Source organism: Noviluteimonas gilva (assembly GCF_009740395.1).
GTDB lineage: Bacteria > Pseudomonadota > Gammaproteobacteria > Xanthomonadales > Xanthomonadaceae > Noviluteimonas > Noviluteimonas gilva.
Genome location: NZ_WOXT01000005.1, coordinates 111,573 through 167,427, shown reverse-complemented (window position 1 = coordinate 167,427; position 55,855 = coordinate 111,573). Strand labels below are relative to the sequence as shown.

The following is a 55,855-nucleotide window of genomic DNA, read 5'->3' as shown; positions in this document are numbered from 1 at the left end:
TCTGAGCGGAGTTCGATGGCGGCGGAACTATCGCCCGAGTGGGTACGCCGCATCAGATCTTCAACGTGAAATGACGCAAACCATTCTTGAAACTGTTGGTGCTGGAATGAAACTGCCTGTGCGGATGCGTCCGGTCGTACGAGTAGGTGCTCGGCGACTAGGACATCGAGTACTGTTCCGGGATGTGCGGGGTGGCCAATCAGCCCTCGCGCGTGTTGTTCGCGCAGGACCGCGGATACAATCGCTCGCGCCGCGTGTTCTGGAAGTGCGGTGGATTCAAGTCGCATTCCCTCTGCTGCGAGAGACTGAAGAATCTCCCGGTGGTATCCATGGGTGGTGGATGCCAGCACCTCGCTCTTGCGCGTAGATCTGGCCTCTTGCTCGCGCACGAAAATCGCAAGCAACTCTTCCTTCGTAGCGGGCAGTGGTTGTCCGGCGGGGCCCGCGAGAACGGCCGATAGGAACAAAGGAATTCGAATAACCTCTCTGATTCCCGGGGTCGCTTCCGCTTCCATCAGTCGCGCAACACCGGCGTCGCCACTGTGTGCTCGTGCGATTTCCAGGCGGTAGTGGTGTGAGAGGAGTCCGAGATTTGCGTTTGCGCCAGAAAGTGGCGGCGCTTGCGTTTGTTGACGTGTGCTGACAACCACTCGGAGGAGGGGGAACTCGCGCCGCAGCTCGTGGATGTTGACGCGTGCACGTTGTCGACTCGTTGCATCGAGCTCGTTCCATCCGTCGAGAATCAGTACGAGGTCGCCCGTTTCAGCCAGGAGTTGGAGTTCCGCGGAATTTGTCTGATTTGTAAACGACGCATGCAGCAGGATGGAATGAAGCAGAGGTGTGCCCGGGTATGTCGCCCAATCGGCGAGACTTATGAACACGGCGACAGCTTCTCTCGCCTCAACGATGGCGGCGGCGAGCTGGAGTAATGACGTTGACTTACCTGTTCCTGGGCCAGCTACGACAGTGAGCTCGTCCCAAGCTTCCAGCTTTAGAGCCCATTCCTTTGGCGTGAAGTCGTGAGTGCCATTTTCGTTTCTCACGGTGAAGGGGATTTCAACAGGATGTGCTGGCCAGCCATCTCGTCTTCTTAAGGACGCTAGATCGTTTTCGGCGAGAGGCAACAGACGCAGCCGGACTTCCAGCGGGTCAGCGGTTCTTGGCAGTCCGAGGCGATCAAGGATGGATGGGTCAACGCTCCGATCCTTTAGCGCGATGAATGCCGCTGGGACGGATACAGACAGCGCAAGCTCAGCTCGCCGTTCTGCATCCTTCTTCCACTTGCGAAGAGTCGAAACGGAGTATGCGTGCTCGTCGGCGTCTACCTGCCGCGCATGCCTTAGGCAAAGCCAGATGCCATTTTCCTGCGATCGACGTTGATCGCTGGTGAGCGAAGCGTCGTACCGCGGCCCGTTCGGCGAGGCTGCCGTAATGTGCGCCGCTTGCCCAAGGTTTACATACGAGTCTTCGTCACCCGATGCCGGGCCATATGTGAGTTGACTGCATTCGGGGTGGGAACAACGAAATCCCACTCGCGCGGCGAGACGAAGCTTCGTGTTGCTTGTAAATTCATCTCTTAATGACACCGGCGCCCCCATCTCACTCAACCCATCGGATCTCGCGCACGACTTCTCCGCAGCCGCCCAGTCCGATAATGACGTGGGCGGCATGACGATAGTGAAGTTCGGCAACGAACTGGCGTAGCTTTGCGCTGTCGCGCGCTAAGGGCTCCCCCGGTTTCTTGATTTCAAGCGCCAGGATGTTGTTCGCATCCGAATTCCGTTCATGGATCAAGACATCGGGAAGAACTGGGTACAAGCCCAATTGCCCATTTGGGCGGCGGCGCGGTCGAAGGGTTAGGCGCTTCTCGTCTTCAAAGTGTCGGTTGTATTCGCAGTCGACCGTTAGTGGCGCAATTATTGAATCCGATTGCGCTAGGTAATGGGCCAAGCGGAACTGCATCGCCCGCTCACAGACGCCAAGATGCAAGAGCTCGCGGTCTTTCTCGAAGAGGAGGTCAATGGCCGAGCTGACTAACGTGTTGACTTCGTCTCGTGTCACTCTGACCCCTCCGCACACGCGGCGTGGGCTGTCGGCGTCAATTGACAATACCAGAGCCACGGAATGCGTCCTACGATAGCTTGCATCAGGACAGAGGTGTTACGTCAGGGCGAGTGCAATGGCCACCATCGTTGCGTTCTTACGCCACCAGAGGTCACGACGCTCACTTTTGTTCGCTGATGTCCTTCCTTAGGAACGGTCGAGCCGTGGGGCCGCGATTTCTGGTGCACTGCTGGTGGCGTCGGATCCAAAGCCCATCCGCTAACATCCCCGTGTCCATCAGGGGGACCAAAAAATGCACCGCTCCACCAAACTAGCCGCTCTGGCAGCGCTGCTATTCGCAACCGCCTGGGGCAAACCCAAAGGCACCTTCAAGTACGAAGTCGACGCCAGCACCCCGCCCAACGAAACCGCCATCATCCGCGCGGCGTTGCGCTCCGAGAAGCAATTCAAATCCTCGGCGATCAAACGCATCTTCGTACAAGACTCGTGGACGCAGTTCCTGGTCATCTCGCGGGGCTACGACATCCCGGGGGCGGCGAACGTCAAGAAGTACGCGGCCGTGCGCGTGAAGCCGGGCAAGTATCTGGCGCGCGTGGTCTGCAATGGCATGTTCATCGGGTCGTTCGACATGGAGGTCGATGTGCAGGCCGGCGGTGAGTACTTGCTGGAGTGTTCGGGGGACGGGCACTCGATGCGGGCGCATGTCTGGCGCAAGGATCAACCGACCGTGGCGGATGCGGCTGTCGCGACGCCCGCGGCGACGACGGCCGATACGCCGAATGGTGGTGCACAGGCGACTGCGTCGGCGTCTTCGTGGGTTGCGCCGTGGAGTTGGAAGTAGCGCCGGTCCGATGCTGCGCGCAGTAGTTTTACGGACCCAACCCAGCAGTTATCGGGATTCGCCCGCCCACCTGCCAATCGCATCTCAGCATCTTCGGTCAGCCTCGAGGATTGGCCGCCGTAAAAGTACCTAGACGAACGACCGAAAAAACACCGTGGAGCGGACTCACGCTACGGCGAATGATGCGGGGTGCGAAATCGCGCGCGTTTTCCCGGGAGACCGTCCGTGGCCAGCAAGAAGGCAAAGCAGCCGAACGTCCTCGTCATGTGGGGCGACGACATCGGCCAGGCGAACTTGAGTTGCTTCACCAAAGGCATGATGGGGTATCGCACACCCAACATCGACCGCATCGCGAAGGAAGGGATGCTCTTCACCGACGCGTACGCCGAACAGAGCTGTACCGCCGGGCGCGCATCGTTCCTGACGGGCCAGTGTGGCCTGCGTACGGGAATGACCAAGGTGGGTCTCCCCGGCGCGAAACTCGGGCTGCAACCGGAAGACATCACCGTCGCCGAGGCGCTCAAGGGGCTGGGCTATCGGACCGGTCAATTCGGAAAGAACCACTTGGGCGACCTCGACGAACACTTGCCGACCATGCACGGGTTCGACGAGTTCTTCGGCAACCTCTACCACCTCAACGCCGAAGAAGAGCCGGAGCATGAGGACTACCCGAACGAAAAGGATTTCCCGGACTTCAAGAAGAAGTACGGCCCCCGTGGCGTGCTGCATTGCTGGGCCGACGGCAAGGGCGGGCAGAAGATCGAGAACACCGGCCCGCTGACGAAGAAGCGGATGGAAACGTGCGATACGGAATTCATGGAAGCGGCCATGAAGTTCATCAAGGCCGCGCACGAGGCCGGCGAGCCGTTCTTCGTCTGGTTCAACACGACGCACATGCATGCATTCACGCATGTGCATCCGGATTGGAAAGGCAAGGCCGGTCGCTGGCAGTCGGAGTACCACGACACGATGCTTTACCACGACGACTGCATCGGCAAGATGCTCGACTTGTTGGACGAGCTCGGGATCGCGGACGACACGTTCGTGCAGTACAGCACCGACAACGGGCCACACATGAACACCTGGCCGGATGGCGGCTACACGCCGTTCCGCAATGAGAAAAACTCGAGCTGGGAGGGCGCGTACCGCATTCCGTGCCTGGTCCGCTATCCCGGCAAGATTCCGGCCGGAGCGGAGTCCAACGAAATCGTCAGCCACCTGGACTGGTTCCCGACGATCTGCGCGATTGCCGGCGAACCGGACATCAAGGCGAAGCTGGCGAAGGGCCACAAGGTGGGAAACAAGACCTTCAAGGTCCATCTCGACGGCTTCAACCTGCTGCCCTATCTGACAGGCAAGGAAAAGACGAGCCCGCGCAAGGGGTTCATTTATTTCACCGACGAAGGCGACGTTGCGGCAATCCGTTACGACAACTGGAAGATGTTGTTCCTGGAGCAGACGACGCCGGGCACCCTCAGGGTCTGGCAAACGCCATTCGTCCCGCTGCGCATCCCCTACACATTCAACTTGCGGACCGACCCCTACGAACGCGCGGAGATCACCTCGAACACGTACTGGGATTGGTACTTCCGTCGCGCCTACATGCTCGTGCCTGCGCAGGCGATGGTGGGAGAGTTCATCGCGACGTTCAAGGACTTCCCCCCACGGCAGAAGGCGGCCAGCTTCAACCTCGACCAGGTGCTTGCGAAGATGGAAGAGGCGGCGTCGGGTAGCGCGTGAGACCTACGCGCAACTGACCACTAAAGCCCCGCATCACAGCGGGGCTTTTTTATGCGACGACGCGATCGAACGTATCCCATCGCTAAGATGTGGCAGGCCATCAGGGGGCGCGACGCATGACCAACGAAGTTTCCGTCACGCGAGATCCCGACAAGCAACAGCCGATTCCAAGTGCGTGGAGATCGACGATCAGCGCGATCGTGGACGCCTTCAGCGACGAGGACTTCGACCTTGAACGCGGCGTGCCGGGTGTTCGTCCGGTCTCCGAGAAAACCTCGCGACAAATGCGCTACTACGTCGACGACTACGGTGCCGTCCTGGCCAAACTTCCGCCGGAGGCTTGGCAAACCTCGGTCTGCCAATGGATGGAAGGGTACTGGGACGTGCTCGTGGACCTGTACGTCGTCGACGAAGGCGCGAGTGATTTGGCGCTGGAGCTTCGTGTGTACGAGGCGGGTGGCGACTACGCGTTCGACATCCGGCTGATCTGCGTGCGGTAAACCAGTCCGGTACCATCCCCCATCCGCGTTACCCCCAATAAGAAGCAGCCGTTTCCCCACAGCCGGTGCGCTTCGATAAACGATTCACCCTCCCGCATCTCCGCGTGTCGACTGGCGATGCCACCGGCCGCAGACGGGGTTACCCTCGGTCACGGGGGGATCGACAACACGGATGCCCAAGGATGAAGAGTAAGGATTTCCTGGATCTGAATTTGCGCGACCTGCGCGAGTCCATGCCGCACCTGCTGGCCAACAGCACGGGTGCGCGGCATTTCCTTGCGATCTTCGGCGGCGTGGCCGGGGCGATCGTCAACGCGGCCAGGGAGTTCGGGCCGGACGCCGAGATCTACGCCACCTACAACGTCGGCAAGATGCTGGTCGACTTCGCCGCGGAACAGGAAGCGGCCTCGCGCGCGGCCGCCGAGCCGCCGACCATCATCCTCGATCCCTACGCGCACGGCGGGGAAGACTTCGAGCGGCCGCTCGACCAGTTGGTGCGCCGCAAGAAGGAGATGGAGCGGGTCGAGAAGTCGCCGACCTGACGGGGTGCGGTCGCCGGGGAGCTCGGTGACATTCGGATAGACGCAGTTCCTTTGCCGGCTGAGTGCGGCCCGTCGCCGTTGGGGCCGGGTGCGTCGCCGGTGCAGTCGCATGCCGTCGGCAACACAACGCGCTGCGCTCTCGACGGACACGGTTGCTGTTCCGGCTGACTGCGTTCCGTCGCTCGCGAACCGGGGTCCGCGTGCGGCGAACTCGGTTCGATCGCCAACGCAGGCAATGCGGTCGCCGACGGACTCGTCGCCGTCGGCAATGGCAACACGTGACGTCGCCGACGCAATCGCCTCCGCTTTCAATGGGAGCGAGTCAGTCGCCAAGGGCATCGGGCCCGTCGCCAACCCACTCGCGTCCGTCGCAGTCCAACCCGCGGACGCGCGAAATCCCCTCACAAGACACCGCACCGATCTGCCCCAAAGCACAATGCATTTCGCGCCGGTGCGGATGAAAACTCGAATCTCCTTCAACGGAGATTTCCAATGACACAGAATCGTGCTTCGCTCGTCATCAGCGAAGATGACGAGCGCACCGTCCTCGCCGCGATCGCGCAGATCGAGGCCGTCCTCAAGAAGCTGGTCGCCTTCGACGCCGGCGAACGCAGGACGATGAACATGTTGGGTCAACGCAACGAGCCCTTCGCGCGCGAGACGTTCCAGGTGCTCGACCGTCATCGCGCCATCGCGCCGCCGTCGCTGGACATCGACGAGATGCGCGCCGACCTGGAAGCCTACGACCGCATGAAGCGCATCAACGTCGCGCTGCAGCGCCTGACCACGATGTGCGCCGACACCGAAGCCGCGCTCGGGAGCGACGTGTTCGAGGCAGCGCTCGCGGGCTACACCATGCTGAAGGTGTTCGGCCCGTCGCACGGCCTGGAGGAGGCGGTGAAGACCTTGTCCGAGCGCTTCGCGAAGCAGGGCAGGCGAAAGTCGAAACCCACGGGCGAGGGGTAGGACAAATCTGACAGCACATCGCGGCGTTGCCTGATATCGCGATACGCATGCGCTTCGGCACGATTGGCTACGGAGTTTGAAAGCTCCGGCAACAGTCGGCGCCAGGGAACGCGCCAAACGTGTATCCCCTGCGTCGGGAGGGGACCCAATACAACACCCCGCAAGGGGAAATACGTCCACCGTCTGTTGCCGGCCTTTCAACCTCCCGACATCCCTTGCGCCGATCCGCGGCGCAGGGGGCTCTTCCGGATCGATGGAGGTTGCCATGCGAAAGTCCCCCGGCGCGCAACACGCCGCGCCCATCGTTTACACACTGCCCGAATACGCGCACGTCGAACTGATCCAGTTGCGCGATCACCTGCGCCTGATGGCACAACTCACCGAATGCGGCGGCAACGCCAGCCGGCTCGATGCCAGGCTGCGGCCGGATGCGTTGGCGTGGTGGTTCTCGCGGTTGTCGCGGGATGTGGGGTGGATTGTGGCGGCGACGACCAACATGGCGGAGGCGGCGGCGCCGGCAACTGCGCGTAAGCGCAAGACGCGCAAATCGGAGCAGGGCTCGCCTGCCTGAGTTCTACGCGCGATTGCCCGGCACTCGTTCTGTCGGATTACTGCGCATGAAGACGCGCCCCAGGTCGCACGGCGAATAGCGCGTTCCTACTGCGCGCAGTTTCGCAGGGCGCTCTCCAATTCTTCTCGTTGTTCATGCCGGTCCGTCCCGCATAGCGTGTGCGCGGTCAAAAAGCGCTCGCTCGCGAGCAACGAAGGATGACTTGGACAGCGTTGCGGTCGATCACGCTTCACCCGATGCCCTGGAGCGCCCGACGGGTCGTTTCGACCGCGTTCCCTCGCGCGTGTCGGGACGAACGCTGACGTTCTTCTCGCCCGATCCTTTTCCCACGTTGTTGGCGAGGTACGCCGCGTCATCGTGCGGCGTCTCTGCGGGAAACGCGGTTGGCGCTGCGGGCTTCCGAAGCGCACATGAAGCGCTGCTTCTGATCCGTGGCGCAATTGGCTTCAGGTCCATGCAGTCCCGGTGCGATGAAGCTCGTGCGTTCATCGATGTGCTGTCCGCCCGTTCGCCGCCGCGCGAGGGACGTGATCCGCTGTTGTCGCTCGGCCTGCCCGTCGCGCACGCACCAAGGAGATTGCGATGCGAACTCGCCTTCTCGGGGGCGCGGGTTGCCAGCGAAGGTCACGTGTTCGCGCACGATGGAGATGTCGAACCCCTGTTCGACTCGCTCTGTGACGGGCTCCTTGCGCCGCAGCCGCACATTCCCGTCACGGTGCTTGTCGCCTGTGCTGCATTCCATGCATTGCATGTCCATCCATTCGCCGACGGGAACGGGCGCTGGGCTCGACTGCTGGCTGCCTGGGTGGGTGCTTCGAGAGGCGCATCCGTCTCCGGCGTGGTGCACGCGTGCTTGCTGCAACTGGGAAAACCGGCGTTGGTTGAGCGCTACTGGCCACACGCCCGTTCCCATGGGATGGGCGGCTATCTCTTGCGTTGTCATTCGTTCGAGCGTCGCGTAGTCGAAGTCTTGAGATCGAGAGCGCTGCCGGAATCCATGGCGGCCATCCATGCGGGCATCAAGGGTGTGGTTGTTTCGCCGCGCCTTCGGGCGGACGTGATTGCGGCGCTGGTTGCGAATGGGCGAATCGAACGAACACACCTCAAACGCGTCGCGGGCATCTCGTCCCGCGCGCTCGATGGCGCGTTACTGCGCATCGCCGAACACAGCGCCTGCGAAATCGAAAGCGCGACGGGGGATCTGGATGCGAATCCCCTGATGACGCAAGTCGACGACGTTCTCCGCGCCGCCTTGCAGGCCACATTCCATGATTGAAGGAACTCAGATGGCACACACGCTTGGATGCGAACTGCCAGTCAGCGCTCGGCATTGTCTGCGACGGGCCATTGCGGTGTTGCTGTTCATTGGTGCGTCGTCGGCGAATGCGCAGAACCTGCCTGGGCCGCAGCCGCAATCCAGGATGCACGAGTTCCCTGGGGTCGTGATCGTCGGAACTCGTCCGGGTGGTGGCTCGGGTGGCGGCTCCGGCGGAGGCGGCAATGGTCACGGCACCACCGTGTATGACCCGCCGCCGTGGGACGGTGATATGTCAAACCTCGGCCCTGATGACCCCGAACCCGTGGCCGAACACCTGTGCGACAACCCGGTCGACATCGTGACCGGCAGGAAGTTCGAGTTCGTGGAGGACTTCGCACACGCCTCGCTGCTCGGGATGAGGTTCCAACGCACCTACAACCAGGGCTGGAGCGGCACCGGACTGCTCGGCAAGCAATGGGTCACCAACCATGATTTGAAGCTCTCCGACAAGCGATGGCCAGACTCGCCAGGCGAGGGCTGTTACCAGCGTCCGGGCATCAATCCGTGCACCGTCAATCCGGGAGAGCGGCCGATTTTTGCGCACCGCGAATCCGGTGACGTCGTGACGTTCGCATGGAGTGCAACGGAAAACGCGTGGGTCGGATCGGACGAGGAACCCGCGGCGCGTATCACGCGGAAAGCGGACCGGGGCTTCGAGCTCGCCTGGGGAGACGGCAGCCGTGAGGTCTATGACGCCGGAGGCAACCTCACACAGCGTCTCCAGCCCGACGGAGTCGGGTTGACCTACGAATACGAAGATCGCCAACTCCTGAAGCGCATCCGTCACACCACGGGCGCCGAAATCTCGTTCACATGGGTGCAAACGCCATGGGGCCGGAATCGCGTCATCGAAGCCATCGACCCGGCTGGGCGCATCTACAAGTTCGACTACGAGCTGCGCGCAGGGGCCGATCACGAGGGCGTGCGCTTGAACAGCGTCAGGTTCCCCGATGGCAAGGCAGCGCTTTATTACCATTACGACGACGAGTTCCGATACGTCGGCAGATCGGTGGACGGTGCGCGCGTTACGACGTACGCCTACGGCGCTGAGTCGCGGGTCACCGAGTCGCGCAAGGAGTACGGCATTGAGCGCACTCGCTACGCCTATGGTGATGGAACCATCACCCGGACCAATGCGCTTGGAAAGGTAACGACCTATCGCATCGACAAAGGTCGCATCGTCGGATCGACCGGGCAGGCGAGCCCGAACTGCCCTGCGTCTGCAACGACACGAACGTTCGATGCGGAAGGCCGCCTGGAATCGGAAACCGATGCCGCGGGCACGGTGACGACCTTCGCGTACGACAGTCGCGGGCGCCTCGCCCGTCGCGTTGAAGCTGCGGGGACCCCGGTCCAACGCGCGTGGACATTCGAACGAGATGCAGCCGGGCGGCGCTTCCGCGAATCGCTCGAAGGCGAGTCGGAGCAAACGTATTCGTACACCCCGCAGGGCTGGCTGCAGCGCGTGACCACACGCAACCTCAAAGCCGGCATCGTCGCGCCGGATCGTTCGGTCGACTACAGCTACACGCAGCACGCGAACGGGATGGTTGCATCTGTCGTCGAAGATGGCCCCGTGCCTGGCACCGGCGACGCGATGACGTATCGCTATTCGCCGAGCGGTGATCTGTTGTCGATCACCAACGATGCCGGGCACGCCACCACCTACAGCAACCACACCGCCCTCGGCCTGCCGGGCCGCATCACCAGCCCGGCTGGCGAACTGCGCGAATACTGGTACGACCCACGGGGGCGCGTGGTCGTCGACCGCACCTATCCGAACGGCGCGCTGGTTGAAACGCGCTACGTGTACGGCGAGAACGGCCTGCTCGATACGATCCACACCGCTGACGGCAACTCCGTCCTCTATCACTACGACGTCGCGCACCGCCTGATCCAGGAAGACCGCACCGAGCCAGAAGGCAGCTTCTCCGTGCGTCGCATTACCTACAACGCAATGTCACAGCCGATCCGTATCGAAGTCGGTCGGGAATGACGTGCGCTCATTGATTTGTTTCAGATTCGAGGACCCGAACCCAATGCGCATCTTGATTCTCGCCGCATCCACGGCGGCCCTGCTGGCGGCGACGCCAGCGCTTGCGAACAATCCATCCCTTCCGCCGCTCGAGGGCGCCGACGCTGGGCTAGCCACGCTGTCGACCTCCGAGCATCTGGCCGGACTCGTCAAGCGCATCTATCCCGTCGCCGACGGCACCGTCTATTTCCGGCTCGTCGGCGCGTGCAAGACCGTCACGTACTTCCATTTCTCGACCACCTCGCAGGCCGGCCGGAACTGGTATGCAATGTTGCTGAGTGCATCGGCGACCGCGCGCCCGGTGCGCATCTCGCTGGCGCAGCCTTGCAATGACGCCGAGCACCAGGCGGTCCAGTACGTGTTCCAGGATCCATGACGGTCGCCGCTGCGCTTGCCGCCACGCTGGCCGTCACCCAGGTGGCCACCTACCAATACGACGAACTCGGTCGGTTGATCTCCGAACGCAGCGGCGTGGAGGGCAAGCTCGTTGCCGGGAGGTCGTACGACGTCGAGGGGCGCCTTGTCGAAGTGGTCGACGGCAATGGACACAAGACGCGGCTGACCTACGACGCGTTGGGGCGCGTCGCCACGTCGACCGATGCCATGGGCGGCGTCACGCGCCTGACGTATGACGCCGGGGACCGGACTACGGCGGTCGTCGATCCGCGCGGCTTGTCTACGACGTATCGCTACAACGGCTTCGGCGATTTGCTGGAGCTGCGCAGCCCCGATACGGGGACGACGACGCATGCCTACAGCGCAGGCGGGCTTCTAACTCGGACAGTGCGCAACGATGCGAGCGCCATCGACTATGCGTACGACGCGTTGGGTCGCGTGGTTGCGGTTACTGGCGGATCGGACCAGAGGACGTTCGCCTACGACACGTGCGGCGCAGGCTTCCTGTGCGAAGCGACGAGGCTCAATGGCGGCGCTGTCCAGGCATCCACGCGGTTCACGTACCGCGCCGACGGCGTCGTGCGCACTCGCACAGACATAGCAAAGGGCGTCGCCGACACCACCACGCATCAATTCGATGCCCTGGGCCGGCTGGCCACACTCGTCTATCCGAGCGGCGCATCGCTCGCCTATGCGTACGAGATGGGCCGGTTGAGCAACCTCACCGTGACGCACCGCGCGACAACGCAAACCGTCATCGACGACATCCGCTACCGCCCGTTCGGCGGCCCCGAATCGTGGACTTACGGCAACGGGCTGGAACGTCGCTACAACGTGGACGACAACGGGCGGCTGTTCGGCGTGAGTGCCGTGCACGATGCCAATGGCAAAGTCGCACAAAGCCTGACGTACGGGTTCGACGCGGCCGACCGCATCAACGCGATCACCAATGCCGTCGGCGAGCCGGGGAAACAAACGTTCCTCTACGACGCGCAGGGCCGGCTCACGCAGGATGTGATCGTCGGGACGAGTGGGGCAAGAACCTCAACCCACGACGCCAACGGCAATCGCACCTCGTACAACTGGGGCGGCGCGGCCGAGCAACACACGATCGACCCTTACAGCAACCGCCTGCTCGCGATTGGTGGGACGGCGAACCCAGCGCGACATCACACGTATGGCTACGACAAGCGCGGGAACCGCATCAGCGACACGACCGCGGGTGTCACGACGCAACTGCAGTACGACGCATTTGACAGGCTGCGAAACGTAACGCGGCCAACAGCAGTGGAAGTGTGCGAATCATACGGGGCGTGCAAGGCGCTACCTGCGGGCTCGACGCAATACACAGTCAACGCACTCGATCAGCGTGTCGCGAAGTGGAGCGTCGAAGGTGCGAAGCGATTCGTCTACGGCAGGCCGACGCAGGTGTTAGCCGAGCATGGCCCCGGCGGATGGACGGACTACCTCTGGTTCGGCGGTGAATTGGTAGGCCTGCTGATGCCGAGCGCGGGCAGCATCGTTGCCTGGTACGACGACCTGCCGATCACCGTGGGACATCCCGGCGTGAAGTTCGTGCACAACGATCACCTCGGTCGCCCGGAGGTGGTGACGAGTGGAACGCAGGTGCAGGTGTGGCGCGCGGAAAACTACGCGTTCGATAGGCATGTCGGACTTGATCTTATCGGCGGTCTAAACATCGGATTTCCGGGGCAGTACTACGACGCGGAAAGCGATCTTTGGTCGAACGGGTTTCGCGATGTGGATCTGAAGCCTGGGCGCTATTTGCAATCGGATCCAATGGGGCTTGCGGCAGGGATCAACACCTATGCCTATGCCTTCGCAAACCCGGTGAGCTATGTCGACCCCGATGGCCAGCTGGCATTTTTGCTCCCATTGGTTCCACCAGCCCTAGCGGGGGCTGGCAAGGCTGCTGTATTCGTTGGAACGGCCGTTGCTGCAGCATGGGCGGGCAGTAGGGCATTCGATTATTGGGCTCTGAATCAAGCCGCGGAGCCCGTCCCGGCGCCACCACTTCCGGATGATCCGGCGCAATGTCCTGGCGACGGCTGGGAATGGAAAGGGGCGGGTGCTCCAGGGAGCAACAAAGGAAACTGGTGGAACCCAAAGACCGGCGGTAAGTTGCACCCTGACTTCGGGCACCCACCACCGAAAGGTCCTCATTGGGGCTATACAGACGGTGATGGCAACAAGTGGGATCACTTCCCAGATGGTGGCTGGGTCCCTGGAAACAAGAAATAGAGACGAGGCGAGACAATGCTTTCAGATCGCGCCAAGGTAGAAACGCGCCGTGAGTGGCAAGAGCTTGGCTTCTACTACGATAGAGACGACGAAATTAAATCCTGGCGAATCGTCGGCGCCAAAAGTGGTCTGAGCAAGTTTGCAGACCTAATTCGGCGGTATGCGGCAGATGAACGAAATCAGGGAGTTTCGGAGCACGAGCACTTTGGTCCGTATAGCTATCTGGAAATAGGCACGTGGGACGTCCCTGAGATCACAGAGCACTGGATCGCTGGGCCACTGGACAGGTTGCGCATGCTGGCCTCAACGATTGACGGTCTGCTTGCAACGCAAAGGATCGGGCAGCGAGCTTCCCTGCGAAGCTCGTTTTCTCCCGCTTCGCCGTATGACCTTGAGATTGACGTCCGATCTGAGGACTTTGATCCAGCAAGCGAAGACCCAAATTTCCTTGATTAGACTTGAGTGCGGCGCGGTGTAGCGACTTCCCTCTGAGCCGTAGGCTGCAAACGTCAAGACCGTCAGCCGTCTAACTCGACGACCATCCACTTCTACGGCGAAATAACGTGCATTCCTCGCACGTCGTTTCGCTACCCCTCAGAAAATCCTTCTCGTCGCCGATGCCGGTCCATCTCGTCAAGCTTCTCCGCTTTCGCTTTGGAGGAGAACTGCATGACTTGGTTGAAATTGGCGCTGGCGCTCATGCTTGCGTTCTGCGTTACACCGGCTTCGGCCATAGACCACGAAGAAATCCGCAAGCAAGCGCATTACAGGATGGATCTGACCGGCTGGATCGAGGTCGACCAGGCGGGCGCGGTCACTGCGCACGGCCTCGACCAGGACGTCGCAAAGTTGCCTCCCTCGGTTGTGACTCGAGTTGCCCAGGCGGCGTCCGGTTGGCGATTCGCCTCGCGCACGTCTGACGAGATGCCAGTCGCCGCGCGCGTGCCAATGAACTTGCACATCGAGGCGCGTCGCGCCCCGGATGGACATGTCTCGGACCTCCGGATCGCGGGCGCGCAGTTCGGTGAGGCTCCCAGGGAGGAGCGTGTCACCTATGCGAAGCGACCGGGCACGTTGCACATGAACTCAATTAAAGCCTTTCGCGGCGGAGCGGGCGGCACGGTGCACCTCGTTTTGCGCGTGGGTCGCGATGGGAAGCCGATGCAGGTCGTGGCCGAGCAGGTCAACCTTACGGTGTTCGACTCCGAGCCGGCGATGAAGCGATGGCGCGGCGAGTTGGGCGAGCGCGGGGTTCGGGTTGCGCAGCATTGGCGATTCACTCCGCCGACCGTTGGTCCTTCCGCTTCTAACGCCGATTGGACGGTGAAGATCCCTGCCCGATTCTTGTCGCCTCGCGAGCGCGCGCCAGCGCTTGGCGAGTGGGAGATCTATGTCCCCGGCCCCAAGCATGAGATTCCCTGGGACACCGGCAGTGAAGTTGTCACGGAGGGCGGCGTCGATCTCGTGCGCTCGAGCCTGCGGCTGTTGACGCCACTCGACATGCAAGCCCCCAGGACCGCAGTGCGCTAAACAGTACTTTCTTGATTAGTTCAGTGCGCGCGATGAAGCGACCGCTCTAGCGAGCCGTAGGCTGCCGGCGTTGAGGCCGTCAGCTCTTTAGTTCGCCGAGCATCCACTTCTATGGCGAAACAACGTGCATTCTTCGCACATCGTTTCGCTACCGCTTCAAAAATCCTTCTCGTCGCCGATGCCGGTTCACCCCGTCTAGCTTCTCCACCTTCGCTTTGGAGCAGCACTGCATGACTTGGTTGAAATCCGCGCTCGCGCTCATGCTTGCGCTCATCGGTTTCGCGGCTTCCGCCGCAAACCTCGACGAAATCCGCAAGCAAACGCGCTACAGCATGGACCTCACTGGCTGGCTCGACATTGATGGGGCAGGCATGGTCACCGCCCACGGCCTCGATCAGGACGTCGCGAAGCTGCCTCCCTCGGTCGTGAACCGGGTTGCCCAGGCCGCGTCCGGATGGCGATTCGCAACGCCCACGCCAGGCGTGGCGCCCGCAGCGATGCGCGTCCCGATGCGGTTGCGCATGGAGGCGCGCCGCAATGCCGAGGGATACATCGCGGACCTGCGAATCGCAGGCGCGGGGTTCGGAGAGGTTCCTCCTGTGGAGCGTGTCACCTTTGCGAAGGCCCCGAGCACGCGCGCAATCGATGGCTATCGAGGTGGCGTAAGTGGAAACGTGCACCTGGTTGTTCGCGTGGGTCGTGATGGCAAGCCCATGCAAGTCGTGGCCGAGCAGGTCAACCTGACGGTGGTCGACAGCGAGCGGGGAATGGCGCGATGGCGAGGCGTTTTGGCCAACTTCGGGATTCGACTCGCGCGACAGTGGCGATTCATTCCGCCTACCGCCGGTCGTTTCGCTTCGAGGTCCGATTGGACAGTCAGAATACCGGTGCGCTTCTTCTCGGATGGCCGAATGCCACCGGAACAGGGGCAGTGGGACTTCTATATACCGGGTCCCCGGCAGGAGATTCCGTGGGACACAGGCAGCGAGGACGGACTTGATGTCGACCGTTCGTCCGTGGCAAACGATATCGATCTGCCCGGCTCGGGCCTGCAACTTTTGACGTCACTCGACGTGGAGACCCCCAGTAGCGCAACAGCAGATCGCAACCCGTGAGACACCCCATTCCCATCTTGCCGTCATTCCAACGGGAGAGAGGGACATGCGCAATTTCCATGCATGGCAGCGCCGCACGATGCGTCGCGCCGACAGGCAGTTGTGGGGTGGCTTGCTGTTGATCGTCATCGCCGCAGTCGTCGCTGTTTGGTTGCCGAGCGCATTGGATCGCTCGGGGACCTTGGCTGCGGTGTTCGCAATGCTGCGTTACCTCGTTGCACTTCCGCTGCTGGCCGGCGCGACATTCGCAGCGATGGGCGCATGGACCCTCTGGTGCCTGCATCGCGACCCGCTCATGCTGTATTACCGCCACGACGGGCGCTGAGCGGCACGCTTGCTACGATTGACGCCATGCGCGACATCCGCCAGCTCGTCACCGAGTGCTTCACCGCCCAGGGCCTGATGCACACCCTGGGCACGCGGTTGGTGTCGGTCGACCCCGGCGAAGTCCACATCGCACTCACGCCATCGCCCGCGCTCACGCAGCAGAACGGCTTCGTCCACGCCGGCGCGCTCACCACCATCCTCGACAGCGCCTGCGGCTACGCGGCGATGACCGTCGCGCCCGACGGTTACAACGTGCTCACCGTGGAGTTCAAGGTGAACCTGTTGCGCCCGGCGCTGGCCGACGAATTCCTCGCCATCGGCAAGGTCGTCAAGGCCGGCCGCACGTTGACGGTGTGTACGGCGGAAGTGATCGGCACGCGCGATGGGGAAACAAAGACCATCGCGTTGATGCAGGCGACGATTGCGAATGTGGCTTTGCAGGCTTAAAGCAACCCCAGGTGCGTCGCCTTCAACGTCGCCGCCGCCCGCGTCGAACTTTCCAGCTTCCGAAACACGCTCTCGATATGCGTGCGCACGGTGCTCGGGCTGATCGAGAGCTGTTGCGCCACGCGCTTGTTGCTCGCACCCAGGCTCACGAGGCGCAGGACGTCCTTCTCGCGTTCGGTCAGCAGGCCGGCCGACGAATTTGCGACCGGTGCGCGACGCGGCGCGGCACGCGGTTTGCGCAACAGCGCGTCGACGATGTCCGCATCGTGGCGCCCGGCGCGCGCTTCGTCCTGTAGCATCGAAGCGCCTTCTTCCGCGCCGTAGGCAAAGCGCCATGGCCGATCGGACAACAGCGCCGAATGCGCGGCCGCCACCGCGAGGATGCGGCCTTCGATCGAGAGGTGATCCGCTTTCGATTCGCGGAAGTAACCCGAGCCATCAGGTCGCTCATACGTGTAGGACGCCACGTCCGCTTCGCGCGCGAGCGAGCCGATCTGTTTCGCCGCGCGGCCGGTCCAGTAGGGCGCCAGACGCACGCGTTCCCATGACGCAGCCGGCAATTTGCCCGGCGTATTCCAGATCATGTTGGGCACCGACGCGCGGCCCATGCCGTGGATGAGTGCAGCGCGATAGACGGTCTGCTGGCGATGGTCGTCGAGGCCGAGCACTTGCGCGGTGCTCTTCGCCGATTCGGCCACGCGCCGCGAATGTCCCGTCATCCACGGCAGTTTGAGATCGATGACGTCGGCCAGGATTTCCAGCGATGTCGTGCGGTCCACGAACGCGGCGTCGAGCGAACATGCACCCGACATCGCCGGATCGCTTTCGAGTGCGTCCAACCATTGCGATGCATTCGACAACAACGACGTGGCCAACGCGCGCGGATACAGCGTGCCCGCGCGTTGGTCGATCAGCGTGCTCGCCTGCTCGATGCCATACAGGCGATGGAAGATGTCGAGGTCGCCGGCCAGCGCGGCGAGATACACCGCCGTGGGCACTTCGTCGCCGCGCAAGCCATCCGGCGCACCGGTGCCGTCGTAGCTTTCGAAGAGGTGACGAAGTGCGTGTTGCGTCGACACCGCGAGACCAAGTTGCGCAGCGATGTCGCCCGAGACTTCGCAATGGATGCGCGACAACGACAGGAACGCGGACGCGCTACGCGCGGTGCTCGCGCGAAAACTGCTGCCCGGCGTTTGCATCGACAGCAACGCCTTGCGCCCGCCGACATCGTCGCCGAACAATTGCGCGAACTCCGGTGCGTTGGCGGTGCAACCAGACCAGCGCAGTAACGAGACTGTCGTCGCCTCTGTACAAAGTGCGCCGTCGCCGCCGGCTTCGCGCGCCAGTTGTCCGGCCATCCACGCGGCGCGCGGGGAATGGTCGATGGGCTGGCCCATGGCCAGGTCGCCCACGAACGCGAGCGCGCGGATCACATCCAGCAGGGCGACATCGGAAGCGTGCACGTCGGTGCGTCTCCTTCGAGGGCCGGACAGTCTGTTGCTGCGCGACTACGCGAGGGATCGGTCATTCGACCGATGGTGCGTCCAGGCCCGCGGTCGCAACCTTTGCTCCGTGGCCGGCACCCCGGTCATTCGACCCTCCCCTGAGCGGGGTATGTCCCGCACAACTACCCACATCCTACCCTCGGAGATTCTCCATGAAATTCAAGCCCCTCCTCGCCGCTACGGTTGCTGCCATGGCTCTGTCCTCTACTGCTGGTGCCGCCAATCCCACCCCCGCGAAGAACGTCGTGCTCGTCCATGGCGGCTTCGTCGACGGCTCGGGTTGGCAGCAGGTCTACAACGTCCTCAAGAAGGATGGCTACAACGTCACCATCGTGCAGAACCCGACGAACTCGCTCGCCGACGACGTCGCGGTGACCAAGCGCGCCATCGCCCAGCAAGACGGGCCGGTGGTGCTGGTCGGCCACTCGTACGGTGGCGTGGTGATTTCGGAAGCGGGCACCGACCCCAAGGTCGAACGCCTCGTGTACATCGCGGCCTTCGCGCCCGACAAGGGCGAGTCCGTGCAGACGTTGATCGCCAATCCGCCGCCGGGTGCGTCGGTGCCGCCGATTCTCCCGCCGCAGGATGGTTACCTGTTCCTCGATCGCGACAAGTTCGCCGCTTCCTTCGCGGGCGATGTGCCGAAGGACGAAGCCGACTTCATGGCCGCCTCCCAGGTGCCGTGGGGTGTCGAAGCGCTCGCGGGCGCGGTGACGGAGCCGGCGTGGAAGTCGAAGCCGAGCTGGTACCTCGTCGCCACCGACGACCACATGATCCCGCCGCCCGCGCAACAGATGATGGCCAAGCGCGCCGGTGCGAAGGTGACTGAGGTGCCGGGCAGTCATGCGATCTACGTGTCGCGTCCCGATGCTGTTGCCAAGATCATCGAGCAGGCGGCGAAAGGCGTTCACTGATTCCATGTGTATCGAAAGCGGAGCGCCAGATGCGCTCCGCTTGTTCTGCGTTCGCATCCCGCGCGACGCACGCACGTACGCTCTTGTCGCATGACCTTCCGCTACATCGCGCCCACGCGTCCTCTGCCTCCCGCCTGCCGATGGCTGTTGCAGGAAGGCTCCGCGCATCTGCTGTGGAACGCGGGTTGCATCGCGATGGTGATGCGCGACCGGAACGGGCGCTGGCACACGCAGATCCAGTGGCACATGGCGGTGTTGCAGGCGAGGTGCGGCTCGCAGGCGCAGGGGATGCGGTGGATCGAGCGGTGGATGGAGAAGCGGCGCGGGTTGCCTGGGAGTGGGGCGCGGAAGGAGGTGCGGCGGCCGGCGTGGATGGCGGCGTGCGACGGAAGGCCGAGTAGCCGCGACCCAGACTCAGCTGTCCGGCGCCAGCGAAATGTAGGCCTGTAGCTCATCCCCGTAGAGATTTTCCTCGGCGTCGGCCTTTTCCCATCCGCGCCCCGCCAACTCGCGCATCTTTTGCGCGTATTCGGGCGTCAGTTGGTACTGGCGGAAACGCGCGAGGCGATAGCGGTCGAATTGCCGTGCATCGAAGTCGTAGCGTTTCGTCTCTCGCCCGTGATCGATGAAGACGAGCGTGCAGCGTTCGGTGAGCGAGGTGTCGGCGTAGCCCACGAACTCCGCGCTCGGGCCGCGTTCGATGACCAGCGTGCCCGAGTACCAATCGGCGACGACGCGTGTGTGGCCGGGGAAGAGTGTCGGGAGGATGTCGCGGTCTTCGAACATGGGCATGCTCGTCCGCGTTTTCTTGCAGTTCTCGAACTCCAAGTCGGTGCATACCAACATCCACATGCGCTTGGACGGGCCGTTGAACATCACATCGATCCGCGCCAGTTCGAGGCGTCCGTCGACCAGCATCCAGTGACCGACGTACCCGCGAAAGCGGTTGGTCGAATAGATCTCGTCGGGAATCACGCCGGGATGCTGCTCGACCCAGGCGGCCAGGGGATACACGCGCAACTCCGCCGTGTCGCCGTCGATGGCGATGGTCTCGCGTTGTTGGAGGGTGGCTGCGGCAGGCCCCGCAAAGCACCCCGCCACGCACAGCATGGTGATCCTGAGCCACGGTCTCATGCGCACCCCCTGCGTATGGTGCGAGCATAGCGCCGGCCCGTGCCGCTTGGCGACGCATGGATTAGGCTTGCGGCATCGCTTGGAGGGAGTGTCATGCTTCGAACCATCTTGACGCTGCTGGCACTGGTGCTCGCCGTTGCCAGCGCCTCCGCCGCCGAGGTCCTCACCGCACCGCCGGCCAAACCCGATCCCGCAAAGCACTACGTCATCTACCTCCACGGCAAGATCGTGGAAGAGAAGGGCGCGCCGCGCCCGGTGGACGACCGCTTCGGCGTGTACCACTGGCCCGCATTGCTCGACACGCTGGGCTCGCGCGGCGCGGTCGTGATTTCGCAGCAGCGCCCGAAGGACACCGATTACATCGCTTTCGCCGGCAGCGTGGTCAGCCAGGTCGAAAAGCTCGTCGCTGCAGGCGTGCCGGAAGATCACATCGCCGTGGTCGGGTTCTCGAAGGGCGGGGCGATCGCGATGCGCGTGTCGAGTTTCCTGCGTCGTCCCGATGTGCGCTTCGTGCTGCTCGCCGCCTGTTGGCGCGATGACGAGCCGCAGGTGCGCTTCACCGGCCGCGTGCTGTCGATCCGCGAAAAGAGCGACTCACTCGCAGGCTATTCGTGCAAGCCGATCGCGGAGAAGGCGGAGAAGCCGACCTCGTTCGAAGAGATCGTGATCGATACGGGTAAGTCGCACGGGGCGTTCTATTTGCCGCGGAAGGAGTGGACGAAGCCGACGCTCGATTTCATCGACAACGCGCACCAAGGGGATACGGATGGCAAATAGACTGCCGCGTTTCATGGCAGGCAGGCTGCCGAATGTGGTGGGGCTGTTGAGCTTCGCCTTTACGGGGCTTCCGAGCATCTTCCTGGCGTTCCACATCGCATTGCGTACCTTCTGGCCGTGTCCAGAGGGCGGTTGTGCGATCGTCGGTTGGAGTGACCGCTTGCATCTGATCGGCAGCGTTGCGGGCGTCTGCACCATGATCGTGGCATTCATGCTGCTCCTGCAGTTTCCGTTCGTGGTGTTGCTCCGGCCGTTCCTCGATCGCGCGACAACCGAGCAGCTGATGTTCCAGCTGCGGATCCCCGGATTCGATTGGTACGAATCCCTGATGCGTCGATGGGTCGGCCTCTTGTGGCGAGAACGCGCATGACCCAAGCCCCCACCGCCGAAAGCCTCCACCACCACGTCCGCCCCATGCGCGGGCGCGATCCGAACGAGCCGCATCGCGTCGCGACGCCGCTCGAGCTCCTCTTCGACCTCACCTTCGTCATCGCCTTCGGCCTGGCCGCGTCGCAGTTCGCGCATGCACTCGCCGAGGGGCATTTCGCCAATGGGTTGCTGGGGTTTGCGTTCGCGGCGTTCGCGGTGTGCCTGGCGTGGAGCAACTTCACGTGGTTTTCGTCGGCTTACGACACGGACGATTGGATTTTCCGCGTCGCGACCATGACGCAGATGATCGGCGTGCTCGTGTTCGCGCTCGGGTTGCCGCGGATGTTCGCATCGCTGGAAGTCGAAGACGGGCGCGTCGACGTCGGGATCATGGTGCTCGGCTACGTGATCATGCGCCTTGCGATGGTCTTCCAATGGTTGCGCGCGGCCAAGCAGGATCCGCCGCGTCGGAAGACGTGCCTGATCTATGCGGTCGGGATTTCGGTGGCGCAATTGGGTTGGGCCGCGCTGATCATTGCCGACTTCCCGCCCGTGGGCACGTTCTTCGCGATCCTCGCACTCGCCGGCTTCGAACTCCTGCAGCCGTGGATCGCCGAACGCCTGCACGACGGCACGCCCTGGCATGCGCACCACATCGCCGAGCGCTACAGCCTGTTCGCGATCATCGCGATGGGCGAGGGCATCGTGGGCACGGTGGCGTCGTTGTCGGCCGTCGTCGATGTCGAGGGCTGGTCGCTCGAGGTTGCGCTGGTGTGCGTCGCGGGCGTGGGCCTGACGTTCGGCATGTGGTGGGTGTACTACATCCTGCCGTCGGCGTTCGTGCTGCACACGCACCGTCGGCGCGAGTTCACGTGGGCCTATACGCAGCTGCTGATCATCACGTGCATCGTCGCCACCGGCGCGGGACTGCACGTGGCGGCGTATTACCTGCAGCACAAGGCGCACATCGGTGCGGTGACCACGCTATTGACGACGGCCGTTCCCGTCGGCGTGTTCCTGCTCGCGATCTACGCGCTGTACTACTACCTGGTGCGGCGTTTCGATCCGTTCCACCTGGGCTTGTTGGTCGCCACCATTGCCGTCATGGTCGCCGCCATCGCCGCTGCGGTGGCCGGCGTCGACATGACGGTCTGCCTGTGCATCCTGATGTGCGCGCCGGTGGTCACCGTGATCGGTTACGAGTGGCGCGGCCACCGCCACGAGGCGGCGGCGCTGGGCGACTAGCTCGCCCCCAGGAACGTGAAGGGTTTCGCCGCCACGAATTGACTGGCGGCGTTGCCCGCGTACACCTTGCCGCCCGCCGTGGTGAGTTTCATCACCGGCGCGCCCGGTTTGAAATCCAGGTCGGCGAACGGGACCCAGAACGCGTTCGGGCTCGTCGCCGAGTCGAAGTACAGCACCAGGTCTTTCTGGTCGTACACCGAACGCCAGAGGCTGGAGGAGAGGTTGGGTTTCGTCGGATGCGTGACGCCCAACGGCGTCCCGACCGCGCGCACCACGCTCAGCACGGCCGCCATTGCCTGGTTTTCATAGGTGCCGCCGGGCACCGCGCTCAACGTGTTCTTGTCCGCCTTGCGCGGAATGGCGTTGACGAGGAAGGACGCGCGCACGAAACGATCCGCCGCGTTGATCGAGCCGGGCAGGAACGTCAGGGGATCCACGCCGCGCCAGTACTGCTGGATCGCCAGTTGCTGGTCGAACGACGGCGAGTTCGTCATCACCCGATAGTCCTTGCCATGGTGGATGACGAGCTTCCCGTCGAGCCATTCGAAGATCGCCGAATCGCCCGACGGATCGGACAAGGACATGTGGACCGACGCAGCCTTGCCGTTGGGAAGATTGGGCGCGATCAGGCGAAAGCGTTCCGCGCGCAGGTCGTCCACCACTTCGGCCACGGTCGCGAAGTTGTCGAGCACGTATTGCCCGGCGACCATCACCGACATCGTGGGCCGCTTGTCGGGTTTGCCGTAATCGGATTCGACGAGGTACAGGCCATTCATGACGAGGCCTTTCTCGTTCATCCCGTCCGCGGTGCCTGCGTCATACGCCGTGATGGCGAGGCTGCCGTATTTCGACGTCCACTTCACGGTGTTCGCACCGGACGCACCGTCGCGCGCCATGCCGCGCGGAAACACCCACACGTTCGAATGCATGTCCTCCGCCCAATCCATCGAGCGGCCGGTGACCACCAGGCCTTCGTCGCCGACGTAGAGGACGCGGGTGCAGGCGTCGGCGGGGGAGGCGAGTGCGATGGCGACAACCAGAACCGAATTGCGAAGCGTATTCAAGATCCGCATGGGATTTTCTCCAGAGAGTCATCGCACACTGCGGTGCAACAACCCGCGGAACATCCGAAAATCCCGAAGCGAACGATCCGCAAAACTACTGAGTGGATTGATCGTCCATTGATTCCCTGCCAGCATTTCCGCGCACGCCCCGTCAGCTCCTCTCCCCACGCGCAACAAGTGGGTGATGGGCGCGGGGCCTTCTCTTCATTGCGCGCCGCAACAACGCATTCGCCCCCGCAGCACGGTCATCGCGAATGGATGAGCCGTCCGTTCGTCGGCATGTCCGTCGGTTCACCAACCTTTGTCATTTGTTTCGAACGTCGCGCGTGTCAATGATCGGGGCTCGGACAGAGGACGACAGGCCGTCGTCCGCCGAACCGGAAGGAGTCGCGCAATGCGTTACGCCCCTCTTGTCGCGCTTTCCGTCGTGCTGTTCGCCAGCGGTAGCGCGCTGGCGCAGGAAGCGCTCGGTGCCATCGAAGTCAAGGCGGAAGACTCGGACCGCACGATCACCATCGCGTGCAGCGATCCGGCGGAGCCCTCGTTGAAGGAAGTGGACGAGGTGTTGAAGATCAACGATCCCACGCAGTCCAAGGGGCTGCGCGACAAGTTGATGGCCGCCGCCGCGGAAGCCTGCGCGCAGAAGGTCCCGAAGATCCTCGTCACGCGCTCGGCCACGGGCTCGCTGACCTGGAAGGCGATGTAACAGCGCACGCGCGGGGCGCTCGCCCCTCGTGAATGCGTCCCGCGGTCCCGTCGTCGACGGGGCCGCGCGGCGGAAGGCTGCCATCGTCGAATCTGCTGTCTGGCGCGCGTTCGTCGGATACAGTGCGGGCTGACGTCCCAGCGCCCGCCCCATGACGACCACGCCCGCCGAAGCCCTCGCCACGCCCGCGCGCCTGCCGCGCCAAGTCCCGTACATCATCGGCAACGAAGCCTGTGAGCGTTTCTCGTTCTACGGGATGCGCAACATCCTGGTGCAGTTCCTGATATCGAGCGTCATCCTGGCCTACGTGCCGGTGGGCGATCGGGAAGGCGCGGCGAAGGACATCTTCCACAGCTTCGTGATCGGCGTGTATTTCTTCCCGCTGCTCGGCGGTTGGCTGTCGGATCGGTTCTTCGGCAAGTACAACACCGTGTTGTGGTTCTCGCTGATCTATTGCGCGGGCCATGCGTGCCTGGCGTTGTTCGAGGACAACAAGAACGGGTTCTATACGGGCCTGTTCCTGATCGCGCTGGGGTCGGGCGGCATCAAGCCGTTGGTCGTGTCCTTCGTCGGCGATCAGTTCACGCGCGAAAACAAGTCGATGGCGAAGGTCGTCTTCGACGCCTTCTATTGGGCGATCAACTTCGGTTCGTTCTTCGCCTCGCTGTTGATGCCGTTGTTCCTGCGCTCCTACGGGCCGGCGGTGGCGTTCGGCATTCCGGGCGTGCTGATGTTCATCGCGACGCTGATCTTCTGGCTGGGCCGCAAGCAGTACGTGCGCGTGCCGCCGGTCGCGCACGATCCGGATTCCTTCATGCACGTGGCGAAGACGGCGCTGACGTCGACCAACGGGGCAGGGCGCCCGGGTTTGTACGTCGCTGCGTTCGGTGGCGCGCTCGCGATCTTCATGCTGATGGCGTGGGCGATCGGGCCGGCGTGGTGGCCGGAAGACTTCGGGTTCGTGATCACCGCGTGCCTGGCGCTCGGTGTATTGATCGCGTCGGGTGGTATCGGCACGTCGATGCAGTTGGAACGCGCGCGTGGGAAGCATCCCGATGCGACGGTCGACAGCGTGCGTGCGGTGTTGCGCATTCTGATCGTGTTCGCGCTGACCACGCCGTTCTGGTCGCTGTTCGATCAGAAGGCGTCGACGTGGGTCATCCAGGGCCGCGCGATGGAAATCCCGCACGACGTGTGGTGGTGGCCGAGTTTCCTCGTGAAGGACGCCGGCCAGATGCAGGCGCTGAATCCCGCGCTGATCATGCTGATCATTCCGTTCAACAACCTGTTCCTGTATCCGGCGCTGCGACGCATGGGCCTGGAACCGACCGCGTTGCGCCGCATGGGCACGGGCATCGTGTTCGCGGGCATCGCCTGGATTGGCGCCGGCATCCTGCAGTTGTGGATCGATGGCGGTTCGCAGGTTTCGCTTGCGTGGCAGATCGCGCCGTACCTGTTGCTCACCTTCGGCGAAGTGCTGGTCTCGGCGACGGCGCTGGAGTTCGCCTACAGCCAGGCCACGCAGGCGATGAAGGGCGTGATCATGGCGTTCTGGTATCTCACCAGCACCTTCGGCAGCCTGTGGGTGCTGCTGACGAATGCCGGCGTGCGCACCGATGCGGTTACCGCGCACATCGCCAACACAGGTCTAAGCGAGAACGCGTTCCTGATGTTCTTCTTCGCGGCGTTCGCGTTCGTCGCGGCGGCCGGGTTCGCGTGGTACGCGCGGGGTTACCCGATGCAGGACAACTACCGCACCCCCTGAGTCATTGCACGCGGAACCGGATCGCCTTGGCCGTGCCCGCACGGCCGCTCGCATCGACGGCGCGCATGTAGACCGTATGCATGCCCTTGGCCAGACCGCCCGTGGGAATGTTGACGTAGGCGCGCTCGCGACTGGTGTTGAACACGCCGTCGCTCGGGATCATCGCGAACGAACGCACACCGCCGGCCCACGGCACGCCATCCAGGTAGGCGGTCGCGTGCGCGATGGCCTGCACGCCCTCGGTCCCGTTGTTCTGGTTGTAGCGGCTGTCGTCGAACCAGCCCGCCACCGCGAACTCCTGTCCGGCGGTGATCGTCGTCGCCGCGGCGCCGACCGAAGTCGTGTCGGGGCCGCCGGCGTAGGTGTAGGGCGCGTTCAAGGTGCGCGCGGCGTATTTCAATGCTTCGAGGTTGCGCGGATACGTCGAGGACTCGAACGTCGCGCAATCTTCGAAGAACGACTGCCCGAGTTCGATCGTGTAGCTCGGTGCGCCGGTCGCGCCGTAGACCGCGTCGGTGTTCGTGCCGTCGGCCGGATACATGCCGATCCATTGCACGGGCCGGTAGCCGTTGAAGTACGCCAGGCGGCGGCCCAGCGTGCGCAGGTCCGTCATGTTGGGCGCACTCGCCGAGGTGTTGGCCCACGGCCACAGCACGAGCTGCGAGAAACTGTGGATGTCGAGGAACAAGCCGGGGTAGGTCGTCGGTGCGACGCCGGTGTCGGTGCGCAGGTCGGGCAACACGCCGCCTTCGTAGACGCCCTGGCTGTTGGGCGTGCCCACGATGTAACGCATCAAGGCCTGGGTTTCGGGTTCCGACATCGACGAAGGACCGCGATACGTGGCCGCGCACGGATCGCCGCTGGACCCATTGGGCACCTGGCCGAAGCGCCACGGGAAATTGCGGTTGAGGTCGATGCCGTAGGCATTCGCGCTGCAAGTGCCGTTTGCGGTGTCGACGTTCTTGCGCCACGACAGGCCCGACTCGGCCTTCTTCCGCCCATCCGGATTGGCCTGCAGGATGAAGTGGAAGCGGAAGTTGTCCATCAGCCACGTCGCATCGGCGTCGGTGCCGTAGCCGTTGACCAGCCATTCGGCGAAGCGCGTGGTCAGTTCGGCGGTCGTGTATTCGCGCGCGTGGATGGCGGCAAGCACAACCATGTTGCGCTTGTTGGGGATGCGCGCATCGGTCGCCGTGTTGTTCAGGCGCAGCACCTTGATGCGATAGCCGGTCGCGCCGCCGCTGTTCTTCCATTGCCACGTCGGGCCGATGTCGAACTGCTTGGCCAGGTTCGGCTTGTAGTACGCCATCGAGTTGATCGTCGCGTAGGTTTCTTCGACGGTGCGATAGCAGCTGAAACCGGGGATCGATTCCTCCGCGCGCAATGCCGCGCCCGACAGGCCGCGTTGCGACAGCGTTTCGCGTTCGGCCAGCGCGGACTCGGCGCGGCGCATGCGCTCGGTCGATGCATCGTCGATGTCCACGCGCACGCCCAGACGGCGCAGGGTCGCCAGATCCGCGGCGCTCGCTTCGGTGCGGGCCGTGCGCGCCTTCTCGTCGATGATCAGGTGCTGGAAGTTCGCGGCGATGCGCTGCAGCTGCGCCCGGTCGCGCCAGTGCACGGTCACGAACACGAGGCGGTCGGGATCGTTGCGGAAGGTCGACGTGGCCGACGGGGTCGCCGCGGTCGCAGCGAGCCAGCACACGGGCAGGACCAGCAGCGCGGCTGCGACGGCACGGGCAAGGACGATGCGGCGGGGGCGCAGGGGCATGGGCAAGCTCTTCGGCAAGGCAGGTCCGGGACTGTCCGGCCTCAAATGCAAAGGCTTGGTGAAGGCAGCCGTGGACGGCCGCTCAACCGGCGGCAGGCGCCGCCGCAAGCCACTTGAGAAGTACCGCGCGCAGGGCGTCGGGTTCGAAGGGCTTGCCGATGAAGTCGTTCATGCCAGCGTCGCGGCAGCGCTGGCGATCGTGCTCGAGCACGTTGGCGGTCATCGCGATGATCGGGATGTCCCGCAGGCGCGCATCGTTGCGCAGCGTACGCGTCGCTTCCAGGCCGTCGAGCACGGGCATCTGCATGTCCATGAGGATCAGCGCGTAGTCGCCGGCCTGTGCGCGTCCGACGGCCTGCGCGCCGTCGTCGACGATGTCCACTTCGACGCCCAACTCGTCGAGCTGCGCGCGCGCGACTTCCTGGTTGAACAGGTTGTCCTCGGCCAGCAGGATGCGGCGCCCGCGCAGATGCGAGACGTCGACGGCGGCGACGACATCGTTCGATTCCGCCGGCGCATCGGTGACGTCGAAGGGGAGTTCGAGCCAGAACGTCGATCCGCGCCCGACGATGCTTTCGACACCGACGCTGCCTTGCATCGCTTCGGCGAGCTTGCGCGAGATCGCCAGGCCAAGGCCGGTGCCGCCATAACGGCGCGTGGTCGACGCATCCGCCTGGTGGAAGGACTTGAACAATTGCGTCTGCACCTCTTCCGGAATGCCGACGCCGGTATCGCGGACATGGAAGCGCACACGCACGCGTTGGCCCTCCACGTCCAGCAGGCGCGCGCCGATCGCCACTTCGCCGGTATCGGTGAACTTGATCGCGTTGCCGACGTAGTTGACGAGGATCTGCTCGAGGCGGAAGGAATCGCCGATCACCCAATGCGGAACGTCGTCGGCGACATGGACCACGACTTCAAGGCCGCGCGCCGCCGCGCGTTCCATCGCCATCGCCACGACGTTGCGCAGCGATTCGCGGACATCGAACGGCACTTGTTCGATGCGCAGCATCCCCGCGTCGATCTTCGATACGTCGAGCACATCGTTGATCACGCGCAGCAGGAAGCCGCCGGCTTGATGGATGCGGTCGGCGAAGCCGCGTTGTCGCGGTGAGAGATCGGACTTCAGGAGCAGATGCGACATGCCGATGACGGCGTTCAAGGGCGTCCGGATTTCATGGCTCATATTGGCCAGGAACGTGGACTTGGCCGCGTTGGCTTGCTCGGCCGACTCGCGTGCGCGTTCCAGTTCCTCCAGCGCCTGTGCGAGTTTGACCTGCGTGTCGTGTTGTTCGGTGATGTCCAGGACATGGCCGCGGAACAACACGCCTTCGGCCACGGCCGTGGGCGTGCCGAATGCGGTGAGCCAGCGTCGTTCGCCCGTGACTGCATGGGTGATCGGATACTCGACACGCACCGGCGTGAGCGCCATCGCCGCGGCGCCGACCTGCATGCGCACGGGCATGACGTCGTCGGGGTCCATCAGTTTTTCGAATTCGGTGTAGTCCTTCAGGATCACGTCGACCGGCAGGCCCGACAGCGTGGCGGCCGGCGTGCTTGCGAACTCCAGCGACGTCGCACCATCGAAGCGCACCAGGTACTCGATGATCGCGCCGGGCACGCTGTTGGCGACTTCGGCGAGGCGATTGCGGCGCGATTCGGATTCGGCCAGTTGCGCGCGCATCGTACGCAAGCGCCACGCAAGCCAGAGCGCGGCCGCGACCGCAAGCAGCGCGATCGCGATGAGCACGCTAGCGAGCATCGGTTCCATGCGCGGCAACGTAGGCGTCGACGGCATCGGCGAGTTCGGCGACGCGCACGGTGGCTTCGTCGACCAGCGACGTCACGAGCGCGGGCGAGGTGCCCATCGCCGCGGCGTCTTCGAGCGCGTCCAGGCATTCGGCGGTGGCTTCATCGTCGACCTGGGCGCAGGCGGACTTCAGCTTGTGCGCGATCTCGGCGATACCGCGAAGATCGAGGCGGTCGTGCGCTTCGCCCAGTGCGCGCAGGTCATCGCGCGTGGCTACGCCGAATGCACCCAACACGCGCACGAGCGTCTTCTCGTCGTTGAACAACCGACGCATCGTCGAGAAGCGTTCGCCTTGCATGTGCACGCGCAGCCTTTCAAAACTGCGGGATTCGCATGCATCCTGCGCCCACGGGACCGACAGGGACAAGCCGATCGTCGGGCGGACCGACGACCGGCATCGTTGACTCAACCTGCGGCGGTTTTGACCGTGGTGGATTGCAGCGCCGGCCAGCGCGCGAGCACCGCTGCGCGGATGCCCGCGACATCCAGGCCCGCTTCGGCGAGCAGCTGCTCGCGACTGGCGTGATGCTGGAACGCATCGGGCAGGCCGAGGTGGAGCACCGGATGCACGAGGCCTTCGGCCGCGAGCAGTTCGGCGACGCCGGAACCCGCGCCGCCGGCGACGACGTTGTCTTCCAGCGTGACGAAGCCTTCGTGCGACTTCGCCAGTTCGAGCAGCAACGCGCGATCCAACGGCTTCACGAAACGCATGTTGACGACGGTGAGGCCGAGTTCTTCGCCGACCTGTTGCGCCGCCGGCACGATCGCGCCGAAGGCGAGCAGCGCGACGCGCGCGCCCTTGCGGCGCACGTCGGCCTTGCCGATCGGTAGCGTGTCGAGCGCTTCCTGCACGGCGACGCCCGGACCGGTGCCACGCGGATAACGCACGGCCGCGGGACCGACGTGCTTGAAACCGGTGGTGAGCATCTGCCGGCATTCGTTTTCGTCGGCCGGCGCCATCACCACCATGTTCGGCACGCAACGCAGGTAGCTCAGGTCGAGGTTGCCCGCGTGCGTCGCGCCATCGGGGCCGACGACGCCGCCGCGATCGATCGCGAACAACACGTCGAGGTCCTGGATCGCGACGTCGTGCACCAGCTGGTCGTAGCCGCGCTGCAGGAACGTCGAGTAGATCGCGACCACCGGTTTCGCGCCTTCGCACGCCATGCCGGCCGCGAGCGTCACCGCGTGTTGCTCGGCGATGGCCACGTCGAAGTAACGCTCCGGATATTCCTTGCTGAAGCGCACCAGGCCCGAGCCTTCGCGCATCGCCGGCGTGATGGCGAGCAGTGTTTCGTCCGCGGCGGCCATGTCGCACAGCCAGTCGCCGAAGATGTCGGTGTACGTGGGTTTCTTCGCGCCGGGCTTGCTGACCAGGCCCTGCTCGGGATCGAACGGCCCGACGGCGTGATAGCCGATCTGGTCGCCTTCGGCGAGTTCGTAGCCTTTGCCCTTCGTCGTGATGATGTGCAGCAGTTGCGGACCCTTGAGGGTCTTGAGCATCTTCATCGTGGCGACGAGCGCATCGACATCGTGGCCGTCGATCGGGCCGGTGTAGTGGAAGCCCATTTCCTCGAACAGCGTGGACGGCACGAACATGCCCTTCCAGTGTTCTTCCCAACGACGCACGAAGCGCGCGGTCGGGTTGTTCTTGTCGCCGAGCAATTTCTTGCCGCCTTCGCGCAACGCGTTGAGCGTCTTGCTGCCCGTCATGCGGCCGAGCATCTTGGTCATGCCGCCGACGTTCTCGGAGATCGACATGCGGTTGTCGTTGAGGATCACGAGCAGGTTGGGCTCGGGGTCCATGCCGCCGGCGTGGTTCAACGCTTCATAGGCCATGCCCGCGGTCATCGCGCCGTCGCCGATGACGGCCACCACGCGGCGCGAATTGCCGGCGCGCGCGTTGGCGATCGCCATGCCGAGTGCGGCGGAGATCGAGGTCGACGAGTGGCCGACGCCGAAGGTGTCGTATTCGCTTTCCTCGCGCTTCGGGAACGGCGCGACGCCGTCCTTCTGCTTCACCGTGTGGATGGCGTCGCGGCGGCCGGTCAGGATCTTGTGTGGGTAGCACTGATGGCCGACGTCCCACACCAGGCGGTCGTCGGGCGTCTCGTAGAGATAGTGCAGGGCGACGGCGAGTTCGATCACGCCCAGGCCCGCGCCGAAGTGGCCGCCGCTGCGGCCGACCGATTCGATCAGGTAGGCGCGCAATTCGTCGGCGATGGCCGGCAGTTCGTCTTCGCCGAAGGTGCGAAGGTCGGCCGGCGTGGCGATGCGGGACAGGCGCGGGTAGCGCGTGGAGTCGATCATTTTGGGGGGCTGCGACAACAAGGCGGCAATTGTAGCTCGTGGGGGCCGGGGGCCTGAGTCAAGGGCAAAACGTGAGCTCGGAGGGACGCCTCGGCACGCGACGTGGTGTGGTGCCCTTGTCGCTCCACGGACGCGGCATCCTGCCCACCGAGTCGCGAGCGCGCGGCCATCCATGGCCGCGCTCCAGTGCACCACACCACGTCACGCACCGAGGCTCACCTCAACTGAGTAGCCTTCCGCTTCGATGAGTCAAACCTCTCGCGGAGGGAGAGGGGGCAGGTCGCGTCGAGGAACGTCGCCTGCCAGAGGCGACCATGCATGCCGATGCGAGCGCCGAGGTGGGCGACGTTCCGTCCATCTGGTGTGCTGGCAGTCGGCGCGAGTCAATCAGATCGAGGCGAACCCACTCGACACAGTGCTGTCGCGAAGCCTTCAAACGTGGTGCGCAGCGGTCGTCGTGTTGGGGGCCTCATTGCGGAGCGTGAGCTCTTGCGTAGCAATGAGGCCACCAATGCGGCGCGCCGCGGAGCCCGTCTGGTGGAGGAACGACCGCCTACTTGCCCCGCAAACGCCCGAACAGGCCGCCCTTCTGCGGTTCCACCGGTTCGGGCTCGTCGGAGACCACTTCGGCGAAGCCCGTGGCGAGGTTGGCGTTCACGAAGTCCACGACGTCCTCCAGCGGCACGCCGCTCGCGGTGGCCAGCTCTTCGAGCACCGACGGGCCCTTCATCATCGCCGTGGCGATGCGGAAGTGCTTCGGGAACTCGCGTTCGGTCTGCGGCCACTTGGTGAGGCGGAACTGCGACGCCGGGTCGAAGCCCGGCAGCAACTTGCCCTGGCCGGCGAGCAGGCCGCCGTACCACTGCAGGCGCGCGAGCGGTTGCGCGGCGCCCAGCGCGGTGGCTTCGCGGGCGAAGGTCGCATCGTCCATCGAGCCGAAATGATCGCGCTTCACCGCGCCTTCGAAGTAACCGGCCAACGGCTTGAGCGCCGCGGGGCCGTGGTACTGGCGTGCGTCGGCGTCGATCAGCACGGCCGGGCCGTTGCCGAGTTGGTAGCGCACCTTGCCCTGGAGTTCGCCGGGGGCGAACCAGTCGCCGAGGTGGCGCTCGCGCACAGGCGCGAGCGCCGGTTCGCGCGGCGCGGCCACGGCGGCGACCGGTGCGGGCGCGGGAACGGCAGGCGCGGGTTCGATCGTGGTCGGCGCGAGCGAGCCGGCCTGCACGGAGTCGGGCAGCTTCGGCGCGGGCGAGGGCGCGCGCAGGTCTTCGCGCGGCTTGAGCGGCATTTCTTCCGGCAGTTGGTCGTTCGGCACCGGCGAGGGGCTCATGCCGGAGGGCACGGCCTGCGCGATGGGTTCCGAAGGCGCGGTCACGCTGCCGCCGCCGGCGATCTGGTCGAGCATCGCGGTGACGGTGGTGGTGTTGATCGGGCGCTCGAGACGGAAGTCGGTCTGCGTGCGCGGCGCGGAGGTCAGGCCCACCACCTGCTTGCCCGCCGCATGCAGGCGCAGCCAGCTCATGGGGCCGTACATGCTGTCCATGTCGACGACGACGTAGTCGGCCTCGGCTTCCGGAACGAGCTTCCAGCGGCCGCCCTGGGCCGAGTTGGCTTGCAGGAATGCAGCGCGGAGTTCTGCCTCCGTGGCGGAATCCATGCCGGTGGTGCCGAGCGTCAAAGCCATCTTTCGCGAATCCGGGACAGAGAAGTCCGGAGTGTACAGCGGCGGTTCACGCGATAGAACGCGCTCGCTTCGGCAGATGCGATTTCAGGAACGCCATCTGGTCGGCCAGGATGTGGCGGTTGGAGAGGATCAGGTGTTCGATCCAGCTCGGGCGGAAGGGCACGGCGAGCAACGGCATGCCGGCCTGTTGCGGCGTGCGGCCGCCCTTGCGCGAATTGCAGTGGAAGCACGCCGAGACGACGTTCTCCCAAATGTCGCGACCGCCCTTCGACAAGGGCATGACGTGGTCGCGCGTGAGATGCGGGCGCGGATACTCGTGACCGCAATACAGGCATAGGTGCTGGTCGCGCGCGAACAACGCGGCGTTGGTCAGCGCGGGTGTGGGATCGAGCGCCTGCGGTCGCGCGTGGCCCTTGGCCGCGACGATGGGATGCAGGTCGAGCACGCTCTGCGCGCCGGTCGCGCGGCAGATGCCGCCGTGCACGGTGATGCAGGGATCCCCGAGGGTCCAGGCGACGGCGCCGCGTGCATAGAGGCAAGCCGCATCCTGCCAGCTCATCCAGTCGAGTACGCGGCCGTGGGCGTCGAGAGAGAGCAGGCGGACCGCATGGATGCGGGCGGCGTGCAGGTCGACGACCTTGCGGTCTTCGAAAGCTGCGTGTTCCGCAGTCAGCGGAACGACGAGGCGAAGGGGCGCTCTATCGGTCTCCATTGAGAGTCGAGCTTATACCCCTTCAATGACAAGAAGAACACCCAACTCAACCATTCCCGGCCCGATTTCGCGCACTCAGTCGCCGAATCGCTCCGCCGACATCGCCATCAGGGGCCCGACGCCACTGGCGATCGCCTGCGCATGCGCGCTCGTGCGCGGCAGCAATCGCGTGAAAAAGAAGCGTGCGGTCTCGCGCTTGGCTGCCTTGAAGTCGGCCGAATGCGACGAAGCCTCCGCGGCCGCGACACTGCGCGCCCACCAGTAAGCGAGCGCCACGTAGCCCGAATAGAAGAGGTAGTCGTACGCCGCGGCGCCGACTTCATCGGCATCGCCCACCGCGCGCTGGCCGATCTGCATCGTGAGCGCCTGCCATTCGGACGACTTCGCACGCAGCGGTTCGACGAATTCAGCGAGCGCTGCATCGTTTGCATGGTCGTTGCAGAACGCCTCGATCATGCCGAGGAACACCTGCAATCCCGCCGCCTGTTGCTGCATCACCTTGCGGCCCATCAGGTCGAGCGCCTGGATGCCGGTGGTGCCTTCGTACAAGGTCGTGATGCGTGCATCGCGCGCGAGTTGCTCCATGCCGTGCTCGGCGATGTAGCCGTGCCCGCCGAAACACTGCAGCGCGTGATACGTGCATTCCACGCCCCACTCGGTGAGGCACGCCTTGACGATCGGCGTGAGGAAACCGAGCAGCACATCGGCGTGCTTGCGCTCGTCTTCGTCCTTCGCGTGATGCGCGATATCGACCAGCGAAGCGGCGTGATAACCGAGCACGCGGCCGCCTTCGATCAGCGCCTTGCACGTGAGCAACATGCGGCGCACGTCGGGGTGGACGATGATCGGGTCGGCCGGCTTCTCCGGGTACTTCGCGCCCGAGAGCGAGCGCATCTGCAGACGTTCGCGCGCGTAACGCACGGCGTTCTGATACGCGCGATCCGAAATCCCGAGGCCCTGCAGACCAACCGCCAGGCGCGCGGTGTTCATCATCGTAAACATCGCCAGCAGGCCCTTGTTGGGCGCGCCGATCAGATAGCCCTGCGCGCCATCGAAGTTGATGACGCACGTCGCCGAACCATGGATGCCCATCTTGTGTTCGAGCGCGCCGCAACGCACGGCGTTGCGTTCGCCCATCGCGCCGTCGCGATCCACGCGCATCTTCGGCACGATGAACAGGGAAATGCCCTTGGAGCCAGCCGGCGCATCGGGAAGGCGCGCGAGCACCAGGTGCACGATGTTCTCGGTGAAGTCGTGCTCGCCGGCGGTGATGAAGATCTTCGTGCCGGTGATCTCGTAGCTGCCGTCCTCGCGCGGTTGCGCGCGCGTCTTCAGCAGGCCGAGGTCGGTGCCGCAATGCGATTCGGTCAGGCACATCGTGCCCGTCCAGCGCCCGTCGACGATCGGCTTGAGGAAGGCTTCCTGCTGCCACGCTTCACCGTGATGCAGCAGCGCTTCGGTCGCACCGTGCGACAGCAATGGGAAGTTGCCCCACGCCAGGTTCGCCGCGTCGATCATTTCCTTCAGCGGCAGACCGGCGAGGTGCGGCATGCCCTGGCCGCCGAACTCGACCGGCGAGACCAGCCCGCTCCAACCGCCGTCGACGAATTTGTCGTACGCCTCGCGAAAGCCCGGCGGCGTGCGGACATCGCCGGTCGTCTTGTCGTAGACGCAGCCGACGCGGTCGCCGATTTCGTTGAGCGGGGCCAGCACGGTTTCGGTGAAACGCGCGCCTTCCTGGAGGATCGCGTCGACCACGTCGCGCGTGGCGTCATTGAACCCGTGTTTGACGAACAACGCTTCGGCCCCGAGGACGTCGTAAAGCACGAAACGCATGTCGTCGAGCGGTGCGCGGTAACTGCTTCCCATCGACCCGGCCCTCAGCGCAGCACGCCCGGCAAGCCGGGCACGGGGTTGAGCTGGTTGCTGCGTTCCAGTTGGAAGGTGCGCTGCCGGCCCTCGGCAGACGCGCCGACGGTGCCATCCAGGGAATACGAGATCGTCCGGCGCGAGGTCAGGGCGTCGGCCATCGCGATGCGCGCGGCCGAGGTGGGCGTGAGCTTGATCGTGGCGATGTCGGCCGATTCGGGCCCGACGGGCAGGGCGGGCGAGGCGGTCAGCGTGCCGGCGGCTTCGTCACCGATCTTGATGGCGAGCGAGACGGTATCGAAGGTCATCGGAACGCTGCTGAAGTTGTCGATGCGCAAGTCGACCGACCAGGTGCCATCGGCCTGCACGGTCAGTTGCTGGATGCCGACCGCCGGCTCCGACACGCGCTTGATCATGCCGCCACCGCCGCAGGCCGACAGCAGCGCCGTCAAAGCCACCGCGCACAACATCTTCAACCCCTTCGACCGCATGACTGCCCTCGTGTGCATTTGGAGTGCGGGCGAGCATACACGGACCCACTTCCAGCCCCAGTCCGGGTGACCGTGCCGTCCTTTTTTCGGGCCAACCGCGGGTCGGGTCGATTTTCCCGACGAACGGCGCGCTTTCGTAGCCGGTCTGTCTTCGCCGGCGCGTTCAATTCACCACAGGGCAGGCTCTGCCATTTGTCTTCACAGGCCGGACCGGCGACGCGGGAGGCGTTTCCGGTGGAGATCAGTTCGATGAAGCTGTCTGTTTACGAGCAGGGCGGGACGGTGGCGTTCCTGCCGGCTTGCTGTCTGCCGCCGCGGGAGATGCACTCCCAGATGCCGGAATCGCGCCTGTGCGGCACTGTCGAGGTGCCCGACTCGGGCCCGGGGGATTGGCGCCATATCCTCGAGGGCGTGGACCACGCGCTGTTCGTCTTCATGCCCATCGAAAAGGCGATCCTGCTGCTGACCAACGGCCGCATTCCGCGCCGCTGAGCGCAGGCTTCCTGCGCCTGACGAGACCCGCTCCCGAAAGGGCAATATCCGGGTCGTCGCCGAGACTCCAGACTCCTTCCTGTCCCCACGAGGAGGTTTCCCCATGGATTATCGCAACGCGCTTCGCCCCACGCTGATCGCTGCCTGCCTGACCCTGGTGCTCGCCCTGCCGGCCTTCGCGCAGGAAGCGCAGACCACCGCCGCGCCCCGGACGATGGAGCAGACCATCGAGAAGACCGCGACCGTCACCGCCGTCGACAAGGCCAAGCGCGAAGTGACGCTCAAGACCGAAGACGGCCAGTCGCAGACGATCGTGGTCGACCCGGAAGTGAAGCGCTTCGACGAAGTCGCCGTCGGCGACACCGTGCGTGCGAAGTACACCGTCGGCATCACCAGCGAGTTGCGTGCAGCGACCGAGGAAGAAAAGAAGGATCCGCTCGTCGCCGTCGAAGGCGGTGGACGCGCATCGACCGACCAGGCGCCTGCCGCCGGCGTCGCGCGCATGTTCCGCGTGGTCGCGACCATCGAAGCGATCGATCGCGCCGCGCAGACTGTCACGCTCAAGGGGCCCGAAGGCAACTACGTCACGGTGAAGGTCGAAGATCCGGCGTTGCTGGCCAAGCCGAAGATCGGCGACACCGTGGTGATCACCGCCGCCGAATCGGTCGTGCTTTCGCTCGAGAAAACCGACAAGAAGTAGGCGCCATGCATCCCTGGTTGTCAGCACTGATCGGCGGCGTGCTCATCGGGCTCGCCGCCACCTGGCTGCTCTGGGCGAACGGGCGCATCGCCGGCGTCAGCGGCATCGTCGACAACGTGGTGAAACGTTCCTCGCTCGACGAGTGGGGATGGCGCGCCGCTTTCATCGTCGGCCTGATGCTGGCAGGCGGCATCGCGATGAACGCGCAGGGGCAACATGCGTTGTCGCCGTACAAGTGGCCGATGTTGATCGTCGCCGGCTTGCTGGTCGGCTACGGCACCACGCTCGGCGGCGGCTGCACGAGCGGCCATGGCGTCTGCGGACTCGGGCGCATGTCGAAACGCTCCTTCGTTTCGGTCGTCCTGTTCGTCGCCAGCGCGATGGTCACGGTGTTCGTCCTGCGACACGTCATCCGTGTGTCGACATGAAGCGCATCCTCGCCGCGTTCCTTGCCGGTGCGGTGTTCGGCATCGGCCTCGTCGTCGGGCGCATGAGCGATCCGAACGTCGTACTCGGCTTCCTCGATGTCGCCGGCGATTTCGATCCCTCGCTGCTGTTCGTGATGCTCGGCGCGACGGGAACGACGATGTTGTTGTTCCCGTTCGTGCTGCGCCGCGACCGTCCCCTGCTCGACGCCGACTTCCACCTGCCGACCAAGACCATCGTCGATGCCAGGCTCGTAGCCGGCGCAGTGTTGTTCGGGATCGGCTGGGGTTTATCGGGTTATTGCCCCGGTCCCGTGCTGGTCGGCGCGGGCGGGGGCATGTGGACCGCGTGGGTGTTCCTTCCCGCGATGCTGGTCGGCGCGCTCTTGCAACGCAAAGTCTCCGCGCTGCGCGCGCGCTGAAGCGATTCAGGCGCGCAGCGTTTCCAGATCCGCGAGTTGCCGCTCCACATCCGCCAGCGGCCCTTCCATCGCGAGCTTCGCGAACCACGCCGGCTTGCGCCACATCACGAAGGCCGCGCCCGCCGCGAGCACCAGGCCCGCGGCGAGATTGCCGAGCACGAACCAGGGATTGACCAGCCACGCGTCGAAGTGGATCCAGCGCAGCGCGATCATCATGATCGGCACCCACATCACCGCGCCCGCGATCCACAGCACACGCTCGCAACGAATGCGCGTGCGGCGCAAGCGCAGCAAGCGTTCCTGCACGTCGGAGACGGGCAGCGCGTAATCCACGTTCGCCAATTGGACGAGCAAGACGATCGCCGTCGCCAGCAGGGCGATCCCGTACGCATGCACCGCAAGCCCGTAGGCGACCAAGTGCGGCGTGCCCAGATGATCGAACCAGTAGCCGCCCCCCCACACCGCGAACAGCAAACCGACCGCGATCTGCCACGACTGGCCCAGGGATGCGCGCGCGAGCTTGCCTTTCGTGCGCATCGCGAAGTTCTGCGAGCGCAATTGCGTGAGTTCGACTTCCTGTCGCGCGACGCGCGCATCCAGGGTCTTCCACGCCGATTCGAGTTCGTGCAGTTCCATGTTCGTCTCCGTCATGCATCGGCGACTTCGCGCCGCAGGTGGGTCTTGATCCGGTTCAGCCGCGTGGCGACGTTGCCTTCGGTGGTGCCGAGCACCTCCGCGCTTTCGCGATGGCTGCAACCTTCCAGGTGCAACAGCAGCAACGCGCGGTCGACATCGCCCAGGCTCGCCATCGCGCGCTGCACGAGCGTGAGTTGCTCGCGCACTTCGACATCGACGTCGAGCGCGCCGGCGAGTTGCGCGTGCGCATCGTCGTCATCGAGTGGTTCGTGGCGGCGATGGCGTTCGCGGCGTTGCCACGAAATCGCGACGTTCAGCGCGACGCGATACATCCAGGTCGCGAAGGCGCGCGAGCTGTCGTAAGCCGGCCACGCTTGCCAAAGTTGCATCGCAATGTCCTGCGCCAGGTCCGCGCGATCTTCCGGCGAGCGCGCATACGTGGCGGCGACTTTCAGCACGATGCCGCGATGGGCGGCGAGCAGCGACTGGAAATCCGGGGACAGGGCGAGGGTGGCGGTCACGTGGGCGTGTCGGAGGGGCTTGCCGGGGTGATACGCACGAGGGCGCGAAACATCACGGGCGGCCCCGCGTCACCCGGCCAGCGGCTCGCGTGCCTGGAACACGTTGCCTTCCGGGTCGCGGCCATCGCAGGCGCGGAAGCCGCGGGTTTCGGACTCCCACTCGCGTTCGGCCGGCCAGACTTCGCCGCCGAGCGCGGCAGCCTCGCGCCGCACGTTCGCGATGCTGTCGACGGGGAAGCACAGCTTCACGTACGTGTCTTCACGCGCGGCGCCGCGGGTGGCCGGCTCGCCGCGCAGCCCATGGATCGTGAGCTGGAATCCGTCGCGCTCCAGCACGACGTAAGCCGCATCGCCTTCCATGTGCCGCATGCCGAACACGGTGCGATAGAAGGCGGCGACGCGCGCCACATCGGCGACGAACACCACGGCGGCGGGCGAGGGCATGCGCATGTCGCGCAGCCTACACCGACTTCGGCCGGCTCGCCTTCGTGGTCCCGGAAGCCCGGGCGAGGGGCGTTACACGAATCCGGTGATGGCCCGCAGTGCGTCATCTGCATTCGCCTGCAGCAACAAGTGCGGCCCGGCGATATCGACAACCCTTGCGTTCGGCAGGACGCGCTGCAACGCCTCGGCGGCGCGCCGCGTCAACAGACGATCTTCGGTCGCGCGCAGGACCAGCGTGGGTACGGTGATCGCTGCGGCGCGCGCAATGACATCCGTCTCCAGCGCCGCACGCATGCGCGCACGCAGGACGTCCGCATGCACGTTCGACAAGGCTGCGGCCAACGTTCGTCGCAAATCGGGCGTACTCCAGCGACCGAGCAACCACGGCATCGCCCACGCCACCGGCACGGTGTGCACGGGTGCGATGCGCGTGAGCGCGGCGAACATCGACAGCCACGGCATCGGCTGTCGCGCGAACGTCGTCGACAACACGAGCGCCGCGAGATTCGGCGGCGGCGAGGCTGCAATGCGCATCGCCACGGGCCCCGAGAACGACTCGCCCAGCAACACGAACGGTTCCGACGCCGGCAGCGCTTTCCGCGCGAACGCTTCCAGCGCCGCGTAATCCATCACCCGGTCGCGCGGATAGGCGACGCAATCGACCGCTGTGAAGTGCGCGGCGGCGCGCTCGGCGAATCGGGAGAACATGTCCGCCGTGCCATCCAGGCCCGGCAAGCAGACCAAGCGCATCAGGCGACGCCTTCCAGGAATTCCGCCGACCACCGCAGCACATCGTCCGCGCATTCCCGATGCGGCACGTGGCCGCACGGATGCACGATCATGCGGCCGTCGCGCACGCCTTGCGCGATGCGTTGCGGGAATGCGACCGAGCCGAATTCGTCGCGCTCGCCGTGGATCGCGAGGACGGGGCAGGCGATGCGCGGCAACGCGGCATCGATGGACCAACGCGCGAAGTCAGGCGACAACCAGACCTCGGTCCACGCTTCGAGCACCCAGCGCGCCTTGTCGCCGTGCCATTTCGCGAGGCGCGCGAATTGCTCGGGATCTTCGAACGCGATCTTCGCCGCGCGGATGCCATCCAGCGTGCGCGATTCAACGAAGGCTTGCGCCGACTCGGTGATCACCGCTTCGCAACGCGTGCCTTGCGTCGCTGCGATCGCCAGCGCCATCGCACCGCCGACGCTATGGCCGAACAAGACGAAGCGCGTGAGGCCGATGGCATCTGCGAATGCGGCAAACGCCGCCGCTTCTTCGTCGACGAAATGGATCGAAGGCCGCGCATCACGCGCGCTGGAATGGCCGAAGCCCAGTCGGTCGTAAGCAATGACATCGCGTTGCATCGCGCTCGCGAGCGCCAGCGGAAATTCCCGCCACTGCTCCACCGACCCGAGCGAATCGTGCAGCAGCACGATCGGTGCGCGCTCACCTCCGCCCACCCATCGCCGCACGAACACGCGACCACCGGGCACGGCAACGGTGTTGTCCTGGTGAGCGCCGGTCACTACCGCCCGATCTTGAAGAGCGCGTCGATCAATCCTGCGAACAGGTCCGGCGCGGCGCGGGGAAACAGGAACGTGAACACCGTAAGGCCGGCGACGGCCCAGACGAGCACGTGGATCGAAAGCTCGCCGAGCAGGTAGTTCAACAACAGCCAGAGCAAGCCGAGCACCGGGACGGAAATGAAGATCGACCCGAGCGCCGTCATGGCCCGGCCCGTCAGCGTCAATTCTTCGTCGGTACGATCGCGGCGCATTGGCATCCCCCCGTGGCGGCACGATAGCATCGCGCCCGGGGAACCAGGGGGCAGGCATATGCTCGACCGATCGATGCGACGCACCGCGCCGCTGCTGACCGCACTTGTCATCGCGCTCGCGTCGCCTGCGGGTAACGCCAAGCGCGACGAAGCACCGCCGCCGCCACTCGAAGAAGTCATGACGATGCGCGTGGAAGGCACGATCACGATCGATGCCACCGGCCACGTCGTCGCCTACGAAATCGCGACGAAGAAGTTGCCCGACGCAGTCCGCATCCGCCTCGAGAAAGCCATCGGCGGTTGGTCTTTCGAACCCGTCGCGATGCCCGAAGGCAAGACCACGGGGACCACGTCGATGGATTTGATGATCGCGGCGATCAAGGTGCCGGAAGGTCATCTCCTTCGTCTGGAAGACGCAGCGTTCGGCGAAGGCTTGGACGCGCGCGAATCACACGTCGCCACGCGCACCTATCTCCAATCGCCGTATCGCTCGACCAATGCCATCGTGCGCGTGGCTGCGCGCGTCGATGCCGAAGGTCGCGCGGAAGACACCGGTTCGCTCCGCTGCACGTTGTTCAACGCGGGCGGCGATGCGGAAGAGAAGGCGCTGATCTGTCGTCGCCTGGAAAACCTGAGCGTGGAAGCGGTGCGGGTCGCCAAGTTCCGCGAGTTCAACATGACGCTGCCGGGCACGGCCGAGGTGCGCGTGATGTTCGAGCCCGAGGGTCCGATCGACGAACGCCCGGGCAAGTGGCGCATCGAATCGCGCACCGCGCAGCGCGAGATCGCATGGCACGCCGCGATGCGTGCGGCGCAGCCGGCACCGAAGATCGCGCTGCGCGAGGGGATCGTCGGCGCTTCGCTCTAGGCCGCCGGGGACCGGCAGTTTTTCGGTAGCGGGGACGGTAGTTCTACGGTTTCCGGCGTGGCGACGCGCCCCCAGCATGGGCGACGGTTTCCCCAGGAGCACCCCATGCTCGCCTCCCTTCGCTGCGCCTTGCCGGCCTTCGGCCTGCTCGTCCTCGCCGCGTGCAGCCGCACGCCGGAACCGGTCGCACCGCCCGCGGCATCCACCGCAGCGGCACCGACCGCGAGCGCGCCGCCCTCCGACGATGCGCGCGCCATCGCGAAAGAGGCGTACATCTACGGCTTCCCGATGGTCGACAGCTATCGCATCCAGCACGCGTATTTCGTCGACAAGGGCAACCCGGAATTCAAAGGCGGCTGGAACCAGATCCACAACACCGCGCGCGTGTTCACGCCGAAGGACAAGGCGATCCAGACCCCCAACTCCGACACGCCGTATTCCGCCCTCGGGGCGGACCTGCGCGCAGAGCCGCTGGTGATTTCCGTTCCCGCGGTGCAAGCAGGGCGCTATTACTCGGCGCAGTTCATCGACTTGTACACCTTCGACTTCGCGTACGTGGGCAGCCGTGCAACGGGGAGCGACGCCGCCAACTTCCTGCTCGTCGGGCCCAACTGGAAGGGCGAAACGCCGAAGGGCATCAAGGAGGTCATCCGTTCGGAAACCGAGTTGGCGTTCGTGCTGTTCCGCACGCAACTGTTCGACGCGGCCGACATCGAGAACGTCAAGAAGATCCAGGCGGGTTACAAAGTGCAGCCCTTGTCGAAATTCCTCGGCACCTCGCCCCCGCCTGCCGCGCCCCCGATCGACTTCATCGCACCGCTGACGCCCGATGCGCAGAAGACCTCGCCGGAGTTCTTCGGCGTGCTCAATTGGCTGCTGCAGTTCGCACCGACGCATCCGAGCGAGACGGCGATGATGGAGCGCTTCGCCAAGATCGGTGTCGGTGCGGGCAAGCCCTTCGACGTCGCGTCGCTGTCGGCCGAGCAACGTGCCGCGCTCGAAGGCGGCATGGCGGATGCCTGGAAGGCCTTCGCCGAATACAAGGCGACGAAGATCGACACGGGCAAGGAATCCAGCGCCGATTCGTTCGGCACCCGCGCGTACCTCAACGGCAATTACATGCGCCGCATGTCCGCCGCGGTGCTCGGCATCTATGGCAACGCGAAGGAAGAGGCGATGTATCCGGTGTACTTCACGGATGCGGCCGGCGCAAAACTGGATGGCGCGAACAAATACACGTTGCGCTTCGCACCGGGGCAACTGCCGCCGGCGAATGCGTTCTGGTCGGTGACGATGTACGAACTGCCCTCCAGCCTGCTCGTGGACAATGCGCTGAATCGGTATTTGATCAACACACCGATGTTGCCGTCGCTGAAGAAAGACGCCGACGGCGGGATCACGCTCTACATCCAGCACGCATCGCCGGGCAAGGACAAGGAAGCCAACTGGCTCCCCGCGCCGGCCGGCCCGTTCCTGGTGGCCATGCGCGTGTATTGGCCCAAGCCGGAAGCACTGGATGGAACATGGAAGGCGCCGCCGATGGAGCGAGCGCAGTAGGGCTCGTTAGCGCGTCGGGCGTCCGAGCCGATGGTCCGCGTCCTCAATCCCGGTTCACGGCGTATCCGAAAGTAACCACGCGATCGCGTCCGGCCGCTCGCGAAACTTGTGCATGCGATAGCCGAAACCCGCCGCGACCGGTTCCGAGGCCGCCGTGTGCGCGTCGGGCTGGTTGAGGAACGCGATGCGCGCGCCACGCGGGAACGAGAGCGACGTGAGCTTGTCGAGGAACGCGACCGCCTTCGAGGGCGGTTCGTCCTTCGGCCACGCCGAGGTGTAGTTGACGAGCAGGCGCTTGAAGCCTTCGCGGTGATAGCGGTCTTCGAGGTCGTCGAGCGCAGTGATGCGCGCAGCGTGGTCGATCTCGCCGGCGTAGCGCAGTTCGATGATGTCCGTGTCCGGAATCACCTTGATCGTGCTGTGCATCGATCGCTCTCCACGAGCCGTCCCCTGGTCGCCGGTGGTGGTCCGGCGCAGCCGTGAGGCGCGACTGTAGCAGGGGCGCGCCGGCGAGGAAGGTGCGGCAGGTCGCAACCTGCCGGGTCGTCGACGGCAGGGCAGCAGACGGAGACGTCAGTAATCGGCGAGCTTTTCGCCGTCGACTTCCAGCAATCGGTCCAGCCGCAGCGACTGCCCGGAATCGAACACGACGAACTCTTCGCCGTCGCGCGCATGCAGGTCCGCAATCGCCGCGTCGCGATGCTCGATCTGCCCGGCGTCGTTGCGGAACACGAAGTGCGCGCGCTTGCGCGTGGTCGCCAGCGATTCCAGCAAGTCGTGGAACTCGCAACTGATCGGCGTGTAGGCGGGCGGTCGCGTGGTCATGGGATCGGCATCGTACACTTGCCCGGCCGGCACCGCCGGTTCACTTCTCAGGGGACAGTAGCGCAATGGAAATCAGCAATCTGGAGGCCGTGCCGGGGCGCACGGTCGTGAAGCACCTCGGCCTGGTCCAGGGTTCGACCGTCCGCAGCAAGCATGCCGGCCGCGATCTCATGGCGGGTCTGAAGAACTTCGTCGGCGGGGAACTCAAGAGCTATACCGAACTGCTCGAGGAATCGCGCAAGGAAGCCATCCAGCGCATGCTGGGGCAGGCCAGGTCCGTGGGCGCCAACGCCGTCGTCAACGTGCGTTTCTCCACTTCCAACATCACCTCCGGCGCCGCCGAAGTGATGGCGTACGGCACCGCCGTATTGGTGGAATGACATGGAATTGATCTTCCAGTTGGTCGTCTTCGCGGCGCTGATGCTGGTCGGACTGTTGTTCGGCCGCATGGCGGAGAAGCGCCACTTCCGCGAACTCGCGGAGAAGGAAGCCGCCCTGCAGGACATCCTGGTGTTCGCCGGCAAGCGCTTGCCCGAAGACGTTGTCGTGGACCGGGCCACGCTGGTGTGCGGATCGGTCGTCGTCGCCGAGGATTACTTCAAACGCGTCGCGGCGATGGTCAAGGGCCTCGTGGGCGGTCGGCTGACCGCTTATGAATCCCTGATGGATCGCGGGCGCCGGGAAGCGATCGTGCGCATGAAGGAAGAAGCGCGGAAGGTCGGCGCGACGATGGTGTTCAACGTGCGCTTCGAAACCGCGTCGCTGGCCGAGGACACCGCGCGGAAGCAGCCGATGTTCTCCGCCGAGTTCCTCGCCTACGGCACCGCGTTGGTGCGTCGCTGACGGCGATGCAGTACGAGAATCCGCCGGTCGATCACGACGTGAACGTGTCGCGCGAGAGCGTGCCGGCGGAATTCCTTCGGTTGTGCGCAGGGTTGGCGATCATCCTGCTGGCGTTGGCCGCCGTGCTGTACGTGGCCGGCGGCTGGCTCGCGCGGTGCGTGCCGTTCTCGTTCGAGCAACGGCTGGTGGGCGAGCGCGTGGTCGGCATCGAGCTTTACGAACGTGCCGACGTGAAGCATGCGCGCGACGCCGAGCGCATCGCGTACCTGCAGGCGTTGGTCGATCGACTGGCGTCCCGCATGCAGGTCCCGCGCGACATGCCGCTGCGCGTGCACCTCGCCGACAGCGACGTGCCCAACGCGTTCGCGACGCTGGGCGGGCACATCGTCGTGACGCGCGGCCTGTACCGCCGGATGCCGAGCGAGAACGCACTGGCGCTGGTGCTCGCGCACGAGATCGCGCACGTGCGCGAACGCGATCCGATTTCGTCGGTCGGCGGTGGCGCGAGCGTCGCGCTCGGCCTGGCATTGTTGTCGGGCGATGGCGAGTCGTTGATGCCGCAGATCGGGCAACTGGTCAGCCTGGGCTATTCGCGCAACGCCGAAACGCGCGCCGATACCGCGGCGCTGGATGGATTGCGCCGAACGTACGGCGATGCGCGCGGCGCCGATGGCGTGTTCGATGTCCTGTCGGGATACCGGCGCGAATCCGGCATGCCCGACGTTCCGACGCTGCTTTCGACGCACCCGTCGGATCGCACGCGAATCGAGCGCATGCGGGCGGCGGCGAAGCACGCGCATTCGAAGGCGATACCGCTGCGTATCTCGGTGGCCGACTGAGACCGGCGCGCCCCGCATGCGCATCGACACCCTGCCGGACGGCACTCCCTGCGCTTGGGCGCGCGCCCTTGAATACGCGCTTCCCCCCATCCGGACGTCCCGCATGCATCTCGCACGCCTGTCCCTGTCCGTCGCGCTGACCCTCGCTGCCGCCAGCGGCTTCGCCCACGCCGCAGAGCCCGTGCAGGTTGCGCCTTCCGATCTCCATCTCGAAGCGCTGCGCCCGACGACGCAGACCTACGTCGTGTACTTCCACGGCGCGCCCGACACCGGCTTCAAGCGCACGATGCTCGCCACGACGCAAGTCGCGCGCGAACGCGTCGACGGCGCCGACGCGTGGGTGATCACGCAACACTGGGAAGACGAAACCGGCGTGGTGCACACCGCGCGCACCGTGCATTCGGCGCGCGATCTCGCCACGCTCGCGCAAACCTCGTCGTGGAAACGCCCCACCGCCGAATACACCACCACGGTCGATCCGAAGAAAGGCCGCGGCACCATCGAAGGCAACGTGCCCGATGCCATGCGCCAGAAAATGGAAGCCGGCTTCCCGTCGATGAAGGACGGCTGGTGGATGAACTGGCATTCCGACCTGACGCTGCTGCCGTTGTTGCCTTATGAAAAGGGCGGCACCTTGCGCGTGCATCTGTTCGACGTCGGCATGGAAGCGCCGATGGACGTGGACTACACCGTGGTCGGCGAACGCAAACTCGTCGGCGGCGACGGCACGCAACACGACACCTGGCTGGTGGAAACCGAAAGCGGTCAACCGGGGAAGGGCAACTACCAGCGCTTCTGGATCGACAAGGCCAGCCGCGTGGTGCTGAAGGAAGAGGACGTCTTCAACGGCATGTATCGCTCGAAGGTGTTGCTGAGCGTGCCTGCGGTGGTGGAATTTCCGTTGCCGGCGGCTGCCGTGCCATGATTTCCCCAGGCAGGGGAGGGATGGCGCATGAAAGGATTCCTGGCATTGATCGTGCTGGCGTGGGCGAACATCGCCTTCGCCGCGCAACCCGCGGGATCGGCGTCGCCTGAAGCGCGCCAGGTTTCGATCTATTCGTTGCTGGGCGATCCGCAGCGCTTCGACGGCAAGCTCGTACGAGTCATCGGCGTCGCCGATTTCTATTCCGGGTTCGAAGGCAAGTGGCGGCTCTTTCCGACCCCCGACGACCGGGAACACTTCACCCATGCGGGCATCGAGATCGGCAAGTTGGCGCCCGAACTCCAAGCGCACCGCGAAAGCTACGACGCGCTGACCGGCAAGTACGTCATTCTCGAAGGTATCTTCAGGTTCGAGCCCGCGCGCGAAGGCGACCCGTTGCTGTTTTGCACGACCTGCGACGATACCTACACCATCGTGGACGTCGATCGCCTGGAAGCGTGGGACTTTTGAGTCACATGTCCAGAAATTCGCGTTGGCTCATCTCCGCGATCGCCTGCCTGGCAACCGCGGGTTGCTTCTGGGAAACCCCGGATTCGTCGTTCGATACCGCATCGGACGCCATCGACGCGGGCTTGGTCTACAAGGGCTGGATTCCCGGGTGGCTTCCGCACGATGCCGTCGAATTGCGCGAGGTCCACAACATCGACACGAGCGCCAGCGAACTATCGTTCGAGATCCCCGGCGCCAGGTCCCTCAAACTTCCGGACGATTGCAAGCCGATCGCTTATGCGCAGACGGTGCCGGCGATCATCCAGCGCCGTTGGTGGCCTTCGGAGGAAGCGTTGCGAACGGAGTACAGATTCTTCAAATGCGACGCGGATGCGGCCGGGTACGTTTTCGTCGGTCTGCGGAACGACGGAAAGCGGGTCGTGCATTGGCGCACCTACGGCCGCTGATGCGCGGCCGGGCTTACGCTTCGTCGGTGAGCTTGAATCGGTTGTAAGCCTGGTTGAGGCGTTCGCCCAACATCACGCCGATGCGCGCGCAACTTTGTTCCATGTCGGCGAGCACTTCTCGATCCGGTTGGGAGAGTGCGTCGCTCGAGCGCAGCAAGTACAGGCCCGTCACGACGGGCTGCAAGAGGTCGCGGATTTCGCGCTCGGTCGTGGTCACCAGTTCTTCGCGCGATGCGGTGTCGGTTAGAAGATCGTGCAAACGGGTGACGCTGGTGGCCAGGTCGTCGGCGATGTCGAGTTGATGCCCGATCAGCCGGGCGAACAGGGTGAGCGACTTCTCCTTGACCGGATCGGCGTCGACGTCGCTCGGTGCGCTGTCGATCGCGCACAGGGTGCCGAAGAAATCGCCGTTGCGGAGGAAGATCGGTACCGAGATGTAGCTTTCCAGGCCGTACTGCAGCGGCGTGTGGTGCGTGCGGTAGATCGGATGCGCGCTGGCATGGCCGAAGACGACCGGCTGGTGGTGCTGCCGGATCTCGTTGCAGATCGTCGACTCCAGGACCAGGTCCGCGCCCGGCGCGAGGCCGAAACCGAGGTCGTCGCGCACCGCGCATGCGGTCCAGTGGGTTTCGGTGACCCGCGCCACTGCGGCGAAGCGCAGCCCCGTCAGCTCGATGACGGCATCGAGGATGGTCGGAACGGAAGGGCAACGGGCGACTTTCGCGATGTCGGCATCGATCGCGATTCGATTGGAGGGCGTGGTCACTCGGTGAGTCTACCGGCGGTTGGGGCGGGGGGATTCAGCATGGTGAACCCGTTCAGGTGGAAGCGTTCGTGAAACGTGCGGTCGCCCGAGGGCGTACCCTGTCGTCACATGTCTACCCCCAACCCCGATGCGGCCTCCACGTCTTGCGAGGGTCCCGTCGATGAATCGTGCGCGGAACCCCACTGCAGTCGTTGCGACGCCGTTTGCTGCCGACTGACCGTCGTGGTCATGCCCGAAGACCGCGTTCCCTCCCACCTGCTCGATACGCGCAACGGCCTGACGGTCATGGCGCACGACGAGGAAGGCTGGTGCGTGGCGCTGGATTCGGCCCGCATGTGCTGCTCGATCTACGAATCGCGCCCGGAGGTCTGCCGGCGGTTCGTGATGGGCGGGCCGTATTGCCGCAGCGTGCGGGCCGAGTACTCCGAGCGCCGCGCGCTGGGCATCGAACTGGTCGCCTACTGACTCCGTAGTTTTACTGACGCGGCCTTACGTGGAAGCTCCGACGCGCGCCCCTCGACGCGTGCGCATCATTGTGGCCGACCCGGATTCGAGGCTCGCGCATTGTCGAGCTTGATCGAAGGAGTGAGGCCATGAACCGCATCGCCCTGATGTCGTGCCTGATCGCGCTGGCGTTCGTCCCGGCGGCATGCAATCGCTCTTCCACGGAAACGACACCGGCCGCTGCATCGACCGCGCCGTCACCGGCGGCGGCCGCGGTTGCGAAAGCCGCGGCCTACACCGACCAGGACATCAGCGATGCCTGGATCTACCTGCTCGGTCGCCTGTTGGTGTTGCGCCAGCAGAAGGCCGACCTCGCCGAAGGCTGGAAGTGGAACACGATGATCCATCGCAAACCCGGCGCGGTGGATTGGCCCAATCCCAATCTCGATGTCGCGTACTCCGAGGCGTGGGTCGCGGTCGACGAGAACAACTGCACGCTCGTCACCGTGCCCAAGGTCACCGGGCGCTACTACACCGTGCAATTCCTCAACGGCTGGGGCGAAACGGTTGCGAACATCAACGAGCGGACGCAGGCTGCACATCCGTCTGGCGAGTTCGCCGTCTGCCTGCAGGGCGCGAACGTCAAGCTGCCGGCGAACACCACGCGCATCGATGTCCCCGTGAAATACATGCGCGTGCTCGCGCGCGTCGAGCTCGGCGACAACTGGGACGAGGCGGTCGCGTTGCAGCACAAATTCTCGATGCGTTCGACCGGCGCGCCAACGCCGCCGACGCTGCCCGCGTTCCCGGATTTCGACGTGCAGCATCTGCCCGGCGTGGAAGCGTTCGAATCCGCGCCCGCCGTCCTCGACAGCGAGAAGGACATCAACGCGGGCATGGAAGGCCTCGAAGCGAAGGCGCGCGCGATCGCCGAAGGCATCCGCGATCCGGCCGAGCGCGCACGCGTGGAGAAGGTGGTCCGCGAAAAGGCGCAGGCCGATCTCGCCAAGGCGGGCGCCCTCATCGGCCACGGCACGACGAAGAACGGCTGGGTGCGACCGCACGCCGCGGGCACCTACGGCGACGATTGGCTGGGCCGCACGCTAGTCAACCTCGGTGGCATCTGGGCGAATCGGCTGGACGAAGTCATCTACTACAAGAGCAGCATGGATGGCGACGGTGTGCAGCTCAACGGCGACCACGTCTACACACTGACGTTCCCGAAGGATGCGTTGCCGCCGACGTTCGCGAATTATTTCTGGTCGGTGATCGCGGTGGATCCGATCCACGCGCGCGTCCTGCCGAATCCGAAGAACCGCTTCCTGCTCAATCGCGAATCGGGCCTGAAATACGGCGACGACGGCTCGCTCACGTTGTACTTCGCCGCCGAGAAGCCCGCCGACGCGCCGGATTCGAACTGGCTGCCCACGCCGAAAGGAAAGGACTATCGCCTCACGTTCCGCTTCTACGGGCCGAAGGGTGGCGTCGCCGATGGCACGTACTTCCCGCCGCCGCTCGTGAAGCGTTCCTGATGAAGATGCTCCGGACAGCAGTGTCGCTCGCGCTCGTCGCGACCCTGGCTGCGTGCGCGGGCAGCGCGGTCGAAAGCAACCCGCCACCCGCCGCGGCCGCGCCCGCACCCGCGCCCGTTCCCGAATTGAAACCCGGCGTGCCCGCGGGTTACCTGGGACGCGCGTTGCCCGACAGCCTGGCGTTGGTGCCGCCTCCGCCGGCCGCCAAGTCGCCCGCGTTCGCACAGGACGAAGCGATCCACGCAACGGCGCAGGCCTTGCGCAACGGCCCGCGCGAAACCTTGGCGACATCCGATGCCGATTTGAACTTCCCGCATGCGCCGACTGCATTCGACTGCGCCTTGGACACGCCGATCACGCAAGCGGGCACGCCGCGCCTCTATCTGTTGATGCAACGCACGATGGTGGATGCCGGCATGGCGACGTATCGCGCGAAGGATCACTACAAGCACGAACGCCCGTTCGTGCACTACAACGAAAACACCTGCGCGCCCGGCGATGAAGCGGCGCTGCGCAAGGATGGCTCGTATCCCTCGGGCCACACCGCGATCGGCTGGACGTGGGGCCTGGTGCTCGTGCAGATCGCACCCGAGCGCACCGATGCCTTGCTGGCGCGTGCGCGCGCATTCGGCGAGAGCCGCCTGGTGTGCAACGCGCATTGGCAGAGCGACATCCTCGCGGGGCGCACGGTCGCGGCCGGCACGTTCGCGCGCTTGCAATCGGATGCGACCTTCGCTGCCGATGTCGCGGCGGCGCGCGCGGAAGTCGCGAACGGCGCGCCGGTGGATCAGGCGAAGTGCGAGGCGGAAGCTGCGTTGGTCGGGCCGATCGCCGGGACGCTCTGACGCTTCAGGACGCGCGCACGGCGCGCACCTGCTCCCAATCCAGGCCGAACTTGGCCAGGTACTTGCGCAGCCGATCCGCATCGTTCGTGCTCGCGCGCTGCTGCCGCGAGACCGCGAACAACTCGCGACCCGCCTGCGAAAGCGATTTCGCCTTCGCGCACGCGCGCACGACTTCCTCCAACTGGATGCGGTCGAAGCGATCGAGCGCTTCGGCGCGTTCGCCGAGCAGCGTGTCGAGCACGGAAGGCAGCGCATCCCCCCGCCATTGCCGGCGCAGGCGTCCGATTTCCTCGTCGACGTTCGCGATCTGGATGCGGCCGCCTTCGGCCAGCGTCGCCATGCGCATGATCGACGCGCCCAGGTCGCGGAAGTTGCCGGACCACGCCGCATCGGGGCCGGTCGCGAAGGCGACGTAACGTGTCCGTGCCTCGCGATTGAAGGTTACGCGCGCGTGGTTTTCGCGCGACCAGCGTTCGAGTTCGAAGTCGAGGTTCGGTTCGATGTCTTCGGCGCGCTCGGCGAGGCTGGGCAGCCGATACGTCCATAGATTCAGGCGTGCCAGCAAATCGTCGCGGAAGCGCCCTTGCGCGACGGCGACCTGCAGGTCGCGATTGGTGCCTGCGATCAACTGGAAGTCGCTCTCGACTTCCTTGTCGCTGCCCACGGGCAGGAAGCGCTTCTCCTCGAGGGCGCGCAACAACATCGCCTGTTCGTCCAGGCCCAGCTCGCCGATCTCGTCGAGGAACAACAGGCCGCGATGCGCCGAGCGCAACAGGCCCGCGCGGTCGTTCGCCGCACCGGTATACGCGCCGCGCACGTGGCCGAACAACGCGCTCATCGCGCCATCGCCGCGCAACGTGGCGCAGTTCACTTCCACGAAGCCGCCGGGCAATTGGTGCTTGAGCTTCTTCAGGTCGAACACGCGCCGCGCGAGCTGGCTCTTGCCGGCGCCCGTGGGTCCCATCAACAGCATCGGGGCCTTCGAACGCGTCGCGACGGTTTCGATCTGCTCGATCATGCGGTTGAACGCGGCGTTGCGCGTCGCGATGCCGCTCTTGAGCAGGTCGCGATCGGCGAGTTGCTGCTGCTGGAAACGTTGCGCGATGCGGTCGTAGCGCGACAGGTCCAGATCGATGATCGCGAAGCTGCCCGGCGCATCGCCGCCTTGTTTGCGCGGCGGAGAGGTCTGCAGCAAACGGCCCGGGAAATGCCGGCTTTCGGCGAGCAGGAACCAGCAGATCTGCGTGACGTGCGTGCCGGTGGTGATGTGGACGTAGTAGTCCTCTTCCTCCGGCTGGAAGGGGTAGGCCTGCAGGAAGTCGTGCAGGCTCGCGTACACCGCTTCGAAATCCCAGGGATCGGCGAGGTACACATCGTGCCGGTGCACGTCGGTTTCCGGCGAGGTCTGCGCGATGTCGAGCGCGACTGTATTGGCCAACGCGCTGTAACGGCGCTCGTCGACCAGCAGTTCGAGGCGATCGACCAGGAAGGTCTCGTGCATGCCGAGCGAGACGGTCGGCCGCCATTTTTCCCAGCGCGCCGGGCCGATGCCCGAATCGAGTTGCGTGCCGAGCATGCCGATGACGACCTGGCGCCTGCGCATTAGCGAGTCCTATAAAGCCCGCGCCCAATGTATACGAATTCGATGAATGAGTGCGGCCGTCAAGACTTCGATTCTGATCGCTTTGCGTTTCAGATCAATCACTTGAGGCGATGCCGTCGAGGTTGGCACGGCGATTGCGTTAGGAGAGGGGTCCCGCGGGCAGTTCCCGCAAAGGAAGGTCGACATGGCCAACTCCCAACTCTTCTCCTCGTTGCGCGGCCTGATGGCGCCGTCGGCGACGGCGCGCAACGAATCCGGCGGCCTGGCCTATGCCCGGTCGCCGGAGCAGGCGCTGGCGCTCTACGCCGCGACGGGCTGCCTCAACGGCACGTACTACGCGAGCGACGAGACGCAGCTGTCCACCGTGCTCGCGCTTTGCGAGCAGGTGTCGCCGGCCTTCGTCGCGCGCACTGCGGTGTATGCCCGCCAGGTCGCGCACATGAAGGACATGCCGGCGCTGCTGCTCGCCACCCTGGCCAGCCGCGATGCCGACCTGTTCGCCCGCGTGTTTCCGCGCGTGGTCGACAACGGCCGCATGTTGCGCAACTTCGTGCAGGTGATGCGCAGCGGGCGGACCGGGCGCAAGTCGCTCGGCACCTTGCCCAAGCGACTGGTGCGCGCGTGGTTGGCGCGTGCGTCGTCGGAGCAGATCGTGCAGGCCGCGATCGGCAACGCGCCGTCGCTCGCCGACGTGATCCGCATGGTCCACCCGAAGCCGGCCGACGCCGAGCGTGAAGCGTTGTACGCCTGGGTCATCGGCAAGCCGTTCCGCGAGGACGTGCTGCCGCCGAAGGTCCGCGCGTACGAAGCTTTCAAGCGCGCGCCGCAGGGGGCGTTGCCGGAGGTGCCGTTCCAGTACCTGACGTCGCTGTCGCTGGACGCCGCGCGTTGGAAGACGCTCGCTCGCACGGTGTCGTGGCAGACGCTGCGCATGTCGGTGAACACCTTCGCGCGCAACGGCGTGTTCGATGACGAGGCGACGGTGGCCGACGTGGCCGGGCGTTTGCGCAGCCCGTCGGAGATCGCACGCGCCCGTGTCTTCCCGTACCAGTTGTTGGCCGCGTGCCAGGCCGGTTCGCAGTTGCCGGCGCAGATCTTCGACGCGCTGCAGGAAGCGATGGAAATCGCCACCCGCAACGTGCCGGTGATCGAGGGTCGGGTCGTGGTGGGCGTGGACGTGTCGGGCTCGATGGGCGCGCCGGTCACGGGCTTCCGCAAGGGCGCGACCTCGTCGGTGCGCTGCGTGGATGTCGCCGCACTCATCGCGGCGTGCCTGCAACGCAACAACCCGATGGCGCGGGTGCTGCCGTTCGACACGCAGGTGCATCGCGTGGAATTGAATCCGCGCGACAGCGTGCTCACCCAGGCCGGGCGTCTTGCGGGCGTGGGTGGCGGTGGGACGAGCATCAGCGCGCCGATCGCGCAGTTGAATCGCGAGAAGGCGCAGGCCGACCTCGTCGTGCTCGTGTCCGACAGCGAAAGCTGGCGCGACACGCGCAGCGGCGGTGCGACCGAAACGATGCGCCAGTGGTCGGAGCTGAAGGCGCGTTGCCCGCAGGCGAAGCTGGTGTGCATCGACTTGCAGCCGATCGTCAGCTCGCAGGTCGTGGAGCGCGACGACGTGCTGCACGTGGGCGGGTTCAGCGATGCGGTATTCGAGTTGCTCGCGGTGTTCGCCGCGGAAGGTGCGGGTGCGACCC

At 65.0% G+C, this 55,855-nt stretch carries 60 protein-coding genes (2 of these 60 only partly in view); 37 read left to right on the top strand and 23 right to left on the bottom strand.

Features of this window, described 5'->3' with window-relative positions; all coding sequences use genetic code 11:
- Positions 1–1,124: the beginning of an NACHT domain-containing protein gene (locus GN331_RS14985; protein ID WP_156643098.1), read on the bottom strand. 2,728 nt of this gene lie to the left of the window's left edge; only the first 1,124 of its 3,852 coding nucleotides appear in the window; it begins with the start codon at positions 1,122–1,124; its stop codon lies beyond the left edge, outside the window.
- A gap of 475 nt (positions 1,125–1,599) precedes the next feature.
- A complete protein-coding gene (locus GN331_RS14980) occupies positions 1,600–2,061 on the bottom strand; it encodes a hypothetical protein (RefSeq protein WP_156643097.1) in 462 nt (153 codons plus the stop codon).
- A gap of 295 nt (positions 2,062–2,356) precedes the next feature.
- Here GN331_RS14980 and GN331_RS14975 point away from each other — a divergent pair, with 295 nt between their 5' ends.
- The 15 genes from GN331_RS14975 to GN331_RS14905 all read left to right on the top strand — a co-directional run bounded on the left by GN331_RS14975 (position 2,357) and on the right by GN331_RS14905 (position 16,654).
- Entirely contained in the window at positions 2,357–2,905 is a 549-nt protein-coding gene (locus GN331_RS14975; RefSeq protein WP_156643096.1) for a hypothetical protein, read from the top strand.
- A gap of 225 nt (positions 2,906–3,130) precedes the next feature.
- Complete coding sequence (locus GN331_RS14970; protein ID WP_331713505.1) at positions 3,131–4,645, top strand: arylsulfatase; 1,515 nt, start codon at positions 3,131–3,133, stop codon at positions 4,643–4,645.
- A 116-nt stretch (positions 4,646–4,761) separates the two neighbouring features.
- Complete coding sequence (locus GN331_RS14965) at positions 4,762–5,145, top strand: DUF7668 domain-containing protein (protein ID WP_197427171.1); 384 nt, start codon at positions 4,762–4,764, stop codon at positions 5,143–5,145.
- A gap of 182 nt (positions 5,146–5,327) precedes the next feature.
- Positions 5,328–5,687 (top strand): hypothetical protein, encoded by a 360-nt coding sequence (locus GN331_RS14960; protein WP_156643095.1) that lies wholly within the window; start codon positions 5,328–5,330, stop codon positions 5,685–5,687.
- A 492-nt stretch (positions 5,688–6,179) separates the two neighbouring features.
- Positions 6,180–6,653, top strand: a complete 474-nt coding sequence (locus GN331_RS14955; RefSeq protein ID WP_156643094.1) for a hypothetical protein — start codon at positions 6,180–6,182, stop codon at positions 6,651–6,653.
- A gap of 265 nt (positions 6,654–6,918) precedes the next feature.
- Positions 6,919–7,224 carry an XAC0095 family protein gene (locus tag GN331_RS14950; RefSeq protein WP_156643093.1) on the top strand — a complete coding sequence of 102 codons (306 nt, stop codon included), beginning with the start codon at positions 6,919–6,921 and terminating at the stop codon, positions 7,222–7,224.
- A gap of 202 nt (positions 7,225–7,426) precedes the next feature.
- Positions 7,427–8,500, top strand: a complete 1,074-nt coding sequence (locus tag GN331_RS14945; RefSeq protein ID WP_156643092.1) for a Fic family protein — start codon at positions 7,427–7,429, stop codon at positions 8,498–8,500.
- A 10-nt stretch (positions 8,501–8,510) separates the two neighbouring features.
- Entirely contained in the window at positions 8,511–10,538 is a 2,028-nt protein-coding gene (locus GN331_RS14940) for a DUF6531 domain-containing protein (RefSeq protein ID WP_197427170.1), read from the top strand.
- Positions 10,539–10,581: 43 nt separating this feature from the next.
- The gene (locus tag GN331_RS14935) at positions 10,582–10,953 is read left to right on the top strand and encodes a hypothetical protein (protein ID WP_156643090.1); all 372 of its coding nucleotides are present in this window, start codon (positions 10,582–10,584) and stop codon (positions 10,951–10,953) included.
- Positions 10,950–13,235 (top strand): RHS repeat-associated core domain-containing protein, encoded by a 2,286-nt coding sequence (locus GN331_RS14930; protein ID WP_156643089.1) that lies wholly within the window; start codon positions 10,950–10,952, stop codon positions 13,233–13,235. The genes GN331_RS14935 and GN331_RS14930 overlap by 4 nt, the downstream gene beginning before the upstream one ends.
- A 15-nt stretch (positions 13,236–13,250) precedes the next feature.
- Complete coding sequence (locus GN331_RS14925; RefSeq protein ID WP_156643088.1) at positions 13,251–13,691, top strand: hypothetical protein; 441 nt, start codon at positions 13,251–13,253, stop codon at positions 13,689–13,691.
- Positions 13,692–13,904: 213 nt separating this feature from the next.
- Positions 13,905–14,765, top strand: a complete 861-nt coding sequence (locus GN331_RS14920) for a hypothetical protein (protein WP_156643087.1) — start codon at positions 13,905–13,907, stop codon at positions 14,763–14,765.
- 230 nt (positions 14,766–14,995) lie between these two features.
- Positions 14,996–15,880, top strand: coding sequence for a hypothetical protein (locus tag GN331_RS14915; protein ID WP_156643086.1), 885 nt, complete (start codon positions 14,996–14,998; stop codon positions 15,878–15,880).
- 46 nt (positions 15,881–15,926) lie between these two features.
- Positions 15,927–16,205, top strand: coding sequence for a hypothetical protein (locus GN331_RS14910; RefSeq protein WP_156643085.1), 279 nt, complete (start codon positions 15,927–15,929; stop codon positions 16,203–16,205).
- A gap of 26 nt (positions 16,206–16,231) precedes the next feature.
- Positions 16,232–16,654 carry a PaaI family thioesterase gene (locus GN331_RS14905; RefSeq protein WP_156643084.1) on the top strand — a complete coding sequence of 141 codons (423 nt, stop codon included), beginning with the start codon at positions 16,232–16,234 and terminating at the stop codon, positions 16,652–16,654.
- Here the strand turns inward: GN331_RS14905 and GN331_RS14900 are convergent.
- On the bottom strand, positions 16,651–18,117 hold the full coding sequence (locus GN331_RS14900) for an HD domain-containing phosphohydrolase (RefSeq protein WP_331713504.1): 1,467 nt from the start codon (positions 18,115–18,117) through the stop codon (positions 16,651–16,653). The two genes, GN331_RS14905 and GN331_RS14900, sit on opposite strands and share 4 nt — an antisense overlap.
- Positions 18,118–18,350: 233 nt before the next feature.
- On the opposite strand from GN331_RS14900, the gene GN331_RS14895 reads away from it, so the two are divergent.
- Positions 18,351–19,073: an alpha/beta hydrolase gene (locus tag GN331_RS14895; protein WP_231734530.1), complete on the top strand. Its 723-nt coding sequence runs from the start codon at positions 18,351–18,353 to the stop codon at positions 19,071–19,073.
- Between the two features lie 414 nt (positions 19,074–19,487).
- On the opposite strand, the gene GN331_RS14890 is transcribed toward GN331_RS14895, so the two are convergent.
- The gene (locus tag GN331_RS14890; protein WP_156643082.1) at positions 19,488–20,207 is read right to left on the bottom strand and encodes a hypothetical protein; all 720 of its coding nucleotides are present in this window, start codon (positions 20,205–20,207) and stop codon (positions 19,488–19,490) included.
- Between the two features lie 93 nt (positions 20,208–20,300).
- Between GN331_RS14890 and GN331_RS14885 the strand changes: the two genes are divergently transcribed.
- From GN331_RS14885 to GN331_RS14875, 3 genes are read left to right on the top strand one after another with little or no spacing between them, the layout of a single operon-like run.
- The gene (locus tag GN331_RS14885) at positions 20,301–20,984 is read left to right on the top strand and encodes an alpha/beta hydrolase (protein ID WP_231734529.1); all 684 of its coding nucleotides are present in this window, start codon (positions 20,301–20,303) and stop codon (positions 20,982–20,984) included.
- A gap of 13 nt (positions 20,985–20,997) precedes the next feature.
- Positions 20,998–21,354: a hypothetical protein gene (locus GN331_RS14880; RefSeq protein WP_156643081.1), complete on the top strand. Its 357-nt coding sequence runs from the start codon at positions 20,998–21,000 to the stop codon at positions 21,352–21,354.
- The gene (locus GN331_RS14875; protein WP_197427169.1) at positions 21,351–22,598 is read left to right on the top strand and encodes a low temperature requirement protein A; all 1,248 of its coding nucleotides are present in this window, start codon (positions 21,351–21,353) and stop codon (positions 22,596–22,598) included. Before GN331_RS14880 ends, GN331_RS14875 begins: the two co-directional genes overlap by 4 nt.
- Here the strand turns inward: GN331_RS14875 and GN331_RS14870 are convergent.
- Positions 22,595–23,671, bottom strand: coding sequence for a linear amide C-N hydrolase (locus GN331_RS14870; RefSeq protein ID WP_156643080.1), 1,077 nt, complete (start codon positions 23,669–23,671; stop codon positions 22,595–22,597). The genes GN331_RS14875 and GN331_RS14870 overlap by 4 nt on opposite strands.
- Positions 23,672–24,056: 385 nt before the next feature.
- Between GN331_RS14870 and GN331_RS14865 the strand changes: the two genes are divergently transcribed.
- Positions 24,057–24,368: a hypothetical protein gene (locus tag GN331_RS14865; RefSeq protein WP_156643079.1), complete on the top strand. Its 312-nt coding sequence runs from the start codon at positions 24,057–24,059 to the stop codon at positions 24,366–24,368.
- Between the two features lie 151 nt (positions 24,369–24,519).
- A complete protein-coding gene (locus GN331_RS14860) occupies positions 24,520–26,133 on the top strand; it encodes a POT-type proton-dependent oligopeptide transporter (RefSeq protein WP_156643078.1) in 1,614 nt (537 codons plus the stop codon).
- Between the two features lies 1 nt (position 26,134).
- Here the strand turns inward: GN331_RS14860 and GN331_RS14855 are convergent, their stop codons facing one another.
- The 8 genes from GN331_RS14855 to GN331_RS14820 all read right to left on the bottom strand — a co-directional run bounded on the left by GN331_RS14855 (position 26,135) and on the right by GN331_RS14820 (position 36,780).
- Positions 26,135–27,904, bottom strand: a complete 1,770-nt coding sequence (locus tag GN331_RS14855; RefSeq protein WP_156643077.1) for a M14 family zinc carboxypeptidase — start codon at positions 27,902–27,904, stop codon at positions 26,135–26,137.
- 82 nt (positions 27,905–27,986) lie between these two features.
- Positions 27,987–29,675 (bottom strand): ATP-binding protein, encoded by a 1,689-nt coding sequence (locus tag GN331_RS14850; RefSeq protein ID WP_197427168.1) that lies wholly within the window; start codon positions 29,673–29,675, stop codon positions 27,987–27,989.
- Complete coding sequence (locus GN331_RS14845) at positions 29,656–30,012, bottom strand: Hpt domain-containing protein (RefSeq protein WP_156643075.1); 357 nt, start codon at positions 30,010–30,012, stop codon at positions 29,656–29,658. The genes GN331_RS14850 and GN331_RS14845 overlap by 20 nt, the downstream gene beginning before the upstream one ends.
- A 107-nt stretch (positions 30,013–30,119) precedes the next feature.
- Positions 30,120–32,024, bottom strand: a complete 1,905-nt coding sequence (dxs, locus tag GN331_RS14840) for a 1-deoxy-D-xylulose-5-phosphate synthase (protein WP_156643074.1) — start codon at positions 32,022–32,024, stop codon at positions 30,120–30,122.
- Positions 32,025–32,577: 553 nt separating this feature from the next.
- Positions 32,578–33,708, bottom strand: a complete 1,131-nt coding sequence (locus tag GN331_RS14835; protein WP_156643073.1) for a hypothetical protein — start codon at positions 33,706–33,708, stop codon at positions 32,578–32,580.
- 46 nt (positions 33,709–33,754) lie between these two features.
- Positions 33,755–34,336 carry an HNH endonuclease gene (locus GN331_RS14830; RefSeq protein ID WP_425489306.1) on the bottom strand — a complete coding sequence of 194 codons (582 nt, stop codon included), beginning with the start codon at positions 34,334–34,336 and terminating at the stop codon, positions 33,755–33,757.
- Positions 34,337–34,495: 159 nt separating this feature from the next.
- A complete protein-coding gene (locus tag GN331_RS14825; protein WP_156643071.1) occupies positions 34,496–36,289 on the bottom strand; it encodes an acyl-CoA dehydrogenase C-terminal domain-containing protein in 1,794 nt (597 codons plus the stop codon).
- 11 nt (positions 36,290–36,300) lie between these two features.
- Complete coding sequence (locus GN331_RS14820) at positions 36,301–36,780, bottom strand: LEA/WHy family protein (RefSeq protein WP_156643070.1); 480 nt, start codon at positions 36,778–36,780, stop codon at positions 36,301–36,303.
- Positions 36,781–37,014: 234 nt separating this feature from the next.
- Between GN331_RS14820 and GN331_RS14815 the strand changes: the two genes are divergently transcribed.
- From GN331_RS14815 to GN331_RS14800, 4 genes are all read left to right on the top strand, one after another.
- Positions 37,015–37,272: a hypothetical protein gene (locus tag GN331_RS14815; protein ID WP_156643069.1), complete on the top strand. Its 258-nt coding sequence runs from the start codon at positions 37,015–37,017 to the stop codon at positions 37,270–37,272.
- A gap of 103 nt (positions 37,273–37,375) precedes the next feature.
- A complete protein-coding gene (locus tag GN331_RS14810; RefSeq protein WP_156643068.1) occupies positions 37,376–37,972 on the top strand; it encodes a hypothetical protein in 597 nt (198 codons plus the stop codon).
- Positions 37,973–37,977: 5 nt separating this feature from the next.
- Positions 37,978–38,400, top strand: coding sequence for a YeeE/YedE family protein (locus tag GN331_RS14805; protein WP_156643067.1), 423 nt, complete (start codon positions 37,978–37,980; stop codon positions 38,398–38,400).
- Entirely contained in the window at positions 38,397–38,819 is a 423-nt protein-coding gene (locus GN331_RS14800) for a DUF6691 family protein (RefSeq protein ID WP_156643066.1), read from the top strand. Before GN331_RS14805 ends, GN331_RS14800 begins: the two co-directional genes overlap by 4 nt.
- A 6-nt stretch (positions 38,820–38,825) precedes the next feature.
- On the opposite strand, the gene GN331_RS14795 is transcribed toward GN331_RS14800, so the two are convergent.
- The 6 genes from GN331_RS14795 to GN331_RS16830 form a co-directional block, all read right to left on the bottom strand.
- Positions 38,826–39,455, bottom strand: a complete 630-nt coding sequence (locus GN331_RS14795) for a hypothetical protein (RefSeq protein ID WP_156643065.1) — start codon at positions 39,453–39,455, stop codon at positions 38,826–38,828.
- Between the two features lie 11 nt (positions 39,456–39,466).
- Positions 39,467–39,976: an RNA polymerase sigma factor gene (locus GN331_RS14790; RefSeq protein WP_331713502.1), complete on the bottom strand. Its 510-nt coding sequence runs from the start codon at positions 39,974–39,976 to the stop codon at positions 39,467–39,469.
- Between the two features lie 69 nt (positions 39,977–40,045).
- Positions 40,046–40,426, bottom strand: coding sequence for a VOC family protein (locus GN331_RS14785; protein WP_156643064.1), 381 nt, complete (start codon positions 40,424–40,426; stop codon positions 40,046–40,048).
- Between the two features lie 66 nt (positions 40,427–40,492).
- A complete protein-coding gene (locus GN331_RS14780; protein ID WP_197427167.1) occupies positions 40,493–41,170 on the bottom strand; it encodes an alpha/beta fold hydrolase in 678 nt (225 codons plus the stop codon).
- Positions 41,170–41,943 (bottom strand): alpha/beta fold hydrolase, encoded by a 774-nt coding sequence (locus GN331_RS16835; RefSeq protein ID WP_331713501.1) that lies wholly within the window; start codon positions 41,941–41,943, stop codon positions 41,170–41,172. Before GN331_RS16835 ends, GN331_RS14780 begins: the two co-directional genes overlap by 1 nt.
- Entirely contained in the window at positions 41,943–42,194 is a 252-nt protein-coding gene (locus GN331_RS16830) for a hypothetical protein (protein WP_231734528.1), read from the bottom strand. The genes GN331_RS16835 and GN331_RS16830 overlap by 1 nt, the downstream gene beginning before the upstream one ends.
- A gap of 58 nt (positions 42,195–42,252) precedes the next feature.
- Here GN331_RS16830 and GN331_RS14770 point away from each other — a divergent pair, with 58 nt between their 5' ends.
- Both GN331_RS14770 and GN331_RS14765 read left to right on the top strand, forming a co-directional pair.
- Entirely contained in the window at positions 42,253–43,062 is an 810-nt protein-coding gene (locus tag GN331_RS14770) for a hypothetical protein (protein ID WP_156643061.1), read from the top strand.
- 105 nt (positions 43,063–43,167) lie between these two features.
- Positions 43,168–44,619: a DUF1254 domain-containing protein gene (locus GN331_RS14765; protein WP_156643060.1), complete on the top strand. Its 1,452-nt coding sequence runs from the start codon at positions 43,168–43,170 to the stop codon at positions 44,617–44,619.
- 54 nt (positions 44,620–44,673) lie between these two features.
- Here GN331_RS14765 and GN331_RS14760 read toward each other — a convergent pair whose 3' ends face one another.
- Together GN331_RS14760 and GN331_RS14755 are read right to left on the bottom strand one after the other, a co-directional pair.
- On the bottom strand, positions 44,674–45,045 hold the full coding sequence (locus GN331_RS14760; RefSeq protein WP_156643059.1) for a hypothetical protein: 372 nt from the start codon (positions 45,043–45,045) through the stop codon (positions 44,674–44,676).
- Positions 45,046–45,192: 147 nt separating this feature from the next.
- Positions 45,193–45,444 (bottom strand): hypothetical protein, encoded by a 252-nt coding sequence (locus GN331_RS14755; protein ID WP_156643058.1) that lies wholly within the window; start codon positions 45,442–45,444, stop codon positions 45,193–45,195.
- Between the two features lie 65 nt (positions 45,445–45,509).
- Between GN331_RS14755 and GN331_RS14750 the strand changes: the two genes are divergently transcribed.
- The 6 genes from GN331_RS14750 (at position 45,510) to GN331_RS14725 (ending at position 48,965) form a co-directional block, all read left to right on the top strand.
- Positions 45,510–45,824, top strand: a complete 315-nt coding sequence (locus tag GN331_RS14750) for a YbjQ family protein (protein ID WP_156643057.1) — start codon at positions 45,510–45,512, stop codon at positions 45,822–45,824.
- A gap of 1 nt (position 45,825) precedes the next feature.
- On the top strand, positions 45,826–46,287 hold the full coding sequence (locus tag GN331_RS14745; RefSeq protein WP_156643056.1) for a YbjQ family protein: 462 nt from the start codon (positions 45,826–45,828) through the stop codon (positions 46,285–46,287).
- A 5-nt stretch (positions 46,288–46,292) separates the two neighbouring features.
- Positions 46,293–47,126 (top strand): M48 family metallopeptidase, encoded by an 834-nt coding sequence (locus GN331_RS14740; RefSeq protein WP_156643055.1) that lies wholly within the window; start codon positions 46,293–46,295, stop codon positions 47,124–47,126.
- Positions 47,127–47,229: 103 nt separating this feature from the next.
- Positions 47,230–48,051: a DUF3108 domain-containing protein gene (locus GN331_RS14735; RefSeq protein ID WP_156643054.1), complete on the top strand. Its 822-nt coding sequence runs from the start codon at positions 47,230–47,232 to the stop codon at positions 48,049–48,051.
- A 27-nt stretch (positions 48,052–48,078) separates the two neighbouring features.
- Entirely contained in the window at positions 48,079–48,519 is a 441-nt protein-coding gene (locus tag GN331_RS14730) for a hypothetical protein (RefSeq protein WP_156643053.1), read from the top strand.
- A gap of 5 nt (positions 48,520–48,524) precedes the next feature.
- Positions 48,525–48,965 carry a YbbD-related protein gene (locus tag GN331_RS14725; RefSeq protein ID WP_156643052.1) on the top strand — a complete coding sequence of 147 codons (441 nt, stop codon included), beginning with the start codon at positions 48,525–48,527 and terminating at the stop codon, positions 48,963–48,965.
- Between the two features lie 13 nt (positions 48,966–48,978).
- On the opposite strand, the gene GN331_RS14720 is transcribed toward GN331_RS14725, so the two are convergent.
- Entirely contained in the window at positions 48,979–49,731 is a 753-nt protein-coding gene (locus GN331_RS14720) for a GAF domain-containing protein (RefSeq protein ID WP_331713500.1), read from the bottom strand.
- A gap of 108 nt (positions 49,732–49,839) precedes the next feature.
- Between GN331_RS14720 and GN331_RS14715 the strand changes: the two genes are divergently transcribed.
- The 3 genes from GN331_RS14715 (at position 49,840) to GN331_RS14705 (ending at position 52,552) form a co-directional block, all read left to right on the top strand.
- Positions 49,840–50,196: a YkgJ family cysteine cluster protein gene (locus GN331_RS14715; RefSeq protein WP_156643051.1), complete on the top strand. Its 357-nt coding sequence runs from the start codon at positions 49,840–49,842 to the stop codon at positions 50,194–50,196.
- A gap of 128 nt (positions 50,197–50,324) precedes the next feature.
- Positions 50,325–51,707 (top strand): DUF1214 domain-containing protein, encoded by a 1,383-nt coding sequence (locus GN331_RS14710; RefSeq protein ID WP_197427166.1) that lies wholly within the window; start codon positions 50,325–50,327, stop codon positions 51,705–51,707.
- Entirely contained in the window at positions 51,707–52,552 is an 846-nt protein-coding gene (locus GN331_RS14705; RefSeq protein ID WP_197427165.1) for an acid phosphatase, read from the top strand. Before GN331_RS14710 ends, GN331_RS14705 begins: the two co-directional genes overlap by 1 nt.
- Before the next feature lie 4 nt (positions 52,553–52,556).
- Here GN331_RS14705 and rtcR read toward each other — a convergent pair whose 3' ends face one another.
- Positions 52,557–54,155: an RNA repair transcriptional activator RtcR gene (rtcR, locus tag GN331_RS14700; protein ID WP_156643050.1), complete on the bottom strand. Its 1,599-nt coding sequence runs from the start codon at positions 54,153–54,155 to the stop codon at positions 52,557–52,559.
- A gap of 184 nt (positions 54,156–54,339) precedes the next feature.
- On the opposite strand from rtcR, the gene GN331_RS14695 reads away from it, so the two are divergent.
- Positions 54,340–55,855 carry the 5' portion of a VWA domain-containing protein gene (locus tag GN331_RS14695; RefSeq protein WP_156643049.1) on the top strand. 35 nt of this gene lie beyond the right edge of the window, so only the first 1,516 of its 1,551 coding nucleotides appear in the window; the start codon lies at positions 54,340–54,342; its stop codon lies off the right edge, out of view.

Bases quoted from the DNA above. Each gene is read 5' to 3' on its own strand.
- GN331_RS14975 (WP_156643096.1), top strand. From the start codon at position 2,357: ATGCACCGCTCCACCAAACTAGCCGCTCTGGCAGCGCTGCTATTCGCA.
- GN331_RS14965 (WP_197427171.1), top strand. From the start codon at position 4,762: ATGACCAACGAAGTTTCCGTCACGCGAGATCCCGACAAGCAACAGCCG.
- GN331_RS14960 (WP_156643095.1), top strand. From the start codon at position 5,328: ATGAAGAGTAAGGATTTCCTGGATCTGAATTTGCGCGACCTGCGCGAG.
- GN331_RS14955 (WP_156643094.1), top strand. From the start codon at position 6,180: ATGACACAGAATCGTGCTTCGCTCGTCATCAGCGAAGATGACGAGCGC.
- GN331_RS14950 (WP_156643093.1), top strand. From the start codon at position 6,919: ATGCGAAAGTCCCCCGGCGCGCAACACGCCGCGCCCATCGTTTACACA.
- GN331_RS14940 (WP_197427170.1), top strand. From the start codon at position 8,511: ATGGCACACACGCTTGGATGCGAACTGCCAGTCAGCGCTCGGCATTGT.
- GN331_RS14935 (WP_156643090.1), top strand. From the start codon at position 10,582: ATGCGCATCTTGATTCTCGCCGCATCCACGGCGGCCCTGCTGGCGGCG.
- GN331_RS14930 (WP_156643089.1), top strand. From the start codon at position 10,950: ATGACGGTCGCCGCTGCGCTTGCCGCCACGCTGGCCGTCACCCAGGTG.
- GN331_RS14925 (WP_156643088.1), top strand. From the start codon at position 13,251: ATGCTTTCAGATCGCGCCAAGGTAGAAACGCGCCGTGAGTGGCAAGAG.
- GN331_RS14920 (WP_156643087.1), top strand. From the start codon at position 13,905: ATGACTTGGTTGAAATTGGCGCTGGCGCTCATGCTTGCGTTCTGCGTT.
- GN331_RS14915 (WP_156643086.1), top strand. From the start codon at position 14,996: ATGACTTGGTTGAAATCCGCGCTCGCGCTCATGCTTGCGCTCATCGGT.
- GN331_RS14910 (WP_156643085.1), top strand. From the start codon at position 15,927: ATGCGCAATTTCCATGCATGGCAGCGCCGCACGATGCGTCGCGCCGAC.
- GN331_RS14905 (WP_156643084.1), top strand. From the start codon at position 16,232: ATGCGCGACATCCGCCAGCTCGTCACCGAGTGCTTCACCGCCCAGGGC.
- GN331_RS14895 (WP_231734530.1), top strand. From the start codon at position 18,351: ATGGCTCTGTCCTCTACTGCTGGTGCCGCCAATCCCACCCCCGCGAAG.
- GN331_RS14890 (WP_156643082.1), bottom strand. From the start codon at position 20,207: ATGAGACCGTGGCTCAGGATCACCATGCTGTGCGTGGCGGGGTGCTTT.
- GN331_RS14885 (WP_231734529.1), top strand. From the start codon at position 20,301: ATGCTTCGAACCATCTTGACGCTGCTGGCACTGGTGCTCGCCGTTGCC.
- GN331_RS14880 (WP_156643081.1), top strand. From the start codon at position 20,998: ATGGCAGGCAGGCTGCCGAATGTGGTGGGGCTGTTGAGCTTCGCCTTT.
- GN331_RS14875 (WP_197427169.1), top strand. From the start codon at position 21,351: ATGACCCAAGCCCCCACCGCCGAAAGCCTCCACCACCACGTCCGCCCC.
- GN331_RS14870 (WP_156643080.1), bottom strand. From the start codon at position 23,671: ATGCGGATCTTGAATACGCTTCGCAATTCGGTTCTGGTTGTCGCCATC.
- GN331_RS14865 (WP_156643079.1), top strand. From the start codon at position 24,057: ATGCGTTACGCCCCTCTTGTCGCGCTTTCCGTCGTGCTGTTCGCCAGC.
- GN331_RS14860 (WP_156643078.1), top strand. From the start codon at position 24,520: ATGACGACCACGCCCGCCGAAGCCCTCGCCACGCCCGCGCGCCTGCCG.
- GN331_RS14855 (WP_156643077.1), bottom strand. From the start codon at position 27,904: ATGCCCCTGCGCCCCCGCCGCATCGTCCTTGCCCGTGCCGTCGCAGCC.
- GN331_RS14850 (WP_197427168.1), bottom strand. From the start codon at position 29,675: ATGGAACCGATGCTCGCTAGCGTGCTCATCGCGATCGCGCTGCTTGCG.
- GN331_RS14845 (WP_156643075.1), bottom strand. From the start codon at position 30,012: ATGCAAGGCGAACGCTTCTCGACGATGCGTCGGTTGTTCAACGACGAG.
- dxs (WP_156643074.1), bottom strand. From the start codon at position 32,024: ATGATCGACTCCACGCGCTACCCGCGCCTGTCCCGCATCGCCACGCCG.
- GN331_RS14835 (WP_156643073.1), bottom strand. From the start codon at position 33,708: ATGGCTTTGACGCTCGGCACCACCGGCATGGATTCCGCCACGGAGGCA.
- GN331_RS14825 (WP_156643071.1), bottom strand. From the start codon at position 36,289: ATGGGAAGCAGTTACCGCGCACCGCTCGACGACATGCGTTTCGTGCTT.
- GN331_RS14820 (WP_156643070.1), bottom strand. From the start codon at position 36,780: ATGCGGTCGAAGGGGTTGAAGATGTTGTGCGCGGTGGCTTTGACGGCG.
- GN331_RS14810 (WP_156643068.1), top strand. From the start codon at position 37,376: ATGGATTATCGCAACGCGCTTCGCCCCACGCTGATCGCTGCCTGCCTG.
- GN331_RS14805 (WP_156643067.1), top strand. From the start codon at position 37,978: ATGCATCCCTGGTTGTCAGCACTGATCGGCGGCGTGCTCATCGGGCTC.
- GN331_RS14800 (WP_156643066.1), top strand. From the start codon at position 38,397: ATGAAGCGCATCCTCGCCGCGTTCCTTGCCGGTGCGGTGTTCGGCATC.
- GN331_RS14795 (WP_156643065.1), bottom strand. From the start codon at position 39,455: ATGGAACTGCACGAACTCGAATCGGCGTGGAAGACCCTGGATGCGCGC.
- GN331_RS14785 (WP_156643064.1), bottom strand. From the start codon at position 40,426: ATGCGCATGCCCTCGCCCGCCGCCGTGGTGTTCGTCGCCGATGTGGCG.
- GN331_RS14780 (WP_197427167.1), bottom strand. From the start codon at position 41,170: ATGCGCTTGGTCTGCTTGCCGGGCCTGGATGGCACGGCGGACATGTTC.
- GN331_RS16830 (WP_231734528.1), bottom strand. From the start codon at position 42,194: ATGCGCCGCGATCGTACCGACGAAGAATTGACGCTGACGGGCCGGGCC.
- GN331_RS14770 (WP_156643061.1), top strand. From the start codon at position 42,253: ATGCTCGACCGATCGATGCGACGCACCGCGCCGCTGCTGACCGCACTT.
- GN331_RS14765 (WP_156643060.1), top strand. From the start codon at position 43,168: ATGCTCGCCTCCCTTCGCTGCGCCTTGCCGGCCTTCGGCCTGCTCGTC.
- GN331_RS14760 (WP_156643059.1), bottom strand. From the start codon at position 45,045: ATGCACAGCACGATCAAGGTGATTCCGGACACGGACATCATCGAACTG.
- GN331_RS14755 (WP_156643058.1), bottom strand. From the start codon at position 45,444: ATGACCACGCGACCGCCCGCCTACACGCCGATCAGTTGCGAGTTCCAC.
- GN331_RS14750 (WP_156643057.1), top strand. From the start codon at position 45,510: ATGGAAATCAGCAATCTGGAGGCCGTGCCGGGGCGCACGGTCGTGAAG.
- GN331_RS14745 (WP_156643056.1), top strand. From the start codon at position 45,826: ATGGAATTGATCTTCCAGTTGGTCGTCTTCGCGGCGCTGATGCTGGTC.
- GN331_RS14740 (WP_156643055.1), top strand. From the start codon at position 46,293: ATGCAGTACGAGAATCCGCCGGTCGATCACGACGTGAACGTGTCGCGC.
- GN331_RS14735 (WP_156643054.1), top strand. From the start codon at position 47,230: ATGCATCTCGCACGCCTGTCCCTGTCCGTCGCGCTGACCCTCGCTGCC.
- GN331_RS14730 (WP_156643053.1), top strand. From the start codon at position 48,079: ATGAAAGGATTCCTGGCATTGATCGTGCTGGCGTGGGCGAACATCGCC.
- GN331_RS14725 (WP_156643052.1), top strand. From the start codon at position 48,525: ATGTCCAGAAATTCGCGTTGGCTCATCTCCGCGATCGCCTGCCTGGCA.
- GN331_RS14715 (WP_156643051.1), top strand. From the start codon at position 49,840: ATGTCTACCCCCAACCCCGATGCGGCCTCCACGTCTTGCGAGGGTCCC.
- GN331_RS14710 (WP_197427166.1), top strand. From the start codon at position 50,325: ATGAACCGCATCGCCCTGATGTCGTGCCTGATCGCGCTGGCGTTCGTC.
- GN331_RS14705 (WP_197427165.1), top strand. From the start codon at position 51,707: ATGAAGATGCTCCGGACAGCAGTGTCGCTCGCGCTCGTCGCGACCCTG.
- rtcR (WP_156643050.1), bottom strand. From the start codon at position 54,155: ATGCGCAGGCGCCAGGTCGTCATCGGCATGCTCGGCACGCAACTCGAT.